General features: G+C 71.9%; 48 protein-coding genes, 1 tRNA gene and 1 pseudogene (2 of these 50 cut by a window edge). 39 read left to right on the top strand and 11 right to left on the bottom strand.

What is annotated here, in order from left to right:
- Positions 1–122: the 3' portion of a purine-cytosine permease family protein gene (locus IQ251_RS06925; RefSeq protein WP_193927603.1), read on the top strand. Its footprint begins 1,498 nt before the window's first position; the window shows 122 of its 1,620 coding nt (coding positions 1,499–1,620); its start codon lies beyond the left edge, outside the window; its stop codon occupies positions 120–122.
- A 7-nt stretch (positions 123–129) separates the two neighbouring features.
- Here the strand turns inward: IQ251_RS06925 and IQ251_RS06920 are convergent, their stop codons facing one another.
- The 4 genes from IQ251_RS06920 to IQ251_RS06905 form a co-directional block, all read right to left on the bottom strand.
- A complete protein-coding gene (locus tag IQ251_RS06920; RefSeq protein WP_193927602.1) occupies positions 130–1,869 on the bottom strand; it encodes a serine hydrolase domain-containing protein in 1,740 nt (579 codons plus the stop codon).
- A gap of 10 nt (positions 1,870–1,879) precedes the next feature.
- Positions 1,880–3,121 carry an exo-beta-N-acetylmuramidase NamZ family protein gene (locus IQ251_RS06915; protein WP_193927601.1) on the bottom strand — a complete coding sequence of 414 codons (1,242 nt, stop codon included), beginning with the start codon at positions 3,119–3,121 and terminating at the stop codon, positions 1,880–1,882.
- A 5-nt stretch (positions 3,122–3,126) separates the two neighbouring features.
- Positions 3,127–4,899 carry a glycoside hydrolase family 3 protein gene (locus IQ251_RS06910; protein ID WP_370591237.1) on the bottom strand — a complete coding sequence of 591 codons (1,773 nt, stop codon included), beginning with the start codon at positions 4,897–4,899 and terminating at the stop codon, positions 3,127–3,129.
- Positions 4,900–5,423: 524 nt separating this feature from the next.
- Positions 5,424–6,263: an HAD family hydrolase gene (locus IQ251_RS06905; protein ID WP_193927600.1), complete on the bottom strand. Its 840-nt coding sequence runs from the start codon at positions 6,261–6,263 to the stop codon at positions 5,424–5,426.
- A 644-nt stretch (positions 6,264–6,907) separates the two neighbouring features.
- Between IQ251_RS06905 and ssd the strand changes: the two genes are divergently transcribed.
- The 8 genes from ssd (at position 6,908) to IQ251_RS06865 (ending at position 12,834) form a co-directional block, all read left to right on the top strand.
- A complete protein-coding gene (gene ssd / locus IQ251_RS06900) occupies positions 6,908–8,065 on the top strand; it encodes a septum site-determining protein Ssd (RefSeq protein WP_193927599.1) in 1,158 nt (385 codons plus the stop codon).
- Positions 8,062–9,231: a TadA family conjugal transfer-associated ATPase gene (locus IQ251_RS06895; protein ID WP_193927598.1), complete on the top strand. Its 1,170-nt coding sequence runs from the start codon at positions 8,062–8,064 to the stop codon at positions 9,229–9,231. The genes ssd and IQ251_RS06895 overlap by 4 nt, the downstream gene beginning before the upstream one ends.
- The gene (locus IQ251_RS06890; RefSeq protein ID WP_193927597.1) at positions 9,225–10,013 is read left to right on the top strand and encodes a type II secretion system F family protein; all 789 of its coding nucleotides are present in this window, start codon (positions 9,225–9,227) and stop codon (positions 10,011–10,013) included. The genes IQ251_RS06895 and IQ251_RS06890 overlap by 7 nt, the downstream gene beginning before the upstream one ends.
- Positions 10,014–10,114: 101 nt before the next feature.
- Complete coding sequence (locus tag IQ251_RS06885) at positions 10,115–10,606, top strand: type II secretion system F family protein (RefSeq protein WP_228046205.1); 492 nt, start codon at positions 10,115–10,117, stop codon at positions 10,604–10,606.
- 48 nt (positions 10,607–10,654) lie between these two features.
- A complete protein-coding gene (locus tag IQ251_RS06880) occupies positions 10,655–10,876 on the top strand; it encodes a DUF4244 domain-containing protein (RefSeq protein ID WP_193927596.1) in 222 nt (73 codons plus the stop codon).
- Positions 10,876–11,277 carry a TadE family type IV pilus minor pilin gene (locus tag IQ251_RS20105; protein WP_193927595.1) on the top strand — a complete coding sequence of 134 codons (402 nt, stop codon included), beginning with the start codon at positions 10,876–10,878 and terminating at the stop codon, positions 11,275–11,277. The genes IQ251_RS06880 and IQ251_RS20105 overlap by 1 nt, the downstream gene beginning before the upstream one ends.
- Positions 11,274–11,756: an Rv3654c family TadE-like protein gene (locus tag IQ251_RS20100; RefSeq protein WP_193927594.1), complete on the top strand. Its 483-nt coding sequence runs from the start codon at positions 11,274–11,276 to the stop codon at positions 11,754–11,756. The genes IQ251_RS20105 and IQ251_RS20100 overlap by 4 nt, the downstream gene beginning before the upstream one ends.
- Before the next feature lie 304 nt (positions 11,757–12,060).
- Complete coding sequence (locus IQ251_RS06865; RefSeq protein WP_370591236.1) at positions 12,061–12,834, top strand: bifunctional DNA primase/polymerase; 774 nt, start codon at positions 12,061–12,063, stop codon at positions 12,832–12,834.
- 98 nt (positions 12,835–12,932) lie between these two features.
- Here the strand turns inward: IQ251_RS06865 and IQ251_RS06860 are convergent, their stop codons facing one another.
- On the bottom strand, positions 12,933–15,311 hold the full coding sequence (locus IQ251_RS06860) for a DEAD/DEAH box helicase (protein WP_193927593.1): 2,379 nt from the start codon (positions 15,309–15,311) through the stop codon (positions 12,933–12,935).
- 485 nt (positions 15,312–15,796) lie between these two features.
- On the opposite strand from IQ251_RS06860, the gene IQ251_RS06855 reads away from it, so the two are divergent.
- From IQ251_RS06855 to IQ251_RS06835, 5 genes and pseudogenes are all read left to right on the top strand, one after another.
- Positions 15,797–18,109: a sodium-translocating pyrophosphatase gene (locus tag IQ251_RS06855; RefSeq protein ID WP_228046291.1), complete on the top strand. Its 2,313-nt coding sequence runs from the start codon at positions 15,797–15,799 to the stop codon at positions 18,107–18,109.
- A gap of 195 nt (positions 18,110–18,304) precedes the next feature.
- The gene (locus IQ251_RS06850) at positions 18,305–18,985 is read left to right on the top strand and encodes a hypothetical protein (RefSeq protein ID WP_193927591.1); all 681 of its coding nucleotides are present in this window, start codon (positions 18,305–18,307) and stop codon (positions 18,983–18,985) included.
- Positions 18,986–19,116: 131 nt separating this feature from the next.
- On the top strand, positions 19,117–19,701 hold the full coding sequence (locus IQ251_RS06845) for a hypothetical protein (RefSeq protein ID WP_193927590.1): 585 nt from the start codon (positions 19,117–19,119) through the stop codon (positions 19,699–19,701).
- A gap of 207 nt (positions 19,702–19,908) precedes the next feature.
- Positions 19,909–22,752 (top strand): annotated as a pseudogene (gene topA, locus IQ251_RS06840) (type I DNA topoisomerase); the annotation flags it as partial.
- 493 nt (positions 22,753–23,245) lie between these two features.
- Positions 23,246–24,466 (top strand): DNA polymerase III subunit delta', encoded by a 1,221-nt coding sequence (locus tag IQ251_RS06835; protein ID WP_193927589.1) that lies wholly within the window; start codon positions 23,246–23,248, stop codon positions 24,464–24,466.
- A gap of 36 nt (positions 24,467–24,502) precedes the next feature.
- Here the strand turns inward: IQ251_RS06835 and IQ251_RS06830 are convergent, their stop codons facing one another.
- The gene (locus tag IQ251_RS06830; protein WP_193927588.1) at positions 24,503–25,978 is read right to left on the bottom strand and encodes a hypothetical protein; all 1,476 of its coding nucleotides are present in this window, start codon (positions 25,976–25,978) and stop codon (positions 24,503–24,505) included.
- A 177-nt stretch (positions 25,979–26,155) separates the two neighbouring features.
- On the opposite strand from IQ251_RS06830, the gene IQ251_RS06825 reads away from it, so the two are divergent.
- Positions 26,156–26,229 (top strand) — tRNA-Thr (locus tag IQ251_RS06825).
- A 145-nt stretch (positions 26,230–26,374) separates the two neighbouring features.
- Here the strand turns inward: IQ251_RS06825 and IQ251_RS06820 are convergent.
- The 3 genes from IQ251_RS06820 to IQ251_RS06810 form a co-directional block, all read right to left on the bottom strand.
- Positions 26,375–26,515, bottom strand: a complete 141-nt coding sequence (locus tag IQ251_RS06820) for a site-specific integrase (RefSeq protein WP_193927587.1) — start codon at positions 26,513–26,515, stop codon at positions 26,375–26,377.
- 207 nt (positions 26,516–26,722) lie between these two features.
- Positions 26,723–27,034 (bottom strand): hypothetical protein, encoded by a 312-nt coding sequence (locus tag IQ251_RS06815; RefSeq protein ID WP_193927586.1) that lies wholly within the window; start codon positions 27,032–27,034, stop codon positions 26,723–26,725.
- Between the two features lie 237 nt (positions 27,035–27,271).
- Positions 27,272–30,601 carry a hypothetical protein gene (locus IQ251_RS06810; RefSeq protein ID WP_228046204.1) on the bottom strand — a complete coding sequence of 1,110 codons (3,330 nt, stop codon included), beginning with the start codon at positions 30,599–30,601 and terminating at the stop codon, positions 27,272–27,274.
- Positions 30,602–30,977: 376 nt separating this feature from the next.
- Between IQ251_RS06810 and IQ251_RS06805 the strand changes: the two genes are divergently transcribed.
- Both IQ251_RS06805 and IQ251_RS06800 read left to right on the top strand, forming a co-directional pair.
- Positions 30,978–31,160, top strand: a complete 183-nt coding sequence (locus IQ251_RS06805; RefSeq protein ID WP_193927585.1) for a hypothetical protein — start codon at positions 30,978–30,980, stop codon at positions 31,158–31,160.
- An 11-nt stretch (positions 31,161–31,171) separates the two neighbouring features.
- Positions 31,172–31,387: a hypothetical protein gene (locus tag IQ251_RS06800; RefSeq protein WP_193927584.1), complete on the top strand. Its 216-nt coding sequence runs from the start codon at positions 31,172–31,174 to the stop codon at positions 31,385–31,387.
- A gap of 4 nt (positions 31,388–31,391) precedes the next feature.
- On the opposite strand, the gene IQ251_RS06795 is transcribed toward IQ251_RS06800, so the two are convergent.
- Positions 31,392–32,045 carry a hydrolase gene (locus IQ251_RS06795; RefSeq protein WP_193927583.1) on the bottom strand — a complete coding sequence of 218 codons (654 nt, stop codon included), beginning with the start codon at positions 32,043–32,045 and terminating at the stop codon, positions 31,392–31,394.
- Positions 32,046–32,474: 429 nt separating this feature from the next.
- Between IQ251_RS06795 and IQ251_RS06790 the strand changes: the two genes are divergently transcribed.
- The 3 genes from IQ251_RS06790 to IQ251_RS06780 all read left to right on the top strand — a co-directional run bounded on the left by IQ251_RS06790 (position 32,475) and on the right by IQ251_RS06780 (position 35,667).
- Entirely contained in the window at positions 32,475–33,413 is a 939-nt protein-coding gene (locus IQ251_RS06790; protein ID WP_228046203.1) for a M23 family metallopeptidase, read from the top strand.
- 376 nt (positions 33,414–33,789) lie between these two features.
- Positions 33,790–34,602 carry a DUF4231 domain-containing protein gene (locus IQ251_RS06785; protein WP_193927582.1) on the top strand — a complete coding sequence of 271 codons (813 nt, stop codon included), beginning with the start codon at positions 33,790–33,792 and terminating at the stop codon, positions 34,600–34,602.
- Between the two features lie 288 nt (positions 34,603–34,890).
- Positions 34,891–35,667, top strand: a complete 777-nt coding sequence (locus IQ251_RS06780) for a hypothetical protein (RefSeq protein ID WP_193927581.1) — start codon at positions 34,891–34,893, stop codon at positions 35,665–35,667.
- 410 nt (positions 35,668–36,077) lie between these two features.
- On the opposite strand, the gene IQ251_RS06775 is transcribed toward IQ251_RS06780, so the two are convergent.
- Positions 36,078–36,566: an inorganic diphosphatase gene (locus IQ251_RS06775; RefSeq protein WP_193927633.1), complete on the bottom strand. Its 489-nt coding sequence runs from the start codon at positions 36,564–36,566 to the stop codon at positions 36,078–36,080.
- Between the two features lie 421 nt (positions 36,567–36,987).
- Here IQ251_RS06775 and dacB point away from each other — a divergent pair, with 421 nt between their 5' ends.
- The 19 genes from dacB to IQ251_RS06680 form a co-directional block, all read left to right on the top strand.
- Positions 36,988–40,047 (top strand): D-alanyl-D-alanine carboxypeptidase/D-alanyl-D-alanine endopeptidase, encoded by a 3,060-nt coding sequence (gene dacB / locus IQ251_RS06770; protein WP_193927580.1) that lies wholly within the window; start codon positions 36,988–36,990, stop codon positions 40,045–40,047.
- Between the two features lie 56 nt (positions 40,048–40,103).
- Entirely contained in the window at positions 40,104–41,228 is a 1,125-nt protein-coding gene (locus IQ251_RS06765) for an Rv3626c family coenzyme F420 biosynthesis-associated protein (RefSeq protein ID WP_193927579.1), read from the top strand.
- 138 nt (positions 41,229–41,366) lie between these two features.
- Positions 41,367–42,341: a tRNA lysidine(34) synthetase TilS gene (gene tilS, locus IQ251_RS06760; protein WP_193927578.1), complete on the top strand. Its 975-nt coding sequence runs from the start codon at positions 41,367–41,369 to the stop codon at positions 42,339–42,341.
- 160 nt (positions 42,342–42,501) lie between these two features.
- Positions 42,502–43,056 (top strand): hypoxanthine phosphoribosyltransferase, encoded by a 555-nt coding sequence (gene hpt / locus IQ251_RS06755; protein WP_193927577.1) that lies wholly within the window; start codon positions 42,502–42,504, stop codon positions 43,054–43,056.
- A 236-nt stretch (positions 43,057–43,292) separates the two neighbouring features.
- Positions 43,293–45,671 (top strand): ATP-dependent zinc metalloprotease FtsH, encoded by a 2,379-nt coding sequence (gene ftsH, locus IQ251_RS06750; protein ID WP_193927576.1) that lies wholly within the window; start codon positions 43,293–43,295, stop codon positions 45,669–45,671.
- Positions 45,672–45,740: 69 nt separating this feature from the next.
- Positions 45,741–46,358 (top strand): GTP cyclohydrolase I FolE, encoded by a 618-nt coding sequence (folE, locus tag IQ251_RS06745; protein ID WP_370591239.1) that lies wholly within the window; start codon positions 45,741–45,743, stop codon positions 46,356–46,358.
- A 41-nt stretch (positions 46,359–46,399) separates the two neighbouring features.
- Positions 46,400–47,209 carry a dihydropteroate synthase gene (gene folP / locus IQ251_RS06740; RefSeq protein ID WP_193927632.1) on the top strand — a complete coding sequence of 270 codons (810 nt, stop codon included), beginning with the start codon at positions 46,400–46,402 and terminating at the stop codon, positions 47,207–47,209.
- Positions 47,202–47,585 (top strand): dihydroneopterin aldolase, encoded by a 384-nt coding sequence (gene folB, locus IQ251_RS06735; protein ID WP_193927574.1) that lies wholly within the window; start codon positions 47,202–47,204, stop codon positions 47,583–47,585. Before folP ends, folB begins: the two co-directional genes overlap by 8 nt.
- Before the next feature lie 16 nt (positions 47,586–47,601).
- A complete protein-coding gene (gene folK, locus IQ251_RS06730; protein ID WP_193927573.1) occupies positions 47,602–48,105 on the top strand; it encodes a 2-amino-4-hydroxy-6-hydroxymethyldihydropteridine diphosphokinase in 504 nt (167 codons plus the stop codon).
- Positions 48,106–48,162: 57 nt separating this feature from the next.
- Positions 48,163–48,633, top strand: a complete 471-nt coding sequence (locus tag IQ251_RS06725) for a DUF3180 domain-containing protein (protein ID WP_193927631.1) — start codon at positions 48,163–48,165, stop codon at positions 48,631–48,633.
- Positions 48,634–48,769: 136 nt separating this feature from the next.
- Positions 48,770–49,657, top strand: a complete 888-nt coding sequence (locus IQ251_RS06720; protein WP_193927572.1) for a DUF6779 domain-containing protein — start codon at positions 48,770–48,772, stop codon at positions 49,655–49,657.
- A 50-nt stretch (positions 49,658–49,707) separates the two neighbouring features.
- Positions 49,708–50,961 (top strand): PrsW family intramembrane metalloprotease, encoded by a 1,254-nt coding sequence (locus tag IQ251_RS06715; RefSeq protein WP_193927571.1) that lies wholly within the window; start codon positions 49,708–49,710, stop codon positions 50,959–50,961.
- A 103-nt stretch (positions 50,962–51,064) separates the two neighbouring features.
- Positions 51,065–51,964, top strand: a complete 900-nt coding sequence (locus IQ251_RS06710) for a Rossmann-like and DUF2520 domain-containing protein (protein WP_193927630.1) — start codon at positions 51,065–51,067, stop codon at positions 51,962–51,964.
- Positions 51,965–52,002: 38 nt separating this feature from the next.
- Positions 52,003–52,908 carry a pantoate--beta-alanine ligase gene (gene panC / locus IQ251_RS06705; RefSeq protein ID WP_193927570.1) on the top strand — a complete coding sequence of 302 codons (906 nt, stop codon included), beginning with the start codon at positions 52,003–52,005 and terminating at the stop codon, positions 52,906–52,908.
- A 70-nt stretch (positions 52,909–52,978) separates the two neighbouring features.
- The gene (gene panD, locus IQ251_RS06700; RefSeq protein WP_193927569.1) at positions 52,979–53,446 is read left to right on the top strand and encodes an aspartate 1-decarboxylase; all 468 of its coding nucleotides are present in this window, start codon (positions 52,979–52,981) and stop codon (positions 53,444–53,446) included.
- Between the two features lie 28 nt (positions 53,447–53,474).
- A complete protein-coding gene (locus tag IQ251_RS06695) occupies positions 53,475–54,263 on the top strand; it encodes a type III pantothenate kinase (RefSeq protein WP_193927568.1) in 789 nt (262 codons plus the stop codon).
- Between the two features lie 148 nt (positions 54,264–54,411).
- Positions 54,412–55,866: a lysine--tRNA ligase gene (gene lysS / locus IQ251_RS06690; protein WP_193927629.1), complete on the top strand. Its 1,455-nt coding sequence runs from the start codon at positions 54,412–54,414 to the stop codon at positions 55,864–55,866.
- 185 nt (positions 55,867–56,051) lie between these two features.
- Entirely contained in the window at positions 56,052–56,411 is a 360-nt protein-coding gene (locus IQ251_RS06685) for a histone-like nucleoid-structuring protein Lsr2 (RefSeq protein WP_193927567.1), read from the top strand.
- A 240-nt stretch (positions 56,412–56,651) separates the two neighbouring features.
- A protein-coding gene (locus IQ251_RS06680; protein ID WP_193927566.1) for a FecCD family ABC transporter permease crosses the window boundary here: on the top strand, positions 56,652–57,671 show its 5' portion. Its footprint extends 66 nt past the window's final position; only the first 1,020 of its 1,086 coding nucleotides appear in the window; the start codon lies at positions 56,652–56,654; its stop codon lies off the right edge, out of view.

The raw sequence follows: 57,671 nt of genomic DNA, 5'->3' as shown, positions 1-57,671 counted from the left end.
GGGTCTGCGCGCAGGAGTACGAGCGGCCGGACGTGCTGGCCTCCGCGCGCGGCGGGGTCATCTGCTCGCTGTGCCTGACCACCGACCGCACCGGGGAGCACGTGCTGCCCGCGACGTGCTGAACCGGTGTCAGCGGCCGGTTTCCGCCCAGCCGCGGGAATGCAGCCGCTCGTCGTCCAGCTCCCCGTCCAGCAGCGTCCCGCGGTGGTCGGTGACGTGGATGCCGTCCACGTGCACGCCCCGGCCGACGTACTGCTCGTCCGGGAGGTAGCGCCACCGCAGACCGATCTGCGCCCCCGGCGGCGCATCGACTTCGGCGCGGACGTCCCACCAGGCGCGGTGCCCGGAACCGGCCAGTTCCGCGACTTCGCCCTCGGGGGCGCCCGGTCCGTCGGCGCGCAGCGGGACCGGCCGCCACCCGGCACCGTCCACATCGGCTTCGAGCTGCAGCCGGTCCGCACCGTCCGGATCGTGCTGGGTGTCCACGAACGCCTGGAACGACACCTGCGCGGGCCCGCGCACCGGCCCGACCGCGTCCGAGGTGAGCTCGGCGGGCCGGGCCGGATCGGCGAACCAGGACCGCGAGCCGCGCGCCGGATCCACCGCCAGCGAACGGGCCAGCCCCTGCGCCAACGTCTCCCGCGCCGCGTTGTTCGAGCCCCACTCCCGGTTCGGGTGCACCCGGTTGGTCAGCAGCACCGCCACCGACCGCGACGCCGGGTCCAGCACCAGCGATGTACCGGTGAACCCGGTGTGCCCGGCGGTGCGCGGCCCGCTCAATCCGCCCATGTACCAGCGCTGATCCAGCTCGAAGCCGAGACCGTGCGCGTCGCCCGGGAAATCGCCGTTGAAGTCGGTCAGCATCCGGCGCACCCCCTCGGTCGACAGCACCCGGGCGCCGTCGTGCTCGCCGCCGTTGAGGATCGCCTGCCCGAGCACCGCGAGGTCGTCAGCGGTGGTGAACACGCCCGCCTGGCCGGCGACACCACCCAGCGACCAGGCGTTCTCGTCGTGCACCTCGCCGCGCACCATGCCGCGCGGCGGATCGGCGGAGTACTCGGTCGCGGCGATGCGCGGGTGCTTGCCGGCCGGCGGGCGGAATCCGGTGTCCGACATGCCCAGCGGCCCGGCGATCCGCTCGGCGACCACCCGGTCCAGCGGTGCGCCGGACATCCGCTCCACGAGGACGCCGAGCACGATCATGTTCGGGTCGGAGTAGGTGTAACCGGTGCCCGGTGGCCGCTCCGGGGCCAGCCGCATGATGGACGGGATCCGGTCCTGCTCGGGCAGTTTCCACAGCTGCGCCTCGGCCTGCAGCCCCGAGGTGTGCGTGAGCAGCTGGCGGACGGTGATGTCCTCCTTGCCGTTGACGCCGAACTCCGGCAGGTAGCTCGCCACCGGCTCGTCCAGCTGCACGGAGCCCGCGTCGACCTCCTGCAGCACGGCGATCGAGGTGAACAGCTTGGTGATCGAGGCCGCGTCGAAGATCGTGTCCGTGCGCATCGGTTCCCGCTGCTCGGCGGGCAGTTCGGTGCCGCGGTCGTCGGCGTAGCGCAGCTGTTCGCCCACCGCTTCCCGGCGCACCACGATGCCGTCGTGCGCCAGCAGGCTCACCGCTCCCGCGTACATCGGGTGCTCGCGGCCGGGTGTCGGACCGGTCCAGGCGGCGATCCGGCCCAGCGCCTCGTCCAGCGGTTCCGGATCCAGGCCGGCCTGTTCGGCGGTGCCGTCACGCAGCGTGGTGCCCGGTGGGGCGAACCCGGTGCGCGGCCGGTCGAAGTGCCCGCCGACCTGGCCGGGATCGGCCGTCGCCGAACCGGTCAGCACGGTCGCCGACAGCACGACCGCGGCCAGTGCTCTCCTGCCCATCGCTTCCCCCTCAGCGGTACAGCAGATGCGGTTCGCGCTGCTCGCGGAACCGGGTGATGTCCGGCGCCCAGGACTCGATGATCTCCTCGGCGCCCGTTCCGGCGTCCACCGCGCTGCGCAGCCGGTCCGAGCCGTACAGCAGGTCGGCCATCCCGTCTTCGCGCCAACCGAACACCTCCGGGTAGAGCTCGCGCGCGGTGACCAGCATGTGCACCGCCGCGGCGACCGGGTCGAGCTCACCGGTGCGGTGCAGTGCCACACCACCGCAGGTGCTGCCCGCGTGCTTGCCGGACACCGGTTCGAACCAGGTCTCGCGAAACCGGATCCCGCCGATGCCGCGTTCGCCGAGCGCTTCGGCCCACCGCCAGTCGATGCCCGGGGCGCCGATCGTCTCGAACGGGCGGGTCGTCCCGCGGCCCTCGGACAGCGTCGTGCCCTCGAACAGCCCGGTCCCCGGGTACACCGCGGCGGTGTCCGGCGTGGGGATGTTCGGGCTCGGCGGTACCCACGGTCCCGTGGCCGGTCGGCGGCCCGACCAACCCTCCACCTGCACGACCTCCGGCTGCGGTGCGCCGTCGACGTGCTCGGCGGCGAACATCCGCGCGAGCTCGCCGACCGTCATCCCGTGCTGCAGCGCGATCGGCAGTTCACCGACTCCGGAACTGAACGCGGGATCCAGCAGCGGACCGGAAACCCGGTCGCCGACGGGATTCGGCCGGTCCAGCACCAGGAAGCCCGCGCCGATCTCGGCGGCTGCGCGCAATGCGGTCAGCATCGTCCAGATGTAGGTGTAGAATCGCGCGCCCACATCGGCGATGTCGAACACGACCTGGTCGGCGCCGATGTCGCGCAGCGTGCGCGCGAGCCGCTGCGCGTCGGCGCCGTAGGTGTCCAGCACCGGGAGCCCGGTGCGCGGGTCGGTACCGTCCTGCTCGGCCGCGCCCGCCTGCGCCGTGCCGCGGAAACCGTGCTCGGGCCCGAGCACCGCGGCGATGCGCACGCCACCGGACTCGTGCATGGCGTCCACGATGTGCCGGAAGGACCGCAGCACCCCGGTCGGGTTGGTCAGCACCGCCACCCGCCGTCCGCTGATGGCACGCCAGCCGTCCGCGGCGGCGACGTCCGCCCCGCAGCGCAGCCCGCCCCCGTCCGGTCCGGCCGCGGGCGCTGCGCAGGCGGCGCCGGTCAGCACCCCGCCGACCGGTACGGCCAGCGCGCTCGTGCTCAGGAATCCGCGGCGGGTGACGGCCACCGGGCTCACCACCCCAGCCCGTGGCCGAACGGGAAGCCGCCCGGACCCGGGATCGCGACCGGCAGGGCACCGGCCGGTTCCGTCTCGCCGAACAGCACGCGGGTCAGCGCTTCCAGCGCGACCGGCTGGTCGGAGTAGGTGGCCAGCCAGGCCGACGCCTCGGCCCGTCCCGCGTCGTAGGGATCGCCGACCGCGGCGGCGACCACCGGGACGCCCGCCTCGCGCAGCGCGCGGATCAGCTCCAGCTGCCCCGCGTTGCCGTCCTCCCAGGCCGAGTCGGTGAGCACCACGGCGAGATCCCCGCCGCGGGCTCGGTCGACGGCGTCCCGGATCTGCCCGGGTTCCGGTGCCTCGCCGGTCGTGATCGCCTCGGTCTCCGGTCCGCGCGCCCGGATCCGCTCGGCCGTGCCGCTGGCCGCGTCCTCGTCCGCCCCGGCCACCAGCACGCGGCGGGTGTCCCGGCCGAGCGGCAGGGCGCCGTCGTTGCGCAGCAGGGTGGTGGAGCGGTCGGTGATCTCCTGCGCACGCCGCACGTGGTCCGGCGCACCGACCAGGGATTCGGCCGCTGCCGGGTCGACGCGCGGATCGTCGAGCACCCCGCGCCCGGCCTTCATCTCCAGGATGCGCTGCACGCTGCGGTCGATGCGCTGCTCGGTGAGCCTGCCGGAGCGCACCGCGTCGAGCACGCCGCCGATGGCCGCGTCCAGGTCCAGCGGCATGAGCATCTGGTCGGCCCCGGCCTCCAGGGCCAGCACCGGGATCTCCGAGTCCGGGTGCGCCGCGCGCACACCGTCCATCTTCAGCGAGTCGGTCACGACGACTCCGTCGTAGCCGAGTTCCTCGCGGAGCTTGCCGGTGAGCACCGGTGGGGACAGCGTCGCCGGTTCTCCCGAGCGGTCCAGCGCGGGGAACAGCAGATGCGCGCTCATCACCGAATCGGCCCCGGCGGCGACGGCTTCGCGGAACGGCGGGGCGTCCACCCGCTCCCACTGCTGCGGATCGTGCCCGACGATCGGCAGCGCGGTGTGGCTGTCCTCGGCGGTGTCGCCGTGGCCGGGGAAGTGCTTCACCGAGGAGGACACCGTCTCGCCAGCCGGTCCGGAGTCCTCGTAGCCGCGCACCTGCGCGGCGGTCAGCCGGGCTACCAGGGACGGGTCCGAGGAGAACGACCGCACGCCGATCACCGGGTTGGCCGCGTTGACGTTGACGTCGCCGCTGGGCGCGTAGTTCTGGTTCAGGCCCATCGCGCGCAGCTCGCGAGCGGTGATCGCGGCCGCGTCCCCGGCATCGGCCGGGCTGCCGTTGGCGCCGAGTGCCATGTTGCCCGGGAACTGGGTGAGTGGTTTGCCCATCCGCGTGATGCGGCCCTGTTCCTGGTCGATGGAGATGGTCAACGGCACCCCGGCCCCGGCACCGGTGGCCGCGTCCTGCAGACCGTTGGACAGCTCGGCGACCTGGCGCGGATCGTGCAGGCTGTCCGTCCAGCTGAAGTGGATGATCCCGCCCAGGTGGTACTTCTGCACCAGCTCAGCGGGGGTGTCCACCCCGAACTCGGCCTGGTTGTCCGGGTGGGCGGTATCGGCGGTGCTGCCGTAGGCGTAGGTGACGAACAGCTGGCCGACCTTCTCCTCCAGCGACATCTGCCCGAGGAGTTCGGCGGGCTCGGTCGAGCGCGGTGGTTCCGGCCGGACCGCGCCCGCGGCGGTGAGCGCCGCGCAGCCCACCGCGACGGCGCTCAGTGCGGCCGTGGTGCGGCGCGGACGCGGACTCTTGGCCACTGGCCCTCCCCCGGGGAACGGGCCCGCACGCCGGGCCTCGTTGGAAATCGGCGGCAACCGCCGACGGTGCAGGTCGCACCGCGTGATCGATCTCGGAAGTTACGCACCGGCGACCCGCCGGTCAACGACGTCCCGGCCGGGGAGGTATGGCGGCGCGGGCCCCAGACGCAGGGCGACGCCCGCCGGTGTTCAGCGGGCGCCGCCACGTCGCGCGAGGTCTCGGGTTACCAAGCGTGCTGTTTCGTCGGAACTGTATCCGGGCTAGGCGTCCAGCGTCCTGGTCCGCAACCCTGTGGCCGACCTGTACCGCACCAGCGGTGACGCGTGGGTTCACCGAGCCTCGCGCGCGGAGCCTGCTCGGGAGGACGCCACTTCTCCTCCGTAACGTCCCTGGCCAACCAGGGTCCGCACCACCATTTGTAGACCGTGCCGCCGGTGCCTGCAAGAGTGCGCTCACCCGGTTCCCGCCCCGGCCGGCGGGCTGGTGATCCGACGCGCCCGCCTTGTCATTCCGACGGGTGAGCTCAGCCCTTGCGGCGCCAGGCGCGCAGGCCCCACCACGCGGCGCCGGCCGCCGCCACGGCCCCCACACCGACCCCGGCCGCGGTGACCGCCGTGCGGGAGGGAGTGGGGATGCGGGCCCGCAGCGACACCGGGTGCTCGAACGCCAACGTCGGCCAACCGCGCTGCACCGCCTCCTTGCGCAGCGCGCGGTCCGGGTTCACCGCGGTCGGGTTGCCCACGCTCTCCAGCAGCGGCAGGTCGGTGATCGAGTCGGAGTAGGCGAAGCTGCCGTCCAGGTCGTATCCGTGCTTCTCGGACAGCTCCCGCGCGGCGACGGCCTTGTTCTCCGCCGAGCAGTAGAACTCGATCTCGCCGGTGTAGCGCCCGTCCACCACGACCATGCGGGTGCCCGACCAGTGCGCGGCCCCGAGCAGCTCGGCCACCGGCGCCACGACTTCCTCGCCGGAGGCGGACAGCACCACGATCTCGTGGCCCTGTTCGCGGTGTTCGGCGATGAGCTGGGTCGCCTCCTTGTAGACCAGCGGATCGACGATGTCGTGCAGGGTCTCCTCCACGATGGCGTTGACCTGCTCGACGTCCCACCCGGTGCACAGCGATGCGATGTGCGCCCGCATCCGGTCCATCTGGTCGGCATCGGCTCCGGCCAACATGAACACGAACTGCGCGTACGCGCTCTTGAGCACCGCGCGGCGGTTGATCAGCCCCTCCTGGAAGAAGGGGCGGCTGAAGGCGAGCGTGCTGGACTTGGCGATGACGGTCTTGTCCAGGTCGAAGAACGCGGCCACCGGGGGCGCCCCGGGTGCAGCGGGGTTCGCGGGCTCAGTCACACCGCACAGCATACGAGTCGCCCGTCCCGGTCCGCGGGGACCGCGCCGCCGGTGCGGGGCGGTCGGTTTCGGTGCTCGGCGGGCGCCGCTCGGGTTCGGTTCGCGGAGGTGCGGCCGAGCATTCCGCGGTCGAGTGCCGTTGCGCGGAATGGCGCATCGGCGGATCCACCTCTCCGCCGCGGATCGTTCCGGTCAGCGAAAAGGAATTCTTGACTCGAATGGAGTGATCGGGAGGGGGAAAGGGCCTGTCGAAGCAACAGGTTCCCTCCAATGGACGGGGCGCGCACCGCTGGATTCGAGCGATACAGTGTGCGCGTCCGGTGCTTCCGGACGTGTTCAGCTCGACCCCCCGGAGCTGAACTGCCGACGACCCCCGCTCCTCCCCCCTGGCGGGGGTCGTCTTCTGTTCGCAGCCATTTCCGCGCATCTTTTCCGGTTTCGTGCGGTGCTCGCGAAAAGAACTTCCGAACGCCGAGGGATCGCGGATTTCTCCCGCTATTCGGGCGTTGCTCCGGATGATGTGTCCACAGATGGCCGAGTAGTCCACAAATTCCGAACCGGATCCTTGGCGCGGCTTCGCGGCGGGGTCAGCGTGGATATGCGCGGACAGCGACGTCCGCGCGGTCCGCGTTCCCGCACCCGAGCAGGAGGAAGCCGTGCACGCCGACGCCATCGCGCTCGTCACCGAGGACCGCCGGACGGCGGAGGAGGTCTCGCGCCTCGCCGCGGTGTGCGGTCGGGCGGTGGAGCACCATCCGCCCGCTGCGCTACCCCGTGTCTGGCGGAGCGCTGCGGCGCTGCTGCTGGACCGGACGTGCGCGCGGCGAGCCGTCGAACTCGGTGTGCCCGGCCGGAATTCGGTCGCCGTGCTCCTCGGCGACACCGGTGTGGACGAGTGGCGCACCGCGCTGCGGATCGGTGCACGGCACGCGTTCCGCCTGCCGGAGGATGAGAGCGGGCTGCTCGATTGGCTCGTCGGCGCCGGTGACGGCAGCCCGCCGGAACCCGGGCGGGTGTTGGCGGTGCTGGGCGGATGCTCCGGAGCCGGGGCCTCGGTGTTCGCCGCCGGGTGCGCGGTGCAGGCCGCCCGCAGCGGATCGCGCGCGGTGCTCGTCGACGGCGACCGCTACGGCGGGGGTGCCGACCTGCTCGTCGGCGCGGAACACGAGGCGGGACTGCGCTGGTCCGGTGTGCCGGCCGCCGGGACCGCGGTCGGCGTGCGGCAGCTGCACGCAGCGCTGCCTGAGATGCGCCTCGGTGCCGGGCGGCTGCACGTGCTGTCCTGCGACCGGGAATCCCCGGACCACGGACTCACGGCCGACGCGGTGAGCGCGGTGGTGGCGGCCGGTCGGGATGCCGGCGACACCGTCGTGTGCGATCTGCCGCCGCGCCCGGATCCCGCCGCATCGGCGGCGTTGGCGCTGGCCGACCTGGTGCTGCTGGTGGTGCGTCCCGAAGTCCGAGCGTGCGCGGCCGCCGCGCGCACCGCCGCGCACGTGCGCGAGTCCACCGGTGGTGCCGTACGACTGATCGCGCGCACGGCGGACGGATCCGCGCTGAGCGCCGCCGATGCGCGCGAGCTGGTGGGTGTACCGCTGCTGGCCGCGGTGCGTAGCAGCCGCACCCTGCCGGGATACCTGGAGCGCGGGCGGTTCGGCAGATCCGTGCTCACGCGCCGCGGTTCGCTCGCCCGCGCCGTCCGCGCCGCGCTCGCCGAACTCGGCGCGACCACCGGACCGGCACCGGTCGGTGCGGACGACCGGGATACCCCGCCCGCCGACGCGCACGGCAACGAACCGGTCGGTGCACGATGAGCGGCGAACTCGTGGACCGGGTCCGCGACCGGCTGATCGGTACCGGTGACCGGCCCACTCCCGAAGCGCTCGCCTCTGCCGTGCGCGCGGAATCCGGCGGTCTGCTCGCGGAGACCGAGGTGCTCAGCGATGTGCGCATGGTGCAGCGGGAGCTGTCCGGCGCCGGGATCCTCGAACCGCTGCTGGATGATCCCGCCGTCACCGATGTCCTGGTCACTGCACCGGACGAGGTCTGGGTGGACCGAGGATGCGGGGTGCAGCGCGCGGAGATCGGCTTCCCGGACGAAGAGTCGGTGCGGCGGCTGGCACAGCGGCTGGCCGTCGCCAGCGGCCGGCGGCTGGACGACGCGCAGCCGTGGGCCGATGCCTGGCTCCCGGCACCGGGTGGCGCCCGCGCTGTGCGGTTGCACGCCGTGCTGCCGCCGGTTTCGGCGCGCGGCACCTGCATCTGCCTGCGGGTGCTGCGCCGAGCGGCCAACGACCTCGACACGCTGCGCGGCGGCGGGGCGTTCGGCGCGGACCTCGCCGACGTGCTGCGCGAGATCGTGCGCTGCGGCCTGGCGTTCCTCGTGGTTGGTGGTACCGCGAGCGGGAAGACCACCTTGCTGGCGGCCATGCTCGGCGCGGTTCCGGAGCGGGAGCGGATCGTGTGCGTCGAGGAGGCGGCCGAACTGCACCCGGCGCACCCGCACTTCGTCCGACTGCTGACCCGGCCGCCGAACGTCGAGGGGACGGGGGAGATCGGTGTCGCCGATCTCGTCCGGCAGGCCCTGCGCATGCGCCCCGACCGGCTGATCGTGGGAGAGGTCCGCGGTCCGGAGGTGCGCGAGCTGCTCGGCGCGCTCAACACCGGGCACGACGGCGGGGGCGGCACCCTGCACGCCAACCACGCCGCCGAGGTGCCCGCCCGGATGGAGGCGTTGGCCGCGGCCGCGGGGTTGTCCCGCGCCGCGCTGCACAGTCAGCTCGCCGCCGGTGTCCAGGTGGTGCTGCACGTTCGCCGGACCCCGGCCGGCCGGGTGCTCGCCGGGATCGGCGTGCTCGGGCGGGTGGACGGACTCGTGGTCGTGCGCGACGCGTGGTCGGTGGAGCGCGGCTGGGAGCCCGCGGGGCGGTCCCGGTTGGCCGCGGAGCTGGCCGCGAGGGGAGGCGCGCTCCCATGCTGATTCGTCTTGGCGCCGTATCGCCGGCTCGCCGCCGCGCCCGGCGCAGGTTGCGCCCGCGTCCCGACCCGGAATCCCGCCGTTCGCACCCGTTTCGCCCGCGGCACCTGGCGCTCGCGGCGTGTGCGGCGGCCGGGTTCGTCCCGCTCGGTGTTGCGGGTGCGTGCGCCGTCGTCGGTCTGGCCGGTATCGCAGCGACCCACCACCGCGCGCACCGGCAGCGGTGCGCGGACCTGGCCGAGGCGGATGCGCTGCTGGGTGCGTTGCGCTTGGTGGTGGCGCAGTTGCGCGCCGGGGCGCAGCCCGCCGACGCGGCGGAGGGCGCGGCCCGCGAGTGCCGGGCCGCCCAGCGCGGTCGTCCGGTCGCCGAGCTGCTCACCCGGCTCGCCTCGGCTACCCGGTTGGGCGCGGGGGTCGGCCGGATCGCGGAGGAGCATGCGGTGCCGCGCGCTCCGCTGGCCCAGCTGTGCCGGGCGTGGGACCTCGCCGATCGGCACGGCGTCGGGCTGGCCGAGCTGCTGGAGTCGGTGCGCCGCACCCTCCACCAGCGCGCGGCTCGCGTGCGCGATCTGGAGTCGAAGATGGCCGGACCGCGAGCCACGGCCCGGCTGCTCGCCGTGCTCCCGGTGTTCGGGCTGGTGATGGGCGAATCGCTCGGTGCGGGACCGGTTTCCGTGTTGTCCGGAACAGCCGTCGGTCAACTGCTGGTGCTGCTCGGCGGCGCGTTGCTCTGCGCGGGACTCGGTTGGACGAACCGGCTCACGGCGGTGGGGGTATCGACGTGAACCCGCTGCGCATGCCACCGCCGCTGGGTGGCGCTGCTCGCCGCAGAGCTCGCCGCATCCGGGCGGTCCCACCTGCGCCCCCGGCGCGCGCGGCGGCTCGGATGGTCGCCCTGGCGCGGGATCTCTGGTCGCCGGGCCCCGATGACCGCGGCGACCCGCTGCAGTCGGCAGCCGGTTGGGAGCTGCTGGCCACCGGGATCCGGGCCGGGGCGCCGGAGGTGCCGCTGCTGCGCGCGGTAGCGGTGGAACTGGGTGAGGCCGGTGGCACGGCGGTGCGTGAAGTAGCGGAGCGCCTCTCCTTCGGTGTCGATCCCGCGGCGGCGTGGGAACCGGCGTTGCGGCACCCGGGCACCGCTGACCTGGCGCGGGCTGCGCGGCGCAGTGCCCGTACCGGGGCCGGGCTGGCTGCCGCGGCCACCGAGATCGCGGCACGGGAGCGAGAACGCGCTGCGGAATCGGCGCAGCGGCGCTCGCAGCGTGCCGCGGTGTGGATCGCAGGCCCGCTCGGTCTGTGCTTCCTGCCCGCGTTCCTGTGCCTCGGGGTGGTCCCCGTGGTCCTCGGGCTGCTGCAGCGATCCGCGCTGCTCTGGTGATCGGTCCGGACGAGATGAGCAATCCACTGCAGAGGGAGGGTTTTCGGGATGAGCCGGTTGGGCGAGACGAAGGTGGGTCGACGGGGGTGGTTGGACCGGATCCGGTGCGCGTTGCGCGGGGATGCGGGAATGAGCACGGCCGAGTACGCGATGGGCACGGTCGCGGCGGTGGCGTTCGCCGCGGTGCTCTACACCGTGGTCACCGGGGACGCGGCCGAAGCGGGCCTGACCGCACTGATCGAACGCGGTCTGCGCGGTGGAGAACCGTGATGCGCCCGGAACATCGACCACGTACCGGCCTGCCGGCTGATGCGGGGGTGGTCACCGCGGAAGCCGCGCTCGGCATCTGCGCGGTCGTCGGGGTTTTCGCCGTGGTGCTGTCCGGGGTCAACGCGATGACAGTGCAGCTGCGCTGCACCGACGCGGCGGTGGAAGCGGCCCGGTTGTCGGCCCGGGGCGATGTGGCCCGGGCAGGCGCCGCCGTGTCGGCGATCGCGGGCGACCGGGCGGTGTTGGACGTGTTGCCCGCTGCCGACCGGGTGACCGCGGACGTCCGGATTCCGCTCACCGGGTTCACCGGCGCGTTGCAGGCGCACGCCAGCGCGGTGGCCGTCCCCGAACCCGGGGTGCACTTCGGGGCTGCGGATCCGCCGGGAGGTGCGGCCGGGTGAGGAGGTTCGGCGGAGACGGGGGAGCGGCCACCCCGTTCGCCGCGACGCTGGTCCTGGTGCTGATCTCGGTGCTGTGGGTGGTGGTGCAGGCCGGTTCCGCGGTCGCGGCGCGGCATCGGGCCGAAGGTGCCGCCGATCTCGCCGCACTGGCGGCGGCCGCGCATTCCGCCACGGGCGCGGCTGCGGCCTGCGGGCATGCGGAAGTCGTGGCCGCCGCGATGGGGACGGGTCTGACCTCGTGCACCGTGTCGGTGGGCGAGGCGCGGGTTCAGCTGCGCGCCTCGGTTCCGGGGTTGGGCGAGGTGACGGGACGGGCTCGGGCCGGACCGGTGGACGGCTCGCCGCCCGCTCGGTGGGCCGGGACAACGGAAACCCCGCCACCGGCCTGCGGTGCGGGACGGGTGGGCGCACCGGATTCGGCCCGGCGCACCGGGTGCTCCGGGCCGTCACCGGTTCGTACCGCTCGGCGCTCCCGATGAGCGGTCGCTGGGCACGACGAGTGGTTCGTGGTCCTCGTCCTCGATGTGCGGCTGCGGCGGGATCCATCGCCGCAGCTCGCGGCCCGAAGACCGGCTGCCCACCTGGTCCGGTGGTGCGCACCGGAACGATCAGCGCGCGCATCGGCTGAGCACGGCGCATGCTGGGACCGGCGGTGCGACTGATCGACCCGCCCCGGGTGATCTTTCAGCGCATCTCTACTCGCAACTGCGCTCGTCGCGGCCCGACGACCGGTCATCGACGCGGGGGTGTACTTCCGCCCGGTCGATGCCGTTGATTGTTGGTGTGAGCACGAGCTGGGTCGGCGACAAAGGCGTCGTCGGCCGCGGTGTCCCGGTCCGGGTCGACCCCGAACCGGCCCGGACCGGGACCGGCAGCGCGAGTTCACTCGAAAACAAGGAGGCGGAGCAGATGTATTCGTCGGCGGACGGGTGGCAACACGCCTTCCGCGGCATCCCGGCCCACCCGGCCGGGATCTCCAGCAGCCGGATCGAACTCCGCGTGCAGGCGATCGGTTTCGCTTCGCGCGGTTGGCCGGTGGTTCCGGGTACCTACCTCCAGGACGGCGAGTGGGTCGACGCGGAACGGGCGAGCGGTGCGGAACCCGTGCCGGTGCTCGCGGATTGGGCCCCGGACCCGCAGATCGCCCCGGATCGCGCGGCGTCCTGGTGGGTCGAGCGGCCGTACAGCCTGCTGGTGGCCACCGGGAGCAAGCTCGACGCGCTGCAGGTGGACGCCGAACTCGGCAGGAGCGCGGCGGCCGTGCTGCGCGAGCTCGGATTCCCGGTGCCGATCGTGGCCACGCCGCTGGGTAGCTGGTTCTTCCTGGTGGCCGGCGGCAGCGGAGCGGTCGACGAGCCGGGAGTGCGCTGGCACGCCAGCGGCAGCTGGGTTCCGATGCCGCCCACCGCATACCCGCACGGCTCGGTGCACTGGCGGGTGAAACCGGAGGTGTGCGGCTGGCGGCTCCCGGAGGCGGAGTTCGTCCTGGACGCGCTGCGCGCTGCCGGAACCCGGAACGACCCACACGTGGTGGAGCTCGTAGCGCCCTCGCGGTGATGCGGTCGTCGGCCGTGCGCGAATCCACCGGAACCGGCACCGCGCCCGGGCTCCCCGAAGCGATCGGACGCGGCCCTGAGCAGGCCAGCCCCGCCGGCTCAGGAATCCGCCGGACGGTCGTGCAGCCCAGCCGGACCGGTGGTGCTTCCCCCGAGCACGGCCGACACCGCATCGAGCAAAGCCACCGCCCCCGCCTTGTCCAGCGGTTCGTTGCCATTCCCGCACTTGGGCGACTGGACGCAGGACGGGCACCCGGCCGAGCACTCGCAGGAAGCGATCGCCTCGCGCGTCGCGGCCAACCACGGGACCAGTGCGGCGAATCCGCGATCGGCGAATCCGGCACCGCCCGGATGTCCGTCGTGCACGAACACCGTTGCCTCCCCGGTGTCTCCGTGCAGCGCGGTGGAAACCCCGCCGATGTCCCACCTGTCACAGGTCGCGAACAGCGGGAGCAGTCCGATCGCCGCGTGCTCGGCGGCATGCAGCGCACCGGGGACGCGCGCCGGATCCAGCCCGGCGCCCCCCGGTGCGCTGCCGTGCAACAGCTCGTCGCTGACCGTGTACCAGACAGCGCGGGTGACCAGGCTCTGTGCGGGCAGGTCCAGCGAGACCTGGTCGAGGACCTGCCCGGAGGGCAGTTTCCGCAGGTAGCCGACGACCTGCGCGGTGACCTGCACATCGCCCACGTTCACCGTGACGCCCGGCCCGGGCCGGTACTGCTCGGACGTGCTCAGCACCGAGATGTCCACGACGTCCCGCGGCGAGGTGGTCCACTCCGGAGCCTCCTCGTGCACCAGGGCGATCCCGGATTCCAGATCCAGGTCGTCCACCACGAACGACTCCCCGCGATGCAGGTACACCGCACCCGGATGCACCGTCGAGCACGCGGAATCGGCGTCCACCGTGCCCAGCAGCCTGCCCGTGTCGCCCTCCACCACGGCCACCGGCGGCTCACCGGAACCGCGCAGTTCGACCCCGCGGTGCGGGCGGTCCCGGGACGTCCAGAACCAGCCGGTGCGCCTGCGGCGCAGGACGTTCTCCTCCGCCAACGCGCGCACCGCCGCATGCGCGGGTGCCCCGCCGAAATCGGCCAGGCACCCCTCGTCGAGCGGCAGTTCGGCCGCCGCGCACGCCAGGTGCGGTTCCAGCACGTACGGGTTCGCCGGGTCCAGCACGGTCGCCTCCACCGGCCGGTCCAGCACCGCTGGCGGGTGGTGCACCAGGTACGTGTCCAGCGGATCGTCCCGGGCCACGAAGATCACCAGCGCCCCGTCCCCCTCGCGGCCCGCCCGGCCGGCCTGCTGCCAGAACGAGGCGAGCGTGCCCGGGTACCCGGCGACCACCACCGCGTCGAGCCCGGCGATGTCGACCCCCAGCTCCAGCGCGTTCGTCGTGGACACCGCCAGCAGGTCGCCGGAGAGTAACTCGCGTTCCAGTTCCCGCCGTTCCTCCGGGAGGTAGCCGCCCCGGTAGGAAGCGACCTTGGCCGGCAACTTGTCGTCCACTTCGGACAGTGCCCGCCGGGCGGTCAGCGCCGCGATCTCGACGCCGCGGCGGGAGCGGATGAACGCCAGCGTGCGGGCGTTCTCGATGACCAGCTCGGTCATGATCCGCGCGGTCTCCGCGCCCGCCGACCGCCGAACGGGGGCGTCGTTCTCCCCGGTGATGTCGTCCAGCAGCGGCGGTTCCCAGAGGACCACCGTGCGGGCACCGCGCGGCGAACCGTCCTCGGTGATCGCCCGGCACGGTGCGCCGGTCAGCCGCTGCGCCAGCGATTCGGGGTCCGAGATCGTGGCCGAGGCCAGAACGAAGACCGGATCCGCGCCGTAGTGCCGCGCGATCCGGCGCAGCCTGCGCAGCAGCAGCGCCACGTGCGAGCCGAACACGCCCCGGTAGGTGTGGCACTCGTCGACGACGATGTGCGTGAGCCTGCGGAAGAAGCGGGACCAGCGGCCGTGCGCCGGCAGGACCCCGTTGTGCAGCATGTCCGGGTTGGTGAAGATCCACCGGGCGTGCTGGCGCACCCAGTCGCGCTCCACCTTCGGCGTGTCCCCGTCGTACGACGCGGCGCGGACGCCGTCCAGTCCGAGCTCCTGCACCGCGCGCAACTGGTCGGCGCCGAGCGCCTTGGTGGGCGAGACGTACAGCGCGGTGCCGCGCTCCTCGGTGAGGAGGCGGGCGAGGACCGGCAGCTGGTAGACGAGTGACTTCCCGGACGCCGTACCGGTGGCGATCACGACGTTCTCCCCGCCGTGCACCGCATCGGCCCCCTCGGCCTGGTGTTGCCACGGCTGCTGCGCGCCCTGCTCGGCGAGGGCCGCGGCGAGTTCCTCGGGCACCCACTGCGGCCACGCCGCGGTGCGGGCGGGGCGCGCGGGTACCTGCTGCACGTGCCGCACCGGGGATTCGCCGACGGGGACGCCGGCCAGCACCCGCTGCAGGAGCCGGCCGCCGCCGTCTTCGTGCGCTGCGCTCACCGGACGAGCCTCGCACAGCGCTAGGACGGATCTACGCGCGGTGCGGGAAGGGGAGAACGGCGTTGATCACCTGCTCGGCGGTCGTCTGATCGGGCGGATTGTGCCGTGTGGCGGGCGAGCGGACGCGGACGCGAAGCGCGTCCTTGTACCGGACATCCCCCGTTCGGGCCAAATCGATCTGTGCCCGTTCGGGCGATCAAGACCCGTTCTGAATCGATGAAACAATAACGAAACCCCATGTCGGCCGGAGTCACGTATCACACCGTGAGGTAAGCCACTGGTCGTCTGCATAGACTCCCCGGCCACGACCTCGCCACGGACGACCCCGGTCGCCCGGCGGGGCCGCCACCACGCGCCGGAGCGCGGCCGACCGCGGCCGTCGGCGTTGAACCGAGCACAAACCAGGAGGACGGATGTCCCTGCTCACCCCGGTCCAGCAAGGCGGCTGGGCCCAGGGCGCTGCACCACCGAGCTCGCCGCCCCGGATGGACCTCGCCCAGCGAGCTGCGGGTATCGAGCTAGGCGCCACCGAGTACACCGTGGTCGGCGCGGTCATGGTCATCGCGCTCGCCGCGCTCGCCTTCGGCTACGTGCTGATCAGGGAGGTGCTGGCCGCCGGTCAGGGAACCGCCAAGATGCAGGACATCGCCAAGGCGGTGCAGGAGGGCGCTTCCGCTTACTTGAACCGGCAGTTCCGGACCCTGGCGATCTTCGCGGTGATCGTCTTCCTGCTGCTGTTCGCGCTCCCCGGCGAACCCGCGGAGCGGATCGGCAGGTCCATCTTCTTCCTGTTCGGCGCGGCGTTCTCCGCGGCGATCGGCTACCTCGGCATGTGGCTGTCCACGCGCGCCAACGTGCGGGTCGCCGCGGCATCCCGGGAATCCGGTGCGGCGCGCGAGAAGGCGATGCGCGTCGCCTTCCGCACGGGCGGCGTCGTCGGCATGACCACCGTCGGCCTGGGCCTGTTCGGCGCGGCCCTGGTGGTGCTGGTCTACGCCGGGGGTGCGCCGCGGGTGCTGGAGGGCTTCGGCTTCGGCGCCGCGCTGCTGGCCATGTTCATGCGAGTCGGTGGCGGCATCTTCACCAAGGCCGCCGACGTGGGTGCGGACCTGGTGGGCAAGGTCGAGCACAACATCCCGGAGGACGACCCGCGCAACGCGGCCACCATCGCCGACAACGTCGGGGACAACGTCGGCGACTGCGCCGGTATGGCCGCCGACCTGTTCGAGTCCTACGCGGTCACCCTGGTCGCCTCGCTGATCCTCGGCACCGCGGCGTTCGGCCTGCACGGACTGCTGTTCCCGCTGATCGTGCCCGCGATCGGCGTGCTGACCGCGGTCATCGGCGTCTACATCACGCACGCCCGCTCCGGGGAGAGCGCGTTGACCGCGATCAACCGCTCCTTCTACATCTCTGCGGGGATCTCGGCTGTGCTGTGCGCGGTGGCCGCGATGCTCTACCTGCCGAGCACGTTCGCCGGGCTGACCGGGGTCTCCGAGGAGATCCGCGGCACCGCGGGCAGCCCCGCGCTGATCGCGCTGGTCGCCGTGGTGATCGGCATCCTGCTGGCCGTGGTGATCCTCAAGCTCACCGGCTACTTCACCGCCACCGAGAACCGCCCGGTCCGCGACGTCGGCCAGTCCTCGCGCACCGGTGCCGCCACGGTCATCCTCAGCGGGCTGTCGGTCGGTTTCGAGTCCGCGGTCTACACCGCGCTGGTGATCGGCGTCGCGGTGTTCGCCGCGTTCGCGCTGTCGGGTTCGCTGGCGGTGTCGCTGTTCGCGATCGCCCTGGCCGGCTGCGGTCTGCTCACCACGGTCGGCGTGATCGTCGCGATGGACACCTTCGGTCCGGTGGCGGACAACGCCCAGGGCATCGCGGAGATGTCCGAGGAGGACGAGGACGAGAGCGCGAAGATCCTCACCGAGCTGGACGCGGTGGGCAACACGACGAAGGCGATCACCAAGGGCATCGCCATCGCGACCGCGGTGCTGGCGGCGACCGCGCTGTTCGGCTCGTACACCGACGCCATCACCGCGGCGCTGGCCGATGTGGCGGGCTCGCTGCGGCCCACCGAGTACTTCGTCTACGCGCCGGACGTGCTGGTCGGCGTGGTGATCGGCGCTGCGGTGGTGTTCCTGTTCGCCGGGCTGGCGATCAACGCCGTGTCCCGTGCGGCCGGCGCGGTCGTCTACGAGGTGCGCCGGCAGTTCCGCGACAGTCCCGGGATCATGGACGGCACGACCCGCCCGGAGTACGGCAGGGTCGTGGACATCTGCACCCGCGACTCGCTGCGCGAACTGGCGACGCCGGGGCTGCTGGCGGTGCTGGCGCCGATCGCGGTCGGCTTCGGCCTCGGTGTCGGACCGCTGGCCGGATACCTGGCCGGTGCGATCGCCACGGGCACGCTCATGGCGATCTTCCTCGCCAACTCGGGCGGTGCCTGGGACAACTCGAAGAAGCTCGTGGAGGACGGCTACCACGGCGGCAAGGGGTCCGAGGCCCATTCGGCCACGGTCATCGGCGATACGGTCGGCGACCCGTTCAAGGACACGGCCGGTCCGGCGATCAACCCGCTGCTGAAGGTCATGAACCTGGTGTCGGTGCTGATCGCTCCGGCCGTGGTGTTCATGACCGTCGGTGACGCGGTCCCGTCGCCGGTGCGCTACGGCATCGCGCTGCTGGCGGTGCTCGTGATCGTCGCGGCGATCGTGGTCTCCAAGCGGCGCAGCACCGCGATCGACGAGTCCTCGGCCACCGACGGCGAGGACGACAAGGTGGTCAACGGCGCGCCCTGACCCGCTCGTCCGCTCGCGGGGGCACCGGGTGTTCGGCACCGGGTGCCCCCGCTCGCTGTCCGGGCGCAGTTCCGGTTGTTCGGCCGGACTCGACTGCGCAGGTGTGATTCCAGCAGGTGAGCCCCCGGTGTCGGGCCGTCGCGGCCGGATGCGAGAGGGTCGGGCGCGTACCGACACCGATGGCCGGGAGTGCGCATGAGGTTCCGTTCGACAGCCGTCGCGGTGCTCGCCGCCGTTCCGCTGGCGCTGGCCGGCTGCTCCGCGGGGGAGCAGGCCGGAGACCCGGGAGCGCAGGGCGACCAGAACGCGGAGCAGCAGGCCCCGGACCAGCAGGGTCCCGGGCAGCAGGGCGACCAGCAGCAGGGCGACCAGCCGAAGGGGCCGGGTGCGGCCTGGGCCGGTGAGCTGTGCGGGCTGGTCGGCGAGTTCACCCAGGCGCAGCAGAACCTGCCGGAACCGGACCGGAGCAACAGCGCCGCGCTCAAGAAGTCGATGGTGCAGAGCCTCGGGGCCTCGGCGGATGCCGCGGACCGCACGGTGCAGGGGCTGCGCGGGATGGAGCCCTCGCCGATCGAGGGCGCCGATCAGGTCGGCGACAGCTTCGAGCAGGGTTTCGTGCAGGTCAGCAAGGTCCTGAACACGGCGCGGGACAAGGCCGAGCAGGTCGACCCGGCCGATGAGCAGAAGTTCCAGGAGGGCATGACCCAGGTGCAGGAGGAGCTGAAGAAGGGCGAGCAGCTCAACCTGCAGGAGGCCGTCGCCCAGATGGATCAGAACCCGGAGCTGAACGCGGCGGTGCAGCAGTCGCCGCAGTGCGCGATGTTCACCGAGCAGCAGCAACAGCAGCAGCCGCCCCAGCAGCAGCCGCCGCAGTAGGGCGGGCTCAGCCACCGCGGTGATCGTGCCCGGTGCCCGTGCCCGCCGGTGCGGGCACCGCTGGCGCGAATCCCCTTCGATCGAGTGAGAGCCCTGGTCAAGATCGAACTGCTGTTCTAGCATTTCTCGATGTGGACCAACTGTCCTTCTTCTCCGCGGAAGCGCGGCAGCCCGCCATCGGCGACCTGGCGGGCGTGCTGTGCGGTCCGGGGCAGGCGGTGGCGTTCGGCCGCGGGACGGCCGCCAGGCTCTCGGTGGTGCTGGACGCGGAGTGGCGGGCCCGGTCGCTGGCCGGGGCGTGCGCCGAGCGGGGAGTCCAGGCCCAGGTCGGCCGGTCCGACGAGGGGTGGCCCCTGGTGCGCACGGCGTTCCGCGCGGATCTGACCGGGCTGGCCGGGGCGTGGCTGCGCGGTGCGATCAAGTCCGTGCCGCGCGGGTTCACCCCGGACGGCGCCGCGCTCCGGATCTGGGTGCTCGCCGCGGGGCGGCCCGAACCCGGCGGGTACCGGTTGGAGCTGGATCCGCACGCTCCCGGCACGCACGGGGAACTCGCCGGAGCGCTGGCCCGGTGCGGGCTCGCCGCCAAGCCGGTGGGGGCGCGCAGCGGGCAGCCGGCGCTGCGGCTCACCGGCAAACGCCGCCTCGCGCGCCTGGCAGAGCTGGTCGGCCCGGTGCCCGATGGTGCTATCGAGCGAACGTGGCCGCTCGCCTGCTGAGCGATTTGACCCATATCACGCCAGGTCACGCAACGGAACATGATGGTGACCCGATACGTTGCCAACACCAGATGGTCGCGAGCATCGGCGTGTTGTGTGCAACCCTGTGCCTCTCCGGACGGTGGCAGCGCCTCCGGTCGGGGCACACTGAAGGACTTGTTGAGCACCGGGCGAACCGGGTGCCCCGCGAGTAGAGAGCAGGTAAGCGTGGCTGGGTCGACACGGACGAAGAAGAACGGCGGCGGTGATCGCGCTTCGGTGTCCGCCAACGGAGCGGACTCCGGTGGCCGGCGCTTGGTGATCGTCGAGTCCCCCGCCAAGGCCCGCAAGATCGCGTCGTTCCTGGGCTCGAACTTCATCGTCGAGTCCTCCCGCGGGCACATCCGCGACCTGCCGAGCGGGGCGGCCGAGGTGCCCGCCAAGTACAAGGGCCAGTCCTGGGCGCGGCTGGGCGTGGACGTCGAGAACGACTTCGAGCCGCTCTACCTCGTCTCCTCGGACAAGAAGCCGGTGGTCACCGAGCTCAAGGACGCGCTCAAGGAAGTCGACGAGCTCTACCTCGCCACGGACGGCGACCGCGAGGGCGAAGCGATCGCCTGGCACCTGATGGAGACGCTCAAGCCGAAGGTGCCGGTCCGCCGGATGGTGTTCCACGAGATCACCGAGTCGGCCATCCGCGCGGCCGCGGAGAACCCCCGCGACCTGGACCAGGACCTGGTCGACGCGCAGGAGACCCGGCGGATCCTGGACCGGCTGTACGGCTACGAGGTCAGCCCGGTGCTGTGGAAGAAGGTCATGCCGAAGCTCTCGGCGGGCCGTGTGCAGTCGGTGGCCACCCGGGTGGTCGTGCAGCGCGAACGCGAGCGGATCAGCTTCGTGCCCGCCGAATACTGGGACATCTCGGCCACGATGGACGCGGGCGAGGACGCCGATCCGCGCCGGTTCAGCGCCCGGCTGGTGTCCGTGGACGGGGCCAAGCTCGCCACGGGCCGCGACTTCGGGCCGGACGGGCGGCTCAAGAACGACGAGGCCCGGGTGCTGACCGAGGCCGAGGCGAACTCGCTGGCCGGTGGTCTGGCCGAGGCGCAGCTGCAGGTCTCCTCGGTGGAGGAGAAGCCCTACACCCGCAAGCCCTACGCGCCGTTCATGACGTCGACGCTGCAGCAGGAGGCGGGCCGCAAGCTCCGGTTCTCCGCGGACCGCACGATGCGCACCGCGCAGCGGCTCTACGAGAACGGGTACATCACCTACATGCGGACGGACTCCACGACGCTGTCCGAGACGGCGATCGCGGCAGCCCGCAACCAGGCGGTCGAGCTCTACGGCGAGCGGTTCGTCTCCGCGCAGCCGCGGCAGTACAACCGCAAGGTGAAGAACGCGCAGGAGGCGCACGAAGCGATCCGCCCCGCCGGCGAGAGCTTCCGGACCCCGGGCCAGGTGTCCGCGGAGCTCGGCGACGACGTGGACGGGTTCAAGCTCTACGAGCTGGTGTGGCAGCGCACGATCGCCTCGCAGATGGCCGACGCCAAGGGCACCACGCTGTCCGTGCGGATCGCCGGGACGGCCGAGCAGGGCCAGGAGTGCACGTTCGCCGCATCCGGGCGCACGATCACCTTCGCCGGCTTTCTCAAGGCCTACGTCGAGTCGGTCGACTCGGAGGCGGGCGGGGTCGCCGACGACGCCGAATCCCGGCTGCCGCAGCTGGTGCAGCAGCAACCGGTCACCGCCCCGGAGCTGTCCGCGGACGGGCACACCACGAACCCGCCGCCGCGCTACACCGAGGCCAGCCTGGTCAAGACGCTGGAAGAGCTGGGCATCGGCCGCCCGTCGACCTACGCCTCCATCATCAAGACCGTGCAGGACCGCGGTTACGTGTGGAAGAAGGGTTCGGCCCTGGTCCCGTCGTGGATCGCGTTCTCGGTGGTCGGACTGATGGAGAAGCACTTCGGCAGGCTGGTGGACTACGATTTCACCGCCGCGCTGGAGGACGAGCTGGACCGGATCGCCGAGGGGCGCCAGCAGCGCACCCGGTGGCTCAACGGCTTCTACTTCGGCGGCGAGGTCGGGCCGGACGATTCGATCGGCCGGGCAGGCGGGCTGAAGAAGCTGGTCGGCTCGGGAGTCGAGGAAATCGACCCGCGGGAGATCAACTCGATCCCCATGTTCACCGACGAGGAAGGCCGCACGGTCTACGTCCGGGTCGGCCGCTACGGGCCCTACCTGGAGCGCACCCTCGAAGACGAGTCCGCGCAGCGGGCGAACCTGCCGGAGGATTTGGCGCCGGACGAGCTGACCGCGCAGATCGCGGAGAAGCTGTTCGCCACCCCGATGGAGGGCCGCAGCCTGGGCACCGATCCGGAGTCCGGCAACGAGGTCTTGGCCAAGGAAGGCCGGTTCGGCCCGTACGTGACCGAGGTGCTGCCGGAGGACAGCAAGGCCAAGCGGCGCACCGGCAGCCTGCTCAAGTCGATGTCGCTGGACACGATCACGCTGGACGAGGCGCTGAAGGTGCTCTCGCTGCCCCGCGTGGTGGGCACCGACCCGGAATCCGGCGAGGAGATCACCGCGCAGAACGGCCGGTTCGGCCCGTACCTGAAGAAGGGCACGGATTCGCGGTCGCTGGAGACCGAGGAGCAGATCTTCTCGCTGACCCTGGACGAGGCGCTCAAGATCTACGAGCAGCCCAAGCAGCGGGGCAGGCGGGCGGCCGCACCGCCGCTGCGCGAGCTCGGCGATGCCCCGGACACCGGGAAGTCGCTGGTGATCAAGGACGGCCGGTTCGGCCCGTACGTCACCGACGGGGAGACGAACGCATCGCTGCGCAAGGGCGATGCGGTGGAGTCGCTGTCCATGGACCGCGCGGTGGAGCTGCTCGCCGAGCGCCGCGCGAAGGCGCCGGCGAAGAAGAAGTCCACCGCGAAGAAGAGCACGAGCACGAAGAGCACCGGAACCAAGAGTTCCGGCACCAAGAGCACGGGCACGAAGAGTTCCGGGACGAAGAGCACGACCGGCACCAAGAGCACCGGAACCAAGTGCACGAGCACGAAGAGTTCCGGCACCACGAGCACGGGCACGAAGAGTTCCGGGACGAAGAGCACGACCGGCACCAAGAGCACCGGAACCAAGAGCACGAGCACGAAGAGTTCCGGCACCAAGAGCACGAGTACCAGCACGAAGAGCACCGGCACCAAGAGCACGGGAACCAAGAGCACGGGAACCAAGAGCACGGGCACCAAGAGCACCGGGTCCAAGAGCACGGGCACGAAGAGTTCCGGGACGAAGAGCACGACCGGCACCAAGAGCACGAGTACCAGCACGAAGAGCACCGGCACCAAGAGCACGGGAACCAAGAGCACGGGAACCAAGAGCACCGGGTCCAAGAGCACGGGCACGAAGAGTTCCGGGACGAAGAGCACCGGAACCAAGAGCACCGGCTCGAAGTCGGCGGGTTCGACGGGCTCCGGCGGTTCCACGAGCAAGGCGAGCTCGTCCAGCGGATCCGCGTGATCGCCGCGAGCGATTCGCAGGAGGAGGCGACGCGGTGATGCGCACCGGTGCTGCGCAGGCGGCAGGCGGCGTGTGGTCGGAGGTCGTCGGGCAGCCCGATGCGGTGGCGACGCTGTCCGCGGCGGCCGGCGCGGCGGCGCAGCAGGTCCGCGGGACGCAGCCGGACGCCGGTGCGATGACGCACGCTTGGCTGTTCACCGGCCCGCCCGGTTCCGGGCGGTCGGTCGCGGCCCGCGCGTTCGCGGCGGCGCTGCAGTGCGCGGAGGAGCTCGGACCGGGCTGCGGCGAGTGCTCGGCGTGCCGCACCGCGATGTCCGGGACGCACGCCGATGTGCGGGTGGTCGTCCCGGAGGGCCTGTCCATCTCCGTCGCCGAGATGCGGTCGCTGGTGCAGGCCGCGGCGCGGCGGCCCACCACCGGGCAGTGGCGCGTGGTGCTCATCGAGGACGCCGACCGGCTCACCGAGGGCGCGGCGAACGCGCTGCTCAAGGCGGTGGAGGAACCGCCACCGCGCACGGTCTTCCTGTTGTGCGCCCCGTCGGACCATCCGGAGGACGTATCGGTGACGATCCGCTCCCGGTGCCGGGTGGTGCCGCTGCGCACCCCGCTGGCCCCGGCGATCGCCACCGTGTTGCGCGACCGGGACGGCGTGGAGCCGGAGATCGCGGAGTGGGCCGCGTCGGTCTGCGGTGGGCACATCGGCCGTGCCCGGGGACTGGCCACCGATCCGCAGACGCGCGAGCGGCGCGAGTCGGTGCTGAGCGTTCCGCTGGGCGTGCACCGCTTCCAGGACGTGTTCACCGCGGCGGCCGGGCTGGTGAATTTGGCCGAGTCGGAGGCGGTGGCGGCCAATGAGGGGCGCAACGAGGCCGAACGGGAAGAGCTGAAGACCGCGATGGGCGCGGGCGGAACCGGCAAGGGGACGGCGGCGGCCACCCGCGGGGCTAATGCGGCGCTGAAGGAGCTGGAGAAGCGGCAGAAGTCGCGCACCACCCGGTCCCAGCGGGATTCGTTGGACCTGGCGCTGGTCGACCTCGCGGGGTTCTTCCGGGACGTGCTGGTGCTGCGGGCCGGTTCGGACGCTCCGCTCAACCACCCCGATTACCGGCGGTCCTCGTCGAAGGCTGCCACCGAGTGGACGTCGGAATCCGTGCTGCGTCGGCTGGAAGCCGTGCTGGCGTGCCGAACGGCGCTGGCGCGCAACGTGAAACCGATCGTGGCCGTGGAAGCGTTGACCGCGGCGCTGTTCCGCGGCTGAACCCCGGGCGGCGCGCACTCCGCCCGGGGCGGCCGATCAGTGCTGCCTGCGGTGTCGCGGAAGGGCTGCGACCAGGATGGATCCGGTGAGCAGCAGTCCGGCGCCCGCCCAGAACAGCGGAACGGTGTGGTAAGCGCTCGTCACGGCCAGCGGGCCCGCTGCGCCCGGGTAGCCGGCCGGTTGGGTGTCGGCGGGGTCGGCCCCCGCGGGTTCGGCCGGTGCGGCACCCGCGTCGCCGCCGGTCGTGGGCGCGGGATCATCGCAGCGCACGCCGCCCTGCGGGGCGCCGGCGCGGACCGCCTGCTCACCGAAGGTGAGCCGAGCCAGCGAACCGTCGAGTCCGATGGGTTCGCCGCGGAGCACGTCCAGATCGAACAGGCTGGCCTGGGCGCGTGTTTCGCCGTCCACGACGTCCTGGCGCAGTTCGCCCATGCTCATCCGCACCACGCCCAGGTTGAGCGGTGGCGGGCCGTCGTCCTGGTTGCCGCCGATCGGCAGGTCCAGCGTCGGGTTGTCCGCGTCCAGCCTGCCGATCTCCTCGCCGCCGCGCAGCACGCGCAGCACCGGGTTCTCGTACTCCACAGTGGACGTTTCCGGATCGCCGGTCGAGGTGGCGGTGAGCCGGGGACCGGCGACGACGTCCACCTGGAGCTCCTCGGGAGTGCCGGGGAACACGCGCATGCTGGACAGCTGCAGCGTCGACGTCGAGCGCAGCGCCTTGCCGGGCTGCGGGCCGGCATCCACCAGTTCCACGGTGGACCGCGCGGTGCTGTTCCCGGGCAGGTTGGCCAGGGATCCGGCACCGTCCGGCGATGTCTCCTGCCCGTCGAGGAGGCCGCCCAGCAGTTCCTCGCCCTGCGGCCCGTTCTCGCCTTCCCCCTCCGGGAGCGCGTTGACCGCGGCGGCGCCGCCGAGCGAGGTCTGCGCGTCGGAGAGTGGGGACACGCAGGGGCCGCGCTGCTCGTCCCAGCGCGCGTGCACCCGGCCGCTGGGTCCTGCCAGGTTGAGCAGCCGGTCGCCCGGGGTCTCCGGTGGTTCGAGTCCGCTCGTCTTGGGTTCGGGCCGGTCCGGCAGCGCGTTCTGCGCCAACGCACCGCTTCCGGGTGCCTCGGGTGTCTTGCCGAACAGCGAGACCCCGAACGGGGACGATTCGGCGATGGAGCGCTCATGGGCGAAGAACGCGGTCGAGTTCACCTGCGCGATGGCCCTGCCCAGGCCGAACTCCGCGACCGACTGCTTGGGCAGCTGCTCCTCGAACTCGGGGTCGTCGACGATCGTGTCCGTCGGCACGGTGCCCGGCAGGATGCGCAGGGCGCCGATCAGCGTGCCGGCATCGCCGACCACCGGGCCGGGTGCGGGCGTCGGCTGGGAAGCGGGTGGCTGCTCCGGGTCCGCCGGTCCGGGGATCGGCGTGCTGGGTGGCGAATCCTGGGCCACGGCGACCGGTGCCGCCAACCCCGCCACGGCCAGCGACACCGCGGTGCACACCGCAGCGCATCGTGCAGTTCGCATCCGTCGCCCTTCTGCCGGCAGTCAGCTCGGTGATGGATATCACCAAGTTCCCCAACGAGAGCCGGCGCACACGGTGACGGTGCGTCCCCGACGAGTTCGCCCGGTGTGGAAGGGGCCGGCCCGGCGAGGGGGTGCCCGCGAGGAGCGGACGGCGAACGGCTAGACTCGGGGAACCACGCCGCCTTAGCTCAGTCGGTCAGAGCGACGCACTCGTAATGCGTAGGTCGGGGGTTCGACTCCCCCAGGCGGCTCGGTTGGAAAAGCCCCAGATCACCCTGTGTGATCTGGGGCTTTTCGTTTCTCGGCCGCGTCGGTTCGATGCTGATCACTCCCGGATCGACTTCGTGCGTGGCCAGGCGTGCCAGAACCCGTTCGCGGAACCGTGCGGCGGACGCCTCAGCTGCTGCCCGGGCGGCCTCGGGTAGCACCGTCGAGAATGTCGGCCGTGACTGCAAGCGTCGAATGATCGAGCATCGCTTGCGTCACCTTAAGATCGTTTCCGGTCAGCAGCGACAGCGTGGCCGCGCCGTGCCGCATGTCGTGCAGCCGGGTCGGCGGCCAACATCCTGCACCGTCCGCTCGAACGCGTCGGTGAGCTAGTTCGGCGCCACCTGTTCGCCGTCTCGCGTGTGAACACATGCCCAGTGTTGTGCCACGCCGCGCCCCATTCGAGGCGTTCCGCGAGCTGCGTCTTCCGGCGTGGCTCGTCGAGCAATGCACTCACCACTCGGTGTCGTTCAGCAGCTACTCGGCACCCGCCAGGGCGGTGACGACAGCGAGCAAAGCCACGTACAACCCGAGCACGACCTTCGCCAAGAGGCGATGCCATCCAAGGGTCCCGACCAAGATCACCGTGCCGATACCTGCAAGGAATCCGTAGACCCCGATCCACAACATGACCAGGCCTTGCTCGACACCGAAACCCTCGAAACCACGCCAGGTAATCGGCAAGACGAGACACCACGCTGCGAAGCCCAGCGCGAACAACAACCAGCCGAGCACGTGGCCGACGATCAAGCCAGGCCGCACGCGGGCCCGTGATTCCGAAGTGCTCATGGACGTCCGGTACTTTCCTCTCTGCCAGCCACGACGCGGGCCATCGAATCAAGTGACTGTTGCCTGTCCCAATAGTCCGAATGGCGGCTCCAGCGATGACCAGGCCCCTTCCGCACTCCGGGAGGGGCCTGGTTTCGTCCGGTCTCAGTTCCCGTCCCGGTCGGCGAGTTCCGTGCCGAAGAAAGCGGTGCCCCGCGCGGAAGTTCCGCACGGGGCACCGCTTTCATCTGTCTCCGGTCAGCCGCGGAACCTCCGGTGGAAGCCGCGGGCGACCCATGCCCCGGTGGCCAGCAGGACCAGACCGAGCCCGCCGAGCCACAGTGCGGGCGGGCCGGTCACCGGCAGCGGCGGGTGCGGCCCCGGATGCGGCCCCGGGTCCGGATCCGGGTCCGGGTCCGGGTCCGGGTCTGGATCTGGGTCCGGGTCCGGGTCGGGACCGGGTTTCGGGTGATCGGTGTTGGTGATGCTGCAGTGCACGTCGTCCCCCACGCGGATCGGCACCTGCGCACCGGCCAGCTGGATCGGACCGTCCTGGTTGCGGCAGCTCCAGGCCGAGGGCGTGTAGCCGCCGGGGCCGCGTTCCCCGAGTTGGTACTCGCCCGGAGCCGCGATCACGTTGGTCACCTCCGGTGACCCGGTGACGCCTTCGATCCCGGGAGTGGGGCCGTGCGCGTGCAGGGTCCAGTCGGTCGGCTGCGCCTTTCCGCCGTGCTCGTTGTTCACCTGCTTGTCCAGGGTGATGGTGCCCGCGTCGCGCGGTGTGTTCACCAGGGTGCAGGTGCCTCGCTGTCCGGAGGCGATCCGCACGGTGTCCCCGCGCGTTGCGGGCTCACCTTCGACGCCGCAATCGACCGACTGCAACTCGTAGCGCGGGTCCCCGCCGGACTCGGTGATCCGGTACTCCTGGTCCGGACGCACCCAGATCACCTCGCCGTCCGGTCCGGGGCGCCCCGGAACCGTCTGCTCGGGAACCTGCGGCGGGTCGGGTTCAATCGGTGTGGCGGTGACGTTCCACGCCGACGGATCCGCCGGACCGCCCTGCACGTCCTTGATCAGCTGCAACGGGACGGCTTCGTTGATCGCCGAGCACACCACGTGCGTGCCGATCGGTACGTTCACGCCACCGTTGATCCCGTCGTTCCACACCAGCTGCTGGCTGCCGTCCCGGTTGTACGCCAGGCAGTTCATCGACCCGGTCGACAGCGGGTTGCTCTGGTAGTCGGTGCGCCCATCGACCTGCCGGTAGTTGAACAGGTTCGGGTCGCCCTGGTTGAGCTCCTCGGTGAGCTGGTAGCGGGCGCCCGGGGTGACGTCGGCGGTGGCTTCCGGGCTCCCGGTGACCCCGGAAGGTCCGGGCAGCGCGTCCGGCCCGCCGATCGCGTTGAGCGTCCACGCCGCCGGGTTCGCGGTGCCCTCGTCCACCCGCTTCGCGACGGTGAGGGTCGTCCGGCAGTCGACGTGGTTGGTTATCTGATGCCGGTTCGACCCTTCGTCGAGGGTCACCTGGGCGGACGGATCAGCGGGATCGAGCGGTCGTCCGTCGAAGTCGACGCCGGTCACGTCGCAGTCGAGTCCTTCCGGGAAGCGCGGGGACTCGGACACGTCCACTTCGTCGCCGGCCGAGTAGCCGGTCCTGGTGACCCCCCAGCCCTGCGGACTGGTCCCGCCGCCGCCCGGGTTGGTCATCCGCAGGTCCGCCTGCAGGTTCGACGGCTGCTGGCCGTCCGCGTAGGTCGCGGTGCCGTCGCCCGTGGTCACCTTCCACTCCTTGTCCACCGCCAGGTCGGCGGGGACGCGTTCCGCTGGTGCGCGGTCCACGATGGTGCAGGACAGGGCTGCGTCGTCCGGTATCGGTATGTTGAAGCCCGGCCCTTCCGGATCGTTGGTCACTTCCACCGGTTCTTCGGTGATCTGGTTCACGCACCTGGCGTTCTTACCGTCCTGCTGCACGAGTTCGTGGCCGGCCTGCTGGCGCTCGGTGATGTTCAGGTCGGCCGATGCCACGCCCTCGTCGTAGGTCATGGGGAACGTGACGGCGCCGGTCCCGTCGTCGGTGGTGGTTTGCGGGGAGTCCACCGAGGCGCCGGGCGTTTCGGTGGAGGCGTCGAAAGTCCAGCCGCCCGGGGCGTTGTGCCGGCTGCCGTCCTGCGTCTCGATCTCCTTGACCACGGAGACCGAGGGCGTGCAGTTGGCCAGCGCGAGTTCGCGCAACGCCTGTTCCACGCCCTGGAAGTTCTCCTCCTGGAAGTAGTCGGCGGTGGCGATGTTGGTCCCGTCGTACTTCTCCGGTCCGGACAGGGAGGCCAGGTTGAGCGCGGCGTTGCCCGAGGTCCCGGTGCCGACCCCGACCGCGAGCACCCGCGTGTTCTTGGCCTTGAGCGCGTTGGCCGAGAAAATCCCGGCCTCCAGTTCGCGGAACCGGGTGATGACTCCGTTGCCGCCCGGGCCTTCCGGAGTGGAGTAGCGGGTGGGCATGCCGTCGGTGATCACCACGGCGATGTCGTAGTGCTCGGTGGCCAGTGCCGGTTCGTACAACGCCCGGTCCCAGTTCGTGGCCCCGTAGGCGGAGTTGTTGGTCCAGTCCGCGTACTTCTGCTTGAACCCGGTGGCATCGGCCACGGTGGAGACCGATTCGAGCCCGGGCGAGTTCGGACCGCCGCGATCCGCCGGTGAATAGCTGGAGAAGCTGAACTTCGCCATGCTCGACGGTGTGCCCTGCAGGCTGTCCACGAAGCCGTCCGCGGCGTTCTTGAGCGCCGGTACGTCGCCATTCATCGACCCGGACAGGTCCATGATCAGCCCGACGCGCAGCCCGCAACCGGGAGGGAGTGCGGGATTCTCCCGAGACTGCTGCCACGTGCCCGACGATGCCTGCTGGTTGCTGGACCCGGAGCCGACCATGAACCCGTTCGTGCCGCTGTCGGTCGACCGGTAGGTGTTGTCGCCGTACAGCGCCGGGGTCTGGAAGCGGTACGGGGTCACGTTCGTGCCGCCGGTCTGGAAGGTGCTGTTGACGAACCACCCCGGCGGCGCGGCGATCTGGCGGACGTAGAACCGCTGCCCGCGGTTCTCCCCGCCCTGGCCCGTTCCGCTGACGGTGAAGTTGCAGTCGCCATCCGCGTCGGACACGCAGGTGGACACGGGCGTCGTGGCGGTCGCGCTGCGGTACAGCCCCAGGGTGGTGCCGGGCAGCGGTGCGGCCGACTGGTCGCCGTTGCGGTCACCGCCTGTCTGCACGGTGACCACGGAGGTGTTCGGTGACGCCGGCGGGACGGCGCGCGGATCCGACTCCGATTCTTCCCAGCGCACGTCCTGGCTCGGTTCGACGGGTTCCGGCGCTGCCCGCCCGGGATCTGCGGGCTCGGGGTCTTCCTGCGCGGGCTCGGCCGGTTCCCCCGGCTCCGCGGACGCCTGTTCGGCGGGCGGTGGCCCGTCCTCGGCCCGCGGTGCGGGCACCTCCCCGGCCGCGGGGAGCGCGATCAGCGCCGCGGCCCACACCATCGCGAACTTCGCCCATCGGCCGGGTTTTCCGCTCCGCTCCGCTGCTGTGCCGCGCCTAACCAGCATGCCACATCCCAACCTCCGTCGAACCGCCGACGGGTCTGCTGCCCGACTGCGTAGCGGGGACCGCCGGACCGCTCCCGGGTCGTGCGTTGATCGCCAACCTCTGATCGCGCAGTGTTGGGGCTGATCGACGCGGCCGCATCTCGGCAGCGCGGCCGTCTCGGCGCGTCACCGGCATTGCCGCGAGATCGGGTGACAGAAGCCGCCTGGCGCGCGGGAAGCGGCGGCGTGCGCAGGCGGAGCGCCGGACGAGGCCGCCGGTGAGGTGACGCACAGGGCGCGAACCGGGGTGCCGGTGGGTGAGCGGCCTAGGGTTGCGGGTAGCCGAACGTGGTGCAGGTGGTCGGGCCGCGCGGGCGAATCCCGGGAAAGGACGGCGATGTCCGAGGAAGTCGAGCAGTGGTACGACTGCGTGGGCTGCGACGGATCCGGCAAGGTCAAGCGCCCGCGGTTGTTCGTCTCCGGCGCCACCGGGGACCGGAGCACCGCGATGAGCTGGGGTCGCTGCCCGCACTGCCGGGAGAACCCGGGCCGTCAGCGCTATCCGGGCCGTCCCGTGTGAGGATTCAGGGCATGCCGGATGACGAGGACGGCGGAACCCGGGCGCTGCCCGCGGGGCCGAACGCGCTGTGCTTCACCTGCGGCGGGTTGCGCAAGCTCAGCGAACCGCGGCTGTACGCGGTGCAGGCCACCGAGGACCTGCAGACCGGTATGACGCTGTCCGAGTGGCGGTCCTGCCCGCAGTGCTCGGGCAAGGGGTACCTGAACGGGCTGAATCCGCCCATGTGAGCGCTCAGCGTTCGGCTCGGTCCCAGTCCAGCATCGTGTAGATGTACTCGGCGCCGAGGCCGTAGGTGCCGGCATGCTCCCGGGCGATGTCGCCCACCGCGGAGGCCGTCGCCGACCGCGCCCAGTCCCGCTGCAGTTCCAGCAGGTACTGCAGCCAGGTCAGCGGCTGCACCCCGGCTTGCACCATCCGCTGCACCGCGCGCTCGTGCGCCTCCGGGCTGACCCCGCCGCACGCGTCGGCGACGAAGTGCACGGACATCCCCTCGTCCACCGCGCACAGCGCGGGCATCGCCACGCACACCTCGGTCCACAGGCCGGCCAGCACCAGCTTCGGTTTGCCCGTGGCGCGCACGCGGTCGCGCACCCGCTCGTCCTCCCACGGGTTCATCGTGGTGCGGTCGATCCAGTCGTCCCGGTCCGGGAAAGCCTCGCGCACGCCGCGGAACAGCGGGCCGCTGAAGTGCCGCTCCATCACCGTGGTCACCACGGTGGGCACCCCGAACAGCACCGCGGTCTTGGCCAGGCCCTGCGTGGCGTTGATGACCACTTCCATCGGGTGCGAGCCCACCGCGAATCCCATCTGGCTCTCGTGGTCGACCAGCAGCAGCACGTGGTCGTCCGGGGTCAGCAGGCGTCGCGGTGCACCGGACTGGGCCATCAGGTCTCCTCTTCCACGCGAGGCGGGCGCGCTCAACGATGGCGTACCTCCCCGACCTGCGCACTGCGGTGTCCGTACCAGCCCGGCGAACGGGTGCCGAACACCGCCTGATCACTCGGACGGGTTGGGCGGCCGCGCGTCGGCCGAGTGTCGGCTGGGGCGGTCGAGGATCACCTCGGATCGCGAAACGCGTTGTGCTTATGCGGTTTTCGACATCCGATAGCGGTTTCATCCGCGGGCGGAGCCGGTTCGCATCCGCGGGGTGACGAGTCAGCCGCGTTGCCGCGACATGCGGTCCGGGCGGTGTTCGGTTCCAATGTTGTTCGGATCGATCGGTCGCGAAGAGTCCAACGTCAGCTGGTGCCGAACTCCGGATTCGGTCCCCGGCCACTGCGCGCCAAGCGCCGTGGTGTGGAGGGTGAAAACGCAATGGCACTGCACAACAAGAACGTTGCGGGTGGCTTCGTGGGGACGCTGGTGGTCGGAACCACCTGCGCCGCCGCGCTGCTGGTGGGTACCCCGGACAGCTCCGGGATGACCCCGCACCGCGTCCAGCTCGCCGCGCAGGAAGTCGCGGGCGGCCCGGAAACCGGGAGAGCTGCGCCGGATTCGGCACTGCCGACGCCGTTCGAGCAGCGCGCCGCGGACGAGCACTCCTCGGTGCCCGGCCCGGTGCTGCCCGGTTCGGCGGGCACGCCGCGGGGCCGCGGTGTCGCGCACGCGCTCCCGGTTTCCGGGAGTTCGGCGGCGGGGCCGATGTCTCCGGGCGATCCCGCGCCTCCCAGGGGGGCTGCGGTACCCGGCGGTCCGGCGATCGCCGGCGATCCGGCCGAGAGGTCCGAGCGCGGAACGGAAACCGATCTCGGCCATCCGGAAAGAGTTGAGCCGCAACAAGAGTCGTCTGGGGCGCCGCCGGCCGGCGAAGAAGCAGCACCGCCGGCCGGCGAGGCCGAGGAGCAGGAGCGGGCTGCGCCGAGCGGCGCGTGGGTGTCCCCCGCGGACGGAACGCTCAGCAGCGGGTTCGGCCCGCGCTGGGGGACGTTCCACAACGGCGTCGACATCGCCAACGAGATCGGCACCCCGGTGCGCGCCGGTTCGTCCGGCACCGTCATCAGTTCCGGCCCCGCGAGCGGTTACGGGCTCTGGGTACGCGTCGAGCACCCGGACAGCACGATCTCGGTGTACGGGCACATCGACAGCAGCGGTGTCGAAGTGGGCCAGGACGTCGGGACCGGCGAGCAGATCGCAACGATGGGCAATCGCGGCAATTCCACCGGACCGCACCTGCATTACCAGATCGAGGTCGGCGGCGAGCCGGTCGATCCGGAGCAGTTCTACGCCGACCGCGGGGCGCGGTTGCTGGGCTGACCGGCTCGGCCGGCTCCGCGTTCCGGCTCACACCGTTCCGGCGCTCACCCTCAGCGATCTTTTTCTGCATCGTTGATGCGTCCGAGTGACAACAAAGGGTGTTGCGGGACCCGGTTCCCCCTTGCGCTGAGTGCGCTGTCACAGTGACAGCCCCCGGATACCTCGATGGGTAGCGATCGCATCCGGCTTCGTGCCACTGGCTGCTATCACTGCCGGAAAATGATCATTCGTCGACCGACCAAGGCTCCGGCCTGCGGTGATCACGCGGTGCACGCGCCGTGGGACGATCGGCAGATCCGACAGTCACCCCCCTGGCCGATTGTCGTGGTGCTCCGGGAGCTACTTCGATCGTGATGACGCCGGAAGGATCGATGTGATGGAGCGGTTGAGTACGACGGGGATCGTCGGGAGCGGGGTACTCAGCGACGACACCAACCCGCGGGACTGGGAGCGGCGTATCGCAGAGCGGTCGGAGCAGCTCTACCGGTTGAAGCTGCTGCGCAAACTGCTGGTCGTGTGGCTGTTCCCGGGCAATCTGCTGTTGGCCGCCGCCGTGGTGGTGGGGCCGGTCTTATGGCGGTCCGGCCTGCTGGCCGCGGTCCTCGCCGGAGCGCTGGTGGCCTCGGTCGCGATCTCCGGGCGGTTGCTCTACCGGGAGCACCTCGCCGTGCGCGGCGCCGAATCGGAGCTGCGCGCGCTGGAGTGCGCCAATCGGGAGGAGCTGCTCGACGAGCTGGGTTCGGGTGATCTGCTCGGGGCTCAGCGGTACTACCGGGCGCAGCTCCCGGACATCATCGAGCGCCACCGGTCGGAGGCCCGCCGCGATCGCTGGAAGGAGAACATCCTGCAGGTGGCGATCATCGGTGGTTCGATCATCGCCGCGACCGTGACCGCCGTGGCCATGTCCATAGTGGAGTTCGGCTGGGCGGCTGTCGGAATCAGCCTGCTGGTGGCGGTTTCCGCGGCGTTCTCCGGATACGCCAAGTACCGGGAACGCGCGCTCGGCTGGCAGCAGGCGGCGGACGCGTTGGAGCGCGAGTACCAGTCGGTGGAACTGCGCGCCGGGCGGTACCGCCGGTTCGACAACGACGACGAGGCGTACGCGGAGTTCGCGGACACGGTCGAGGCCCTGCGCAACGAGCAGGTGCAACGGCTGCGGTCCACGGTCTCGGGGGCCATCGGGCAGTGAACGCCCCACCCGGTGAGGTGGAGGTGACCGGCGCCGACCGCGGAACGAGTTCCGCGGTCGGCGCCGTTGCACGTCCGGGCCGCCGGCACTCGCGGAGTCCTCATCGCGTTCTGTGAATCATCGGCGGCCGTTCGCAGTTTTCTCACCCGGTGGGGTGGCCATTTCGGCGAGGCCGATGACCGGTTGCGCACATATCCCACGTATGTGATCGCTGAAAAGTGAAAGTTCATTGTTCCGTAATCTCCGGCCTGCACAGGACCCCTCCCTGTGCGGGAAAGGAGCACTGCGATGAAGCGCACTCTGACCACGGCAGCCGCGATGCTGGTCGGCGGGGCCGGCGCAGCCGGGTTCGCCGCTCCGGCCGGCGCGGCCGGAGCACCGGAACTCCCGGCGGAACTGCCCACGGACAACAACGCGGCCCAAACCGCCTACCACGCCGCAGGAACGCTGGAATCCGCCAAGCGCAGCGTCGGCGAGGTCGTGCCGCTGGAGCAGCTGGCCGGCCGCAGTGGTGGCCAGGACCCGGCGGCGGACCTGCTCAGCGGAAGCGGCCAGCCGCTGGACGCGCTGGAGCCGGTCGGCGAGGTGCTGCAGGGCGCGGGGCAGTCCGGTGCCCGGTCCGGCGACCCGACCGGGGACCTGCTGGCCGGTGGCCTCGGCGGGGCTCTGGACGGCACCCAGCTGGACGGCGCGCAGGCGACCACGCCGCAGACCAAGCCCGCCAACCCGGAGCCGGTGGGCTCGCACGGCCAGGCCGGGGGTGAGCTCACCGGCACGCTGCACGACGCGGTGGACGGCCTCGTCGGCTCGGTCGCCGGACAGGCCCCGGCGGAGCAGATCCCGGCGGCGGCGCAGGGTGCTGCGGACGAGCAGGGCGCTGCGGACACCGGTGCGCGCACGACGACCCCGCTGCGCGAGGTGACCGAACCGGGCGAGGCCGTCGACCAGCTGGCCGGCGAGCTGCCGATCGGCGAGGCCACCCCTGCCGTGTCCGGGCTGACCGAGCAGGTCGGTGATGTGGTGGCGCACGGTCCGCTCGGCGGTGAGACCCAGCTCGGCGGCTGATCCGCGACCCCCGCCCGTCGCCGTGGCGCCGGCGGTGGTCCGCCGACAGGACTCCGCACGGCGGTGACCGACATCGCGAGTCGAGGAAGTCCCGGTGCGGAGCTGGCGCCATCGACCACGACCTGCCGCGGGCAAACGCCCCGGAGAACCGCGGCACACACACCTGCGGCGCCCCTGCCTCTCGGTGGGGGCGCCGCGCTCGTTCGCGGGTGAACGCCGGACACGACGTTGTCCACCGAGTTGTCCACAGGCCGGCAAGTTGTCCACAGGACTGTGCACAACTTGAGGCAGGCCCGTCCGGAAACGCAGAAAGGGGCACCGCCGAACGGCAGTGCCCCTCTGAAGATCAGGCGACCTCTGAAGATCAGGCGACCGCCGAAGTCACGGCCGTCCCGTGGCCGGGAACCGGCTCAGTGCCCTTCCTTCTTGGCGCGCTCGTAGGAGATCTTGATCTCCTCTTCGGCCTCGGCGCGGCCGACCCAGGTAGCGCCTTCCACGCTCTTGCCCGGCTCCAGATCCTTGTACACCTCGAAGAAGTGCTGGATCTCCAGGCGGTAGAACTCGGAGAGGTGGTGGATGTCGCGCAGGTGCTCCTGGCGGGGGTCGTCGGAGGGCACGCAGATGAGCTTGTCATCGCCGCCCTTCTCGTCGCGCATCCGGAACATGCCCACTGCGCGCGCGGTGATCAGGCAGCCGGGGAAGGTCGGCTCCTGGACCAGCACCAGCGCGTCCAACGGGTCGCCGTCCTCGCCGAGCGTGTCCTCGACGAACCCGTAGTCGGCCGGGTACTGGGTGGCGGTGAACAGCGTCCGGTCCAGACGGATGCGTCCCGTCTTGTGGTCCACCTCGTACTTGTTTCGGCTCCCCTTGGGGATCTCGATCATGACGTCGAAGTCCACTCGATTCCTCGCCAATCGTGCGTCGTCGTGCAGCCGCGCGCTCACGCGCTTCACCACGTCTAGTGTGGACCACGATGTCCCGCCGGGCCCCACCGCAGTGTGAGAGCTCGCAATCTGGCAGGCTGGCGATCACGTCGAGGAGGAGTACGTGCCCGAACCCCACAGCCCCCGGGGTGAGGTGTCCGAAACCGACGTCCGCCCGCCTGCATCGGATGGTGAAACCCCCGCCCCACCTGCGTCGGAATCGGAATCGGATCGGGCGCAGTCGGGCCAGGACGAGTCGGACCAGGTCGCGGACACGGCCCCGGCCGGGAGCGAGCCGCTTGGGAACGCCGAGAGCATCCCGGGCGAACCCGGGGAACCGGACGCCCAGCGGAAACCGGGCACCGCGGATCACGCGGACGATGCGCCCGAAGCAGACGTGATCGAGCCCGCCGCCGCGGACGCGGGTGCCTCGGGTGCCGCCGCCGAGGGCGGTGCCGATACCGCGGAGACCGAGACCGGGCAGGTCGCTGAGGACGCCTCGGGCGCCGGGAGCGCTGCCGACGTGCGCGCCTCCGAGGCCGGCACCGCGCCCGACGACCCTGCCGGTTCGGATGATGCTGCCGGTTCGGATGGCGCCGTCGAGGCGGATAGTGCCGCCGAGGTGAACGAGGCACCGGCCGCCGGCGGCTCGCGGGCTACCGAGGTGAGCGTGTCCGGCGTGCTCACCACCGATCGGCCCGACGTGCCCGATGAGCACGACTCCGGCACCGAGCGGGACTCCGACGTCGAAGACGACTCCGGCACCGAGCAGGATTCCGGTGGGGATGCGGCGCCCGGTGATCAGGCGGACACCGGCGAAACGGCCGTCGAGCCGGGTGGCTCCGGCGCCAAGCCGATGATCGACCGGCGCAGCGGATCGCTGGTGGAGCCCGATCCTGCCGCGGACGAGGCCTCGGCGAATGCGGACACCGGCCCCGACGGGCGGGCTACCGATGCGTTCGCCACGCGTTCGGCGCCCCCGGAGCAGGACCGCTCGGCCGAGCGGTCCCCGTCCGCCGAACCGGACGGGCCGCAGGACGACCCGGCATCCGAGGACCCGGCATCCGAGGGCACGGCATCCGCGGACCCGGCATCCGCGGAATCGGCATCCGAGGACGTCGCCGACCAGCCGGAACCGGCGGTCGCCGCGGACGCCGATGCCGAGACGACAGCCGGTGCGCAGGACACCGCCGCCGAGCCGGATGCCGCAGCACCGGGCATTGCCGAGCAGGACGTGACTGCCGAGCAGGACGCGGCGGAGTCGGGTGTCGCAGAACCGGACAACGCAGAGCCCGCCGAGCGGGCCGGGATCACTGCGGCGACCGGGGCCTTCCCGTCCGCGGTCGGTTCGACGGACTCCGCGGCGGACCGGTCCGCCGTCGCGACCGGGCCGGAGCCCGACGACGCCGCGGGACCCGACGACGCAGCAGGACCCGACGACCCAGCAGGACCGACGGACGGCGCGCCGGACGCAGCGGAACAGGACGGCGGCGACCCCGGAACCGATCCTGCTCCCGCAGCGGCTGAGGACGACGCGCCGGACCCGGACGTGCCGGGCGGTAGCGGTCCGCAGGAGGACGAACAGCCCGAGCCCTCGACTCCGGTCTCCGCGGCGAATCCGCCCGAGCCGGAATCCGCCGGTATCGAGCACACCCAGCAGTTCAGCCGCATCGCGCCGCCGGAGGCCGCGGCGGAGCGGACCCAGCAGTTGCGCCCGGTCGGCGACACCGGACCGGTGCCGCGCGTGGCGCCGCCGGAATCCGCCGCGGAGCAGACCGGCCGGATCGACATCGGCAGCGGGATCCACGACGGCAGCGGGATCCACGAGGGCAGCGGGATCCACGAAGGCAGCGGGGCCCGTGAGACGGGCACCGGTCCGGCGACCGAGCACATCCCGGTGGTGGTGCCGGGTGCCGCCGAGCAGACCCAGCAGTTCGCCCGGCCGGACTTCGACGAACCCCGAGAGGCGCGCCCGGAGGATTTCCTCGGCGTGTCCGGAGCCGCTGCGCAGCGAGAACGGCCCGGTGCGGAAGGCGGTGGCGAGCGGCCCCCGCCCCCGCCGGAAGCGGACCGGTTCGGCGCACCCCCGCCGCGGAAGCGCCGCCGCGGACCGTTCATCGCAGTGGCCGCTGCGGTCGTGGTGCTGCTCGGCGTCGGGGTGGCGACCGGTCCGAAGATCGCCGAGCTGGCGTCCGGTGTCCAGGACCCGCCGCCTCCGGTGCACCTCGATCCGCAGATCCGCCCGCTGGACGACGCCGCGCCGCTGCCCACCGAGTCCGGGGTGGCGCAGCAGCTGGCCGGGGCGTTGGACAACCCCGCGGTCGGCGAGCTCAGCGGCACCGTGCTCGACGCGCAGAGCGGGCAGGTCGTCTGGCAGCAGCAGGGCGACCGGCCGCTGATCCCGGCGTCCAACGGCAAGCTGCTCACCGTCAGTGCGGCCCTCCTCGCGCTGGAGCCCGATCAGCGGTTCAGCACGAAGGTCGTGCGCGGTAGCGCCCCGGGGAGCGTGGTGCTCGTCGGTGGCGGCGACCCCACGCTGTCCGCGCTGCCCGCGGGGCAGGAGTCGGTCTACCCGGGCGCGGCCCGGCTGGACGACCTGGTGGAGCAGGTCAACGCCGCGACCGGCGGCGGGATCCGTTCGGTGCAGGTGGACACCTCGCGCTACGCCGGTCCGAAAACCGCGCCGGGCTGGCTCCCGGAGGACGTCACCGGCGGGTACGTCGCCCCGATGGATCCGGTGATGCTGGACGGCGACCGGGAGGAGCCGGCCGAGGACACCAGCCCCCGCTCCGAACAGCCCGCGCTCGGCGCCGCGCAGCAGCTGGCCGGCGGGCTCGGCACCGCCGAGGTCACCGAGGGGCAGGCCCCGCCGGGCGCGGAGGTGCTCGGCGAGGTGCGCTCGCCGACGGTGCGCGAACTGACCGAGACGGTGCTGCAGCACTCGGACAACGTGCTGGCCGAGGCGCTGGGCCGCGAGGTCGCCATCGCCACCGGCAACGAACCGTCCTTCGCGGGATCCGCCCGGGCGGTCCGCGAGGTGCTGCAGCGCAACGGGTTCGAGCTCGGGCCGACGCAGATGGTCGACGGCAGCGGGTTGTCCCTGGACGACCGCGCGAGTTCCACGGCGCTGGCGGGGTTGCTCGCGACCGCGACCGAACCGCCCGGTCCCGGAGGGCTCGCACCGCAGGCGGCGAAGCTGCGCGATCTGCTGCCGGGACTGCCCGTGGCGGGCGGTAGCGGGAGCTTGTCCACCCGGTTCCAGGACGGCAGTGGCCGCGGCTGGGTCCGCGCCAAGACCGGCACCCTGGACGGCGCCAACAGCCTGGCCGGCACCGCGGTCACCCGGGACGGGCGGCTGCTGGTGTTCACCCTGCTGTCGAACGGGACGAGCTCCACCGAGGCGCGGCCCGCGCTGGATCGGATCGCCGACCAGCTCAGCGCCTGCGGCTGCCGGTGAGCGGCACCCGGACGAGAGGTACCTGGGAACGGCGCCGCGCGGGTACCGTCGAAGACGTGCAAGCTCGATCGACTGCCGTGTTGCCGCCACCGGAACGCGCCGGAAGCGGCGCGGACGGGCCCAGCGCGCTGGACTGGAAGACCGCGGTCGCCACCGCGAACCGGCTGCTGCGCCCGGGTCCGGAGGTGGACCGCGTGCACGCCGAGGAGGCGGTGCGCGCGCTGCGCCGGTTCTCGGTGGACGCGGAGACCCATGTCCGGGAGCTGACCGGGATGGGCCTGGACCTGCCCGTTCTGGAGGGGTCCGTCGTGGACCGGCCGACCTGGGTGCGGGCGGCCGCCGACGGGTTGTCCCAGCTCACCGATGCTGCGTTGGCCGAGGATCCGGCGACGCAGTCGAGCGACCTGCTCGCCGGGCTCAACGCCCGCGGCGCCGGGTTGCAGGCCGGTGTCGTGCTGGCCTACCTGGGCGGCAAGGTGCTCGGCCAGTTCGATCCGTTCGGTGATTCGGGGGTGCCCGGCCAGCGCGGGCGGTTGCTGCTCGTGGCGCCGAACATCGTGGCCGCGCAGCAGGCCCTCGGCGTTCCGCCGGACGACTTCCGGATGTGGGTGTGCCTGCACGAATCCACGCACCGGTTGCAGTTCAACGCCGTGCCGTGGCTGCGCGAGCACTTCACCGCCAGCCTCGGTGCTCTGCTGACCGCGATGGAGGGCACGACCGGTGAGGTGCTGAGCCGGCTGCCCGCCGCGGTGCGCGAGGCGCGTGCGGACAACCCCGCCCGGGAGACCAGCCCCGGCGTGCTGGGGCTCGTCGAGCTGCTGCAGAGCCCGGACCAGCGGGACGCGCTGGACCGCATCCTGGCCGTGTCCACGCTGCTGGAGGGGCACGCCGACCACGTGATGGACGCGGTGGGGCCGCAGGTGGTGCCCACCGTGGCGACCATCCGGCAGCGGTTCACCGAGCGCCGCAAGGGCGGCGGCCTGCTGGACCGGATCCTGCGCAGCCTGCTCGGCGTGGACGCCAAGATCAAGCAGTACGCGCAGGGCGCGGCGTTCACCCGCTACGTGGTGGACCGGGTGGGCATGGACGGCTTCAACGCGGTGTGGAACTCGCCGCAGGAGCTGCCGACCCGCGCGGAGCTGGTCGACCCGCCGGCCTGGGTCCGCCGCGTGCACGGCTGACGACGCGCCCGGCCGTCGTTCGCGGGGGCACCCCGCACCCCGGGACGTTCGCGGGGGCACCCCCGGCACCCCGCACCCCGGGATGTGTGCGGGGGCACCCCGCACCCCGGGCATCCGCCGACCGGCCAGAATGTATGCGTGCCCCCTCCTCCCGCCCTGACCGCCACCCGCGGCGCCGTGCGGCGGTTGCTGGGCTCGGTGATCACCGGTGATGCGGTCGCGGTGGCCTGTTCGGGCGGTCCGGATTCGCTGGCGCTGGCCGCGGCGGCCGCGCACGTCGGGTTGCGGCGCGGTCTGCAGGTGCACGGGCTGGTCGTGGACCACGGGCTGCAGGCGCAATCCGCCGAGGTCGCCCAGCGCACCGCGGAGCAGCTGTCCGGGCTCGGCCTCCGATCGCAAGTGCTCCCGGTGCAGGTGAGCGGGCCGGGCGGGCCGGAAGCGGCTGCCCGCCGGGCTCGTTACGCGGCGCTGGGCTCGGCCCGGCCCGCCGGGGCGCCGGTCCTGCTCGGGCACACGCTCGACGACCAGGCGGAGACCGTGCTGCTCGGGCTCGGCCGCGGGTCCGGGGCGCGCTCGCTGCGCGGGATGGCCGAATCCGACCCGCCGTGGGTGCGGCCGTTCCTCGGGGTCCGCCGGGAGACGACCGAGCAGGCGTGCCGGGAGCTCGGCCTGCCCCCGTGGCACGATCCGCACAACGTTGACCCGACGTTCACCCGTGTGCGGTTGCGCACAGAGGTGCTCCCGCTGCTGGAGGACGTGCTCGGCGGCGGCGCGGGCGCGTCGTTGGCCCGCACGGCCGATCAGCTGCGCGAGGACTCGGCCGTGCTGGACGGGTTCGCCGCGGAGGTGCGTGAGCGCGTCGAGGCTGCTGGTGGGCTGGACGCCGCCGCGCTGGCGGAGGCGCCGGCGGCGATCCGCAGGCGGGTGCTGCGCTCCTGGCTGCTCGACCGCGGGGTGCCGGAGCTCAGCGATGCGCACCTGCGCGCGGCCGACGATCTCGTGGGTTCTTGGCGGGGCCAGGGGGGTCGGGCGTTGCCGGGCGACTTTGTGCTCCGCCGGGAGCATGGGACGCTTCTGGTGGAAGCGGCGGGCCGCAAGCCGCCGAATGGCTGACGCGGCGCAGGTGGCCGGTGCAGCAGCGGGCGCCGGCGCGATCCGCTTCCAGACCGGCGCCGCTCGCGGTGGCGGTGCTCCACCGGGCGGTGGGGAGTCGCCGGCGCGTCCGCGCAGTTCCAAGGTTCGTTTCGAGTCCGGAAAGAGGGGGAGCGGGGCCGTGTACGACGGCGACATTGCCTCCGTGCTCATCACCGAGCAGCAGATCAACGACAAGGTCGTCGAACTGGCGAAACAGGTCGACGAGGATTACCGGAACGTCAGCGGCGATCTGCTCCTGGTGGGTGTGCTGAAGGGGGCGGTGATGTTCATGACGGACTTCGCCCGAGCCCTCCCGCAGCCTGCCCAGCTGGAGTTCATGGCCGTGAGCTCGTACGGCTCGACCACGTCCTCGTCCGGGGTGGTGCGCATCCTCAAGGACCTGGACCGGGACATCGCCGGGCGGCACGTGCTGATCCTGGAAGACATCATCGACTCGGGGCTGACGCTGTCCTGGCTGCTCAAGAACCTGGAGGCGCGCAACCCGGCTTCGCTGGAGGTGTGCACCTTGCTGCGCAAGCCGGACGCGGTGCAGGTGGACGTGCCGGTCGGTTACGTGGGCTTCGACATCCCGAACGAGTTCGTCGTGGGGTACGGCCTCGACTACGCGGAGCGCTACCGCGACCTGCCGCACATCGGTTCGCTGGACCCGAAGGTCTACACCTCCGGCGTGTGATCGTCGGCCGGGCGCGGGTGCTGTCCACCGCGTCCGGTTTCGGCCCTCGGCAGCCACACCCCACCCGGGCGGAGTACGCTCGAACTCCTGCGCGCTGCTCGGCGTGGTCGCACCCGTACGTCGGCCGGTAGGCTGGTCCGGAGGGGTTGACGGTGCGGATGACGTGTGCTTGCCGAGCAGCCGTTGCCCGAAATGACTGTCAGGGAGGGTCGAGGCCGCCCGCCGGCCGCAAGTGAATGGACCGAAAGCGCCTGCTCCGCCATCCGCTGCTGTGGATTCTCGTCGCTGTCCTGGTGTTCTTCGGGATCAGCACGCTGCTGGACGACACCCGCTCCTATCGCGAGATCTCGACCTCGGACGCCGTGGCCCAGATCTCCGAGGGCAAGGTCGCCGAAGCGACGATCGAGGACAAGGAGCAGCGCGTCCGCCTGACCCTGAAGGAAGGGCAGACCTTCGCCGACAGCGATCAGCTGATGGCGTACTACCCGGCCGGTGCGACCGGGCAGATCGTCGACGAGATCCGCGGTAACCAGATCCCCGAGTGGAACACCAAGGTCACCCAGGACTCGCTGCTGGTCACGATGCTGATCTACATGCTTCCGGTCCTGCTCATCGTCCTGCTGTTGATGTGGATGATGAACAACGCCCAGGGCGGCGGAAACCGGATCATGAACTTCGGCAAGTCCAAGGCCAAACAGCTGACCAAGGACATGCCCAAGACGCTGTTCAGCGACGTCGCCGGCGCGGACGAAGCCACCGAAGAGCTGCACGAGATCAAGGACTTCCTGGCGCAGCCGGGCCACTACCAGGCGCTCGGCGCCAAGATCCCGAAGGGCGTACTGCTGTACGGCCCGCCGGGTACCGGGAAGACCCTGCTGGCCAGGGCGGTCGCCGGTGAAGCGGGCGTGCCGTTCTACTCGATCTCCGGTTCGGACTTCGTCGAGATGTTCGTCGGCGTCGGCGCCTCCCGGGTGCGCGACCTGTTCGAACAGGCCAAGCAGAACGCGCCGTGCATCATCTTCGTCGACGAGATCGACGCGGTCGGCCGCCAGCGCGGCGCCGGCCTCGGCGGCGGGCACGACGAGCGCGAGCAGACGCTGAACCAGCTGCTGGTCGAGATGGACGGGTTCGACTCGCGCGGCGGGATCATCCTCATCGCCGCGACCAACCGCCCGGACATCCTGGACCCGGCGCTGCTGCGCCCCGGCCGGTTCGACCGGCAGATCCCCGTCGCGGCACCGGACATGCGCGGTCGGCGGGCGATCCTGAACGTGCACGCCAAGGGCAAGCCGATGGCCGAGGACGCCGATATGGACGGCCTGGCCAAGCGCACGGTCGGCTTCTCCGGTGCCGACCTGGAGAACGTCGTCAACGAGGCGGCGCTGCTCACCGCGCGCGAGGGCGGCCAGCTGATCACCGCACCCGCGCTGGAGGAGGCGGTGGACCGGGTGATCGGCGGTCCGCAGCGCAAGAGCAAGATCATCTCGGAGCGGGACAAGAAGATCACCGCCTACCACGAGGGCGGGCACGCGCTGGCCGCCTGGGCGATGTCCGACCTGGACCCCGTCTACAAGCTCACGATCCTGCCGCGCGGCCGCACCGGCGGGCATGCCCTCGTCGTCCCCGAGGACGACAAGGACATGATGACCCGCTCGGAGATGATCGCCCGGTTGGTGTTCGCGCTCGGCGGGCGCTCGGCGGAGGAGCTCGTCTTCCACGAGCCGACCACCGGTGCCTCCAGTGACATCGAGCAGGCCACCAAGATCGCGCGCGCCATGGTGACCGAGTACGGCATGACCGCCAAGCTCGGCGCGGTGAAGTACGGCAAGGAGGAAGGCGATCCGTTCGTCGGCCGCACCGCCGGACAGCAGCCCAACTACTCGCTGGAAGTCGCGCACGAGATCGACGAGGAGGTGCGCAGGCTCATCGAGGCGGCGCACACCGAGGCGTGGGAGATCCTGAACACCTACCGCGATGTGCTCGACGACCTGGTACTGGAGCTGGTCGACAAGGAGACGCTGAACCGGGCGGACCTGGAACGGGTCTTCTCCGCTGTGGAGAAGCGCCCGCGGATCACCACGTTCAACGACTTCAGCGGGCGCACGCCGTCGGAGAAGCCGCCGATCAAGACGCCGGGCGAACTCGCCAAGGAACGCGGGGAGCCGTGGCCGCCGGTCGAGGAGGAGCCCACGCCGCCGCCGTCCGAGGTCGACGAGTCGGCCGCCGGTGACGAGCCGGAGGACACCGCCCAGAACCGCCCGGCGGACGGGGCGACCACCCCGGCCGGAGCCGGTGCACCGGGGAACTTCCAGAACGGGCGGGGTGAGCGCGGCCAGTCCGGTTCCGGGGCGCCGTCCGCGGTCCCGCCGAACTACGGGGCGCCGCCCGGCTGGACGCCGGCGACCTCGCCGTCGGGGTCCCACTACTCTGGTGGCAGCCAGTACAACAGCAATTGGGTCCCTTCCTGGGAGCGCGGGCAGCAGTCGCCGTCCGAGCAGGGCGAGCCGAACGGCACGACCCAGGGCCAGGACGGGACGCAGCCCGAGGCCCCGCCGAACAACTCGGAGGCGGGTCCGGGCCGGGACAACGGCGATGGCGGCGGCACCGGACGGTGACCGGCGGGTCACCGGTCCGGCGGGCGCCACACCGGTAAAGGAACGAGATTGACCAGCTCGGTCGAGCCCATCGGGGCGGGAGACGATGACTCCCGCCCCGATGGTGCTCTCAACTCCACCCAGTTCGACCAGGAGCGTGCCGAAGCAGCGATCCGGGAACTGCTGCTCGCAGCGGGCGAGGACCCGGAACGCGAAGGGCTGCGCGAGACCCCGGCCCGGGTGGCCAGGGCCTACCGCGAGCTGTTCGCCGGGCTCTACACGAACCCGGACGACGTCCTGGACCGCACCTTCGACGAGGCGCACGAGGAACTCGTGCTGGTGCGCGACATCCCGGTCTACTCGCAGTGCGAGCACCACCTGCTGCCGTTCCACGGCTACGCGCACGTCGGTTACATCCCCAACGAGCAGGGCAGGGTCACCGGTCTGTCCAAGTTGGCCAGGCTGGTCGACCTCTACGGCAGGCGCCCGCAGGTGCAGGAACGACTCACCTCGCAGGTGGCGGACGCGCTCGCGCAGCGCCTGGAGCCGCGGGGCGTGATCGTGGTCATCGAGGCCGAGCACCTGTGCATGGGCATGCGCGGTGTCCGCAAGGCGGGCGCGACCACGACGACCTCGGCCGTGCGCGGGATCTTCCGCTCCTCGGCCTCGTCCCGGTCCGAAGCGCTGTCCTTGATTCGGGGGAAGTGACCGTGCACCACCTGCTTCCCGCCCCGCGGCGCTGCGTCGTGATGGGCATCCTCAACGTCACGCCGAACTCGTTCTCCGACGGCGGCCGGTACCTGGACACGGATGCGGCGGTCGTGCACGGGGCGGAGATGTTCCGCGCGGGCGCCGACATCATCGATGTCGGGGGCGAGTCGACCAGGCCGGGATCGGAGCGCGTCGACGCGGCCACCGAGGCCGAGCGGGTGCTGCCGGTGGTGCGCGGGCTGGTCGCCGAGGGCGTGCCGGTCAGCGTGGACACCACCCGCGCCGCGGTGGCCGAGGCGGTGGCCGAGGCCGGGGCGTCGATCATCAACGATGTCTCCGGCGGGCTGGCCGATCCGGACATGGCTCGGGTGGCGGCCGAGACCGGCCTGCCCTGGGTGCTGATGCACTGGCGCGGGCACAGCAAGGACATGAACAGCCTCGCCAGCTACGACGACGTGGTCGCCGAGGTCCGGTCGGTCCTGCTGCGCCAGGTCGACGCCGCGGTGGCGGCCGGGGTGGCCGAGGACGCGATCGTGCTCGACCCGGGTCTCGGGTTCGCCAAGACCGCCGCGCACGACTGGCAGCTGCTGCACCGGTTGGACGTGCTCGTCGACACCGGGTTGCCCGTCCTGGTGGGCGCCTCGCGCAAGCGGTTCCTCGGCGGCCTGCTGCCCGGTGCGGACGGCAGCCCGCGGCCTGCCGGCGAGCGGGACACCGCCACCTCGGTGGTCTCCGCGCTGTCGGCGGACCGCGGCGCCTGGGGTGTGCGGGTGCACGACGTGCGCGGCTCGCTGGACGCGGTCGCGGTGACCGCCGAGTGGAACAGCGGAGGAGCGAGCAGTGGCTGACCGGATCACGCTGACCGGCCTGAAGGTGCGCGGCCACCACGGCGTCTTCGAGCAGGAGAAGCGGGACGGGCAGGAGTTCCTGGTCGACATCACCGTGTGGATCGACCTGGCCGGTGCCGCGGCGGACGACGACCTGCAGCAGACGCTGCACTACGGCGAGTTGGCCGAGCGCGCCGCGGCCGTGGTCGGCGGGCCGTCGCGTGACCTGGTGGAGACCGTGGCGGCCGAGATCGCCGATGGCGTGATGACCGACCCGCGCGCGTTCGCCACCGAGGTCACCTTGCACAAGCCGTCGGCGCCGATCCCGCTGGAGTTCGCCGATGTCGCCGTGACCATCCGCCGGTCGCGGCGCGGCGGCCGCGGCGGTCCGGCCTGATCCGGAGGTGAGCTCGATGACCAGGGCCGTGCTGTCGCTGGGGTCGAACATCGGCGATCGCCTCGGGCATCTGCAGCTGGCGGTGAGCGGGTTCGCGGACTCGCTGGTGGCCGTCTCCCCGGTGTACGAGACGCCGCCGTGGGGCGTGACCGACCAGCCGGATTTCCTGAACGCGGTGCTGATCGCCGAGAACGCCGGCTTCGACGAGTGGGATTGGTTGCGGCGCGGGCAGGATCTGGAACGGCAGGCGCGGCGGGTGCGCGAGCAGCACTGGGGTCCGCGCACCCTGGACGTCGACGTGGTGAGCGTCGGCGAGGTGCGCAGCGAGCACGCCGAGCTGCTGCTCCCGCACCCGGGCACGCCCGCGCGGGCCACGGTGCTGGTGCCGTGGCTGGCGATCGATCCGGACGCCGTGCTGCCCGGGCACGGCCGGGTGGACGGTCTGCTGCACCGGTTGCCGGCGGACGACGTGGCCGGGGTGACCCGCCGGGACGATCTGGACCTGGTCGCGGCGGCCTGAACCGGTCGCCCGCGCCCGGGTGCGATCCTGGTGGGCATGGCACCCGACGACGGCCGGATGACGTTCACCCAACCCCGCCACCTGGTCACCGCTGGCCTGCTCGCGGCGGTGCTGGTCTTCCTGCTCTCCGGCCGACTGCTGTACGGGGATCTGCCGCGGCTGCCGACCCTGGCCGGGGCCACATTGCTGGTGATCGCGGCGGCCGATCTGGGCCTGGCCGTGTGGCTGCGGCCCAAGGTGCGACGCAAGCAGGGGGTCGAACCGCCGGAACCGGTCACCGCGGCGCGGGCGGTGGCGCTGGCGAAGGCCTCGTCCATGGGCGGGGCGATCATGCTCGGGGTGTGGCTCGGGCTGCTCGGCTACGTGCTCCCGGTGCTGCAGATCGTGCTCGCCGCGCGCGGTGATCTCGCGGCGATCGTGGTCGGTTCGGTCAGCGCGGCGGCGCTCATCGCCGCCGGCCTGTGGCTGGAGCACTGCCTGCGGGTGCCGGACGACCGGGACGAGCCGCGGGAGCCGCACGACCGCTGACTCCCGGACCGCTGGGTCGCCGGGCGGCCCGGATTGGACCGGTCGGCGGGCCCCGGCGGGACCGCATCGGGCAACCTCGTGGCGAGTTGGCCGACTTGCAGGTCTCGATCGAATAACCGGCCGGTACCGTGGTCGCATGTCGGACACCGTCGGCTCGGGACCCGAACCTCCCGAGGAGCGTGCGGAGGCCGCGCGGCGCGGCAGCACCGCGTTGTGGACGGGAGCGCTACTGCTGGTGGGCGCGGCGACCGCTGCGCTGGTGCTCAGTGACGACCCGAGGCTGTTGCGGCTGGGCCTGGTCGCGGCACTGTGGGCGGCCCTGGCCGGCGCCTTCGTCGCGGCGCGGCTGCGCAGCCAGGTGGTGCGGGCGCAGGAGCGCGCGCAGGACGATCAGCGCCTCTACGAGTCCGAGTTGGAACGCGAGATCGCCGCGCGCGAGGAGCACGCGGCCGAGGTCCGCGCGGACGCCTACCGGCAGGCGGCGGACGAGTCCGCGGCGCAGATCCAGGCCCTGCAGTCCGAGATGCAGCGGTTGCGCGCGACGTTGGAGAAGGTCGTGGGCGGGGACGTGCTGTTCGAGCACGTGGCCCTGCGCGCCGAGTCGACCCGGGTGCGCTCGTTGGACCAGTCCGGCGGTTCCGTCTTCGGCGGGTTCGGGCAGGCGGGCATCGAGCAAGCAGGGGTCCAGCAAGCAGGGGTCCAGCAGGCGTTCCGCGCGGCCGAGTACCCGGCGGCGCAGCGGCCCGGGATGCGACCGCCCGAGCCGGCGCCGCAGCCCCCGGCCTCGCAGCCCCCGGCACCGGCAGCCGGCGCGCGGAGTTCCGGGGACGGGGCGGACCCGGTCGCGGAGACCGCGCTGATCGCACCGGCCGTCGGCACCGGAAGCGTGCGGGCCGCGGGCACGATCGAGGAGGCCGCGGCGGAGGACCCGGGCGCGCACACCGCGGGTACCTCGGTCGAGGACCTGCTGGCCGCGTACGGCTCCACGGGCGATGCGCAGCGTCGGCGCAGGCGGCGGGCCTGAACCGGTGACTGCTTGGGCGCGGCCCCAACGCCTTCTCTAGGGTCTTGGCCGTGTCTGGTCCTGATCTACCCGGCCCGGTGGCCGATCTTTCCGGCGCGCGCAGGCAGCAGATCCGCAAGCACCACGCGGTCGGTTGGCCGGTCGCCGGTCTGATCGTGCTCGGCGTGTGCGGCCTGGTGATGGTGGGGGTGACCACCTCCAAGGTCGGCGCGCTGCCCGCGTTCGTCGGTGCGGTGGCGGCGCTGCTGCCGGTCGGTGTCGTGTTCGGCGCGATCATCTGGATCGACCGCTGGGAACCCGAGCCGCCGGTCCTGCTGCTGGGCGCGTTCCTGTGGGGCGCCGGTGGGGCGACGGCGTGCGCGCTGCTGCTCAACGATGCGGTCACCGGCATGGGCGATCTGCTCGCACCGGACGGGAGGCGGTTCTGGGAGCAGGCCGTGATGGCGCCGTTCGTGGAGGAGGCCGCGAAGGCGCTGTTCGTGGTGGCGCTGTGGTTCCGCCGCCGGTCGGAGTTCAACGGCCTGGTGGACGGCATCGTGTACGTGGCGCTGAGCGCGGCGGGCTTCGCTTTCACCGAGAACATCCTGTACTTCGGCAAGGCGTTCGCCGATGGAGGACTCGGCAGCGTCTCCGGCGGCGTGGTCGCCGTGTTCATCCTGCGCGGGGTGTTGGCGCCGTTCTCGCACCCGCTGTTCAGCGCGATGATCGGGATCGGCATCGGACTGGCCGTGCGCACCGCGAATCCCTGGCTGCGCTGGGGATATCCGGTGCTGGGCTATCTGCTGGCGGTGTTGCTGCACGCGGTGTGGAACGCCTCCACGCTGCTCGGCGGCACCGAGTTCCTGAACATGTACTTCCTGATCATGGTCCCGGTGTTCCTGGCGACCGGATGGCTGGTGGTCTGGCAGCGCAAGCGTGAGCAGCGCATCGTCGCCGAGCAGCTGCCGGTGCTGGAGCGCGCCGGGCTGATCGTGCCCAGCGAGGTCGAGCTGCTTGCCTCGCTGACCGGGCGGCGCGGGTGGTTGCGCAAGGTCCGGCGCAGCGCGGGCGCGGACGCGGCCAAGGCGGTGCGCGACTACCAGATCGCGGTCACCGAGCTGGCCTTCCTGCAGCACCGGGCGGATGAGGGGCGCACCACGAGCGCTGCCCGCCGCGCCCGCCGGGAGAAGCTGATCGAGGACCTCAAGCAGGCGCGCCGCACGGCCACCGGCCACCAGAACGCGATTCGCACCGCCAAGATCAAAGTCGACGAGCTCACCCGGGCCGACCTGCGCCGACCTGCGCAGCGACCGGGCCGGGAGTGAGCCGTCGACCCGGCTGCGGGCCCGCGGCGCCGGGCGCTAGTGTCGTCGTGCTGTCCGGTACCCGCGTCGACGGGACTGGAACGGTAGGGAGGACGACGTGGCGATGCCTGCTGGCCGCACCGGCCCCCGGCTGCGGATCGGGATCATCTCGGCCGGTCGCGTAGGTGCCGTGCTGGGCGCCGCGCTGACCCGGGCGCAGCACCGGGTGGTGGCGGTGTCCGCGGTGTCGGAGAGCTCGCAGGAGCGGGCCGAGCGCATGCTGCCCGGGACGGCGGTACTGCCGCCGGACCAGGTGGCCGAGCAGGCCGACCTGGTGCTGCTCGCGGTGCCGGACGACGCCCTGGCGGGGCTGGTGCGCGGGCTGACCGCGACCGGATCGCTGCGCGCCGGGCAGATCGTGGTGCACACCAGCGGTGCGCACGGCGTGGACGTGCTGGAGGCGGCCGCGTCCGCCGGGGTGCTCATGCTGGCCATGCACCCGGCGATGACGTTCACCGGCCGGGACGAGGACGTGCAGCGGCTGGCGGATGCGTGCATGACGGTCACCGCCACGCCGGGCGACGACGCCGGGTGGAGCGTCGGCGAAGCGCTGGCGCTGGAACTGGGCATGGAACCGGTCCGGGTCGACGAGGAGGCCCGCCCGCTGTACCACGCGGCCCTCACGCACGGCGCGAACCACGTGATCACGCTGGTCAACGAGAGTTCCGAGATGCTGCGCGCGGCCGGGGTGGATGTCCCGGACCGGGTGCTGGCGCCACTGCTGTCCGCATCGCTGGACAACTCCCTGCGCCTCGGCGATCGGGCCATCACCGGCCCGGTGGTGCGCGGCGACGCCGGAACGGTTCGCGCGCACCTGGCCGCGATCGCCGCGTCCGGGCCCGCCGCGCTGGCCGGCTACCGCGAGCTCGCGCGCCGCACCGCCGAGCGCGCCGAGCGTTCCGGGCTGCTGGGCCCGGACGGGGCCGCCGAGGTCCGGGCAGCGCTGGACGAAGAGACCGCATGACGTCGCCGACGGCGGCGCGCCACGTGCCTGGAGCAGGGATGAACACCTCGGAGAGCGTCGGAGCCGGACCCGGGTACCAGCGCGGTGAGCTCACCGTGCACACCGAACCCGCCGAGCTGGCCAAGGTCACCCGGGCGCTGCGCGCGTCCGGTCGCCGCGTGCACCTGGTGCCGACGATGGGTGCGCTGCACCGCGGGCACCTGGAGCTGATCCGCCGCGCCCGTCAGGACGTGAACGCGGTCGTGGTGGTCTCGGTGTTCGTCAACCCGCTGCAGTTCGGCGAGGGCGAGGACTTCGGCCGGTATCCGCGCACGTTCGACGCCGATGTGCAGGCGTGTCGGGACGAGGGCGTGGAACTGGTGCTCGCGCCCACCGCGGAGACCATGTACGGCCCGGACCCGCAGATCACCGTGCACGCGGGCGAGGCGGGTTCGGTGCTGGAGGGCGCGCACCGGCCGGGGCACTTCGACGGGATGCTGACCGTGGTGCTCAAGCTGTTCAACATCGTGCGACCGGATCTGGCCCTGTTCGGCGAGAAGGACTACCAGCAGCTGGTGCTGATCCGGCGGATGGCCCGCGAGCTGAACCTGGATGTGGCGGTGCAGGGCATCCCCACGATCCGGGAATCGGACGGGCTCGCGCTGTCCTCGCGCAACGCCTACCTGGACGAGGAGCAGCGGCGGAGTGCGCTGGGGCTGTCCGCCGCGCTGGTCGCGGGGGCGCACGCCGGTCCGGGCGGGGCCGAGGCCGTGCTGCGCGAGGCGTCGAACGTGCTGGCCGCCGAACCGGAGGTGCAGGTCGACTACCTGGAGTTGCGCGGCACCGAATTGGGGCCCGCCCCGGACGGCGGGGAGGCGCGGTTGCTGGTGGCGGCCCGGGTGGGCCCGAGCAGGCTGATCGACAACGCGCTGGTCGTGCTGGGTGGCGACGAGTCCGGGTCGTGAGTTCCGCCCGCGCGGGCGGGCGGCGGAATGCAGGTGTCGCCGCATCGGCGACGGCGGTTGGAGATCCGCGATGTACCGAACGATGTTGAAGTCCAAGATCCACCGGGCCGTGGTGACGCACGCCGATCTGCACTACGTGGGATCGGTGACGGTGGACGCGGACCTGATGGCCGCTGCCGATCTGCTGGAGGGCGAGCAGGTCGCGATCGTGGACGTGACCAATGGTGCCCGGCTGGAAACCTACGTGATCACCGGTGCGCCGGGCTCCGGCGTGCTCGGCATCAACGGGGCGGCCGCGCACCTGATCGAGCCGGGGGACGTCGTGATCCTGCTGGCCTACGCGGTGGTCGACGACGCCGAGGCGCGTGCGATGCAGCCGCGGGTGCTGTTCGTGGATGCCGACAACCGGCAGGTCGAGCAGGGTCGGAATCCGGCCGCGGTCCCGGACGGGCACGGGCTGTCCGCGCCGGCCGGGTCGGTGGCGGCCGAGGCGGACGACGCGGCTCGGTGGGACACGCTGCTGCAGCCGGGCAGCTGACGGCGGTTCGTGGAGAGGAGTCGACGCCGTGCTGCTGGCCATCGACGTCGGGAACACCAACATCGTGCTCGGCCTCTACGACCGGGAGGACGCCTCGGCGATCACGCCGGTGTGCGACTGGCGGATGCGCAGCGAACCGCGGATGACGGCCGACGAGATGTCGCTGACCATGCGCGGTCTGCTGGGCGAGTACGTGGACCGGATCACCGGGATCGCCGCGTTGTCCACGGTGCCCGCGCTGCTGCGCGAACTGCGGGTGATGCTGGGCCGCTACTGGAGCGACGTGCCGCGGGTGGTCGTCGAGCCCGGGGTGCGCACCGGGGTCCCGCTGCTGGTGGACAACCCGCGCGAGGTCGGTGCCGACCGGGTGATCAACACGCTGGCGGCGCACCACCTGCACGCCACGAACTGCGTGGTGGTGGATTTCGGCACCTCGACCAATGTGGACGCGATCTCGGCGAAGGGCGAGTTCCTCGGCGGGGCGTTCGCGCCGGGCATCGAGATCTCGTTGGACGCGCTGGCGTCCCGCGCGGCGCAGCTGCGCAAGGTGGAGTTGGTGCGCCCGCGCTCGGTGATCGGCAAGAACACGGTGGACTGCCTGCAGTCCGGAATCCTGTTCGGATTCGCCGGGCAGGTGGATGGGCTGGTGCAGCGGATCGTCGACGAGCTGGAGGACACCCAGGGCGGACCGACCACCGTCCTGGCCACGGGTGGTCTGGCGCCGCTGGTGGTCACCGAGTCCGCGACGATCACCCATCACGTGCCGGATCTGACGCTGCTCGGGCTGCGGCTGGTCTACGAGCGCAATTTCGGCTGATCGGCGGGCACCGAGCCGTGCCTGCTGAACCGCGTGCCGGAGGCGAAACGTACCCTTGGTGGCCGTGACTGACCAGGACCGTTCCAACCTCCCGGCAACCGACGCTGCGGCTTCCGATGCGGCAGGCACCGACGATCTGCCGGAACAGATGCGGATCCGGCGGGACAAGCGGGAGCGGCTGCTCGACTCCGGTGTCGACCCGTACCCGGTGAGCCTGCCGATCACGCACAGCCTCGCCCAGGTGCGCGAGCAGCACCCGGACCTCGAACCGGACACCGCCACGGGCGACCGGGTCGGTGTGGCCGGGCGGGTGATGTTCCTGCGCAACACCGGCAAGCTCTGCTTCGCCACGCTGCGTGCCGGGGACGGCACCGAGCTGCAGGCGATGATCAGCCGCAACGAGGTCGGCGAGGAGTCGCTGACCGCGTGGAAGAGCGATGTCGATCTCGGCGACCACCTGTTCGTCCACGGCGAGGTGATCACGTCCCGGCGCGGCGAGCTGTCGGTGATGGCCGATGAGTGGCGGATGGCGGCCAAATCGCTGCGCCCGCTGCCGGTGATGCACAAGGAGCTCGGCGAGGAGATGCGCGTGCGGCAGCGCTACGTGGACCTGATCGTGCGCGATCAGGCCGCGCAGACCGTGCGCACCCGGGCGGCGGTGCAGCGTTCGCTGCGTGACTCGTTTGACCGGCGCGGTTTCGTCGAGGTGGAAACCCCGATGTTGCAGACGTTGCAGGGCGGAGCGGCCGCCCGTCCGTTCGTGACGCATTCGAACGCCTTCGACATGGACCTGTTCCTGCGGATCGCGCCGGAGTTGTATCTCAAGCGGTGCGTGGTCGGCGGCATCGAGAAGGTTTTCGAGATCAACCGCAACTTCCGCAACGAGGGGAGTGATTCTTCCCACTCCCCCGAGTTCGCGATGCTGGAGTTCTATCAGGCGTACGCGGATTACGACGACATGGCGGAGCTGACCCGCGCGCTCATCCAGGAGGCGGCGGATGCGGTCGCCGGCTCCCAGGTCGTGACCTGGTTCGACGGAACCGAGTACGACCTGTCCGGCGAGTGGACCACGCTCTCGATGTACGGATCGCTCTCCGCGGCGCTGGATTCGGAGATCACCCCGGAAACGCCGGTCGCGGTCCTGCGCGAGCACGCGCAGTCACGCGGATTGCACGTGGATCCGGTGCACGGGCACGGAAAGCTCGTCGAGGAGCTGTGGGAGCACCTCGTCGGCGACCATTTGCACGCCCCCACCTTCGTCCGCGACTTCCCGCTGGAGACCTCGCCGCTGACCCGGCAGCACCGCTCCGTGCCGGGGGTGGCCGAGAAATGGGACCTCTACGTTCGCGGCACCGAGCTGGCGACCGGTTACTCGGAACTCGTCGATCCGGTCGTGGAGCGCGCTCGGCTCGCCGAACAGGCGGAGTTGGCCAAGGCGGGCGATGCCGAGGCCATGCCGGTCGACGAGGACTTTCTGCGCGCGCTGGAGTACGGAATGCCGCCCAGCGGCGGGGTCGGAATGGGGATTGATCGGCTGTTGATGGCGTTGACCGGTCTCGGTATCCGGGAGACCATCCTGTTCCCGCTGGTCCGACCGGAATGACCCGATCAGGCCGCCGGGAACTCGAATTCCGGCGCGCCGGATGAGTGCATTGCGGAAGTGGCTGCGCTAACCTGATCGAAGAATGTTTCAGGTGACGGTCAATGACATGCTCCGGTGGGAGTCGGACTCCCGGGAGATCGTCGCTGCCCCGCCATTGCACACAATTGCCCCGGGAGGATTCGAAGATGGCGCAGAAGGTCACTGTCACTCTGGTCGACGATCTGGACGGCGGTCAGGCGGACGAAACCGTCGAGTTCGGGTTGGACGGTGTCTCGTACCAGATCGACCTCTCCGCGGACAACGCCGGTGAGCTGCGGGACGCGCTGGCGAATTTCGTTTCCAGCGCGCGCCGCGCGGGCGGGCGCAAGAAGCCGGGTCCGCGGCCGAGTTCGAACCGGGCGGCCGCGTCCGGCGGGGGTTCGACGAGCGCGGACCGCGAGCAGAACCAGGCCATCCGGGAATGGGCCCGCAAACGCGGGCTGAAGGTTTCCGACCGGGGGCGCATCCCGGCCGACATCGTGGAGCAGTACCACCAGGCCAACTGATCCGGAGACCGTTGTGCACGAGCTTGCCGGGTGGTGCGCGCTCCGTGCGAGCGGCCACCGCCGCTGAGGAAATGCGCCCGACCTCCCGGTCCGATCGTTGCGCGGGCCCGGGGATCCACTGCGGATCCCCGGGCCCGTTTCCGTCTCCGCGCGCACCCGCCGGCCACCCGCGGGGGTGGCTGTACCGCAGCTGTTAGGTGGGCCTAACCTAAGCGGGACACGCAACGGTTGGGGAGTGGCATGAGCGGCAGTGCGACCGCCGGTAGCGCGCGGGCGTCCGTCGCGCCGGCGAGCGAAGCGGCCGCGGCCGGCGCCCGGCGCCTGCGCGATCGGCGGCGGACCCGGTTGATCGGTCTCGCGGTTCTGGTGGGGGTGCTGCTCGCCGCCTGCGTGCTCAGCGTGGTGGTGGGCGCGAAGACCATTCCGCTGCACGACGTGTGGGCCGGGGTGTTCGCCCCGGGCGACGCGGAGAACCACCGGATCGTGCAGGAACTGCGCCTGCCGCGCACGGTCGTCGGCGTGCTGGCCGGCGTCTGCCTCGGCCTGGCCGGCGCGCTGATCCAGGGGCACACGCGCAATCCGATCGCCGATCCGGGCATCCTCGGTATCACGCACGGCGCGGCGCTGGCCGTCGTGCTGTCCGTCTACACCTTCGGCATCACCAGCCTGTACGGCTTCATCTGGTTCGGCTTCGGCGGCGCGCTGCTCGGCGTGCTGGCCGTGTTCGCGATCGGCTCGCTGGGCAAGGGCGGCCCGACTCCCGTGACGCTGGCGCTGGCCGGGATGGCGATCAGCCACCTGCTGCAGGCGATCACGTCCGGGCTGACGCTCGTCGATCAGCAGACCCGGGACATGTACCGCTTCTGGCAGGTCGGTTCGATCGCCGTCGACGACCCCGGCGTCATCGGGCAGGTGTTGCCGTTCCTGCTGGCCGGCGTGGTGCTGTGCCTGGCCAGCGCGTTCAGCCTCAACGCGCTGGCTTTGGGCGATGACGTGGCCCGTTCGCTGGGGCACAACGTGCAGCGCTCCCGGCGCATCGGCATCGCGGCGATCGCGGTGCTGGTCGGCGGGGTGGTCGCCATCTGCGGGCCGATCGGGTTCGTCGGGCTGATCGTGCCGCACGTGGCCCGGTACTTCACCGGTGCCGATTATCGGTGGCTGCTGCCGTTCGCCGGTCTGATGGGAGCTTCGCTGGTGCTGTTGGCCGACGTGCTGGGACGGATGGTGGCCCGCCCGTCCGAGGTCCAGGTCGGGGTGATG

This window comes from Saccharopolyspora montiporae (genome assembly GCF_015209505.1).
GTDB classification, from domain to species: Bacteria; Actinomycetota; Actinomycetes; order Mycobacteriales; family Pseudonocardiaceae; genus Saccharopolyspora; species Saccharopolyspora montiporae.
The sequence above is the reverse complement of the archived record's forward strand: the minus strand, read 5'-3'. Positions and strand labels throughout refer to the sequence as shown.

Bases quoted from the DNA above. Each gene is read 5' to 3' on its own strand.
- IQ251_RS06880 (WP_193927596.1), top strand. From the start codon at position 10,655: ATGAGCCGGTTGGGCGAGACGAAGGTGGGTCGACGGGGGTGGTTGGAC.
- IQ251_RS06795 (WP_193927583.1), bottom strand. From the start codon at position 32,045: ATGGCCCAGTCCGGTGCACCGCGACGCCTGCTGACCCCGGACGACCAC.
- IQ251_RS06815 (WP_193927586.1), bottom strand. From the start codon at position 27,034: ATGAGCACTTCGGAATCACGGGCCCGCGTGCGGCCTGGCTTGATCGTC.
- panC (WP_193927570.1), top strand. From the start codon at position 52,003: ATGAACACCTCGGAGAGCGTCGGAGCCGGACCCGGGTACCAGCGCGGT.
- IQ251_RS06850 (WP_193927591.1), top strand. From the start codon at position 18,305: ATGAGGTTCCGTTCGACAGCCGTCGCGGTGCTCGCCGCCGTTCCGCTG.
- IQ251_RS06790 (WP_228046203.1), top strand. From the start codon at position 32,475: ATGGCACTGCACAACAAGAACGTTGCGGGTGGCTTCGTGGGGACGCTG.
- IQ251_RS06895 (WP_193927598.1), top strand. From the start codon at position 8,062: ATGAGCGGCGAACTCGTGGACCGGGTCCGCGACCGGCTGATCGGTACC.
- IQ251_RS06725 (WP_193927631.1), top strand. From the start codon at position 48,163: ATGACGTTCACCCAACCCCGCCACCTGGTCACCGCTGGCCTGCTCGCG.
- IQ251_RS06920 (WP_193927602.1), bottom strand. From the start codon at position 1,869: ATGGGCAGGAGAGCACTGGCCGCGGTCGTGCTGTCGGCGACCGTGCTG.
- folP (WP_193927632.1), top strand. From the start codon at position 46,400: ATGGGCATCCTCAACGTCACGCCGAACTCGTTCTCCGACGGCGGCCGG.
- IQ251_RS06905 (WP_193927600.1), bottom strand. From the start codon at position 6,263: ATGCTGTGCGGTGTGACTGAGCCCGCGAACCCCGCTGCACCCGGGGCG.
- IQ251_RS06800 (WP_193927584.1), top strand. From the start codon at position 31,172: ATGCCGGATGACGAGGACGGCGGAACCCGGGCGCTGCCCGCGGGGCCG.
- panD (WP_193927569.1), top strand. From the start codon at position 52,979: ATGTACCGAACGATGTTGAAGTCCAAGATCCACCGGGCCGTGGTGACG.
- IQ251_RS06890 (WP_193927597.1), top strand. From the start codon at position 9,225: ATGCTGATTCGTCTTGGCGCCGTATCGCCGGCTCGCCGCCGCGCCCGG.
- IQ251_RS06835 (WP_193927589.1), top strand. From the start codon at position 23,246: ATGCGCACCGGTGCTGCGCAGGCGGCAGGCGGCGTGTGGTCGGAGGTC.
- IQ251_RS06685 (WP_193927567.1), top strand. From the start codon at position 56,052: ATGGCGCAGAAGGTCACTGTCACTCTGGTCGACGATCTGGACGGCGGT.
- IQ251_RS06830 (WP_193927588.1), bottom strand. From the start codon at position 25,978: ATGCGAACTGCACGATGCGCTGCGGTGTGCACCGCGGTGTCGCTGGCC.
- IQ251_RS06820 (WP_193927587.1), bottom strand. From the start codon at position 26,515: ATGCGGCACGGCGCGGCCACGCTGTCGCTGCTGACCGGAAACGATCTT.
- IQ251_RS06780 (WP_193927581.1), top strand. From the start codon at position 34,891: ATGAAGCGCACTCTGACCACGGCAGCCGCGATGCTGGTCGGCGGGGCC.
- IQ251_RS06785 (WP_193927582.1), top strand. From the start codon at position 33,790: ATGGAGCGGTTGAGTACGACGGGGATCGTCGGGAGCGGGGTACTCAGC.
- IQ251_RS06855 (WP_228046291.1), top strand. From the start codon at position 15,797: ATGGACCTCGCCCAGCGAGCTGCGGGTATCGAGCTAGGCGCCACCGAG.
- lysS (WP_193927629.1), top strand. From the start codon at position 54,412: ATGCGGATCCGGCGGGACAAGCGGGAGCGGCTGCTCGACTCCGGTGTC.
- IQ251_RS06805 (WP_193927585.1), top strand. From the start codon at position 30,978: ATGTCCGAGGAAGTCGAGCAGTGGTACGACTGCGTGGGCTGCGACGGA.
- IQ251_RS06720 (WP_193927572.1), top strand. From the start codon at position 48,770: ATGTCGGACACCGTCGGCTCGGGACCCGAACCTCCCGAGGAGCGTGCG.
- IQ251_RS20105 (WP_193927595.1), top strand. From the start codon at position 10,876: ATGCGCCCGGAACATCGACCACGTACCGGCCTGCCGGCTGATGCGGGG.
- IQ251_RS06810 (WP_228046204.1), bottom strand. From the start codon at position 30,601: ATGCTGGTTAGGCGCGGCACAGCAGCGGAGCGGAGCGGAAAACCCGGC.
- IQ251_RS06710 (WP_193927630.1), top strand. From the start codon at position 51,065: ATGCCTGCTGGCCGCACCGGCCCCCGGCTGCGGATCGGGATCATCTCG.
- ftsH (WP_193927576.1), top strand. From the start codon at position 43,293: ATGGACCGAAAGCGCCTGCTCCGCCATCCGCTGCTGTGGATTCTCGTC.
- folK (WP_193927573.1), top strand. From the start codon at position 47,602: ATGACCAGGGCCGTGCTGTCGCTGGGGTCGAACATCGGCGATCGCCTC.
- IQ251_RS06885 (WP_228046205.1), top strand. From the start codon at position 10,115: ATGGTCGCCCTGGCGCGGGATCTCTGGTCGCCGGGCCCCGATGACCGC.